The organism is Bacillus sp. DHT2, assembly GCF_026241455.1.
GTDB classification, from domain to species: domain Bacteria; phylum Bacillota; class Bacilli; order Bacillales; family Bacillaceae_G; genus Bacillus_A; species Bacillus_A pseudomycoides.
Map to the genome: position 1 here is coordinate 57,672 of NZ_JAPHWH010000011.1, position 57,671 is coordinate 115,342.

The window sequence follows — 57,671 nt, forward strand, 5'->3', positions numbered from 1 at the left end:
TGCAATCGATTCAATGACAAGTATAATGGGACGAATATACTGCTGCACCGTTTCTTTGCTAAAGGCACCATGTTTCACAAAATCTGTGAAAATATCTTTAAAGTTTACAAAACCGATAACATGATCCTTATCCCCATCAACAACTGGGTATCTTGTATATTTCTCATTGGACATTTTCTGCAATGCTTCTTTAACAGAAGTATCTTTATCTAAAATGTTCATCTCTGTCCGTGGGACCATAATTTCTTTTGCAATACGATCGTCAAATTCAAAGATTTTATTTACATATTTAAATTCAGATTGATTAATTTCACCGTTTTTATAACTTTCTGACACTAACAACCGTAATTCTTCTTCCGAATGAACTTCCTCGTGCTCTTTCGCAGTTTGTAAACCAAACATTCTTGTTACATATCGAGCAGATCCATTTAAAAGCCATATAAACGGAAAAGTAATTCGATAAAAGAAAATAAGCGGTTTAGCAACGAGTAAACTCACTTGTTCTGCCTTTTGAATCGCCAATGTTTTTGGTGATAATTCTCCCACAACAACATGGAAAAAAGTAATGAACATAAACACTAGAATCACAGCCAAAATATCAGCAACCTGGGGAGGCACCTCCCATCTTGCGAAAAGCGAATCAAACATGTGCTTTATTGCTGGCTTTCCTAACCATCCGAGTCCAAGAGCTGTAACTGTAATTCCTAATTGACAAGCTGATAAATACTCGTCTAAGTTTGTAATGACTGTTTTCACAGGAATTGCACGTTTATTTCCCTCTGCAATTAAAAAATCGATGCGTGAACTTCTTACTTTCACAATTGCAAACTCGGCCGCAACGAAAAATGCAGTTAAGGCAATTAAAACAATCACCATACTTATACTATATATGTCCAAATACGTTTCCTTACTTACGCTGTAAGCAAGGAAGCCACCTCCTAATTAATTTATTCAAGCGAAAAAGACTTTTCTTATCATCTTACAAGTTTCTACATTCGCCATCACCTTTTTATACATTATATGCATACATAAAGAGGATATTTATATTTATGATAATCTAAATATCTTCTTTCAGTCAAACTAGAATAATTGAAAAAAAACAGACATTTTTCTCTCTTTTTAGAAGAATCTATATGCTCAAAAACTAATTCTCGTGAAAAAACACTTTCTTTGCCGATTCCTCACTTCTTTTGTCACCCATGCAGGGAAGAAGCTTAATACCTCGAAATAATTCAACAGGATATATATAGGAGGGATTTACCTTGGAATATAAAACACCCATTATTGCGAAAAAGTTAGGTGTTAGCCCAAAGGCAGTGGTTCGAATTGCACAACAATTGAATCTCAATATAGAAAAAAACAAGTACGGTCATTTCATTTTCACTCAAGACAACTTAGATAAAATGTTAGAATATCATCGTTCTCATATAGAACAAACCTTATCTCCCGCTATAATTTCACAAGTAGAACCATCAACTGATTTTGAACAATTTGTTACACAATTAAATACAATTACACACCGTTTAAATCGTATAGAGGAAAAAATGCAAGATAAAGCAGATGATGTCGTCAATTACCAATTGCTACAACATCGCAGAGAAATGGAAGAAATGATGGATAGAATTCAAAAATTAGAAGCTGCTCTTGAGAAAAAAGAACCAATTTACATCACACCTGATATCACGCCAACATATGAACGAGAAGAAAAACCGAAACGTCGTAAAATGATTTTAAGTATATTCGGATTTTAGTTCTTTTCCAATCGTTTGTTCGCGCATGATAATTGACTCCCCCCTAGTCAATTATCATGCGCTTTTTTATTTATATAAAAAGGATGTCTCATTACAAGACATCCTTTTTGTTACGATAACATCATATTCATATCTTCTGCTGCAGTTGTAATAAGTTTTAAACCAAATGTTTCTTGTAATACATCAAGCACACCAGGTGAAATAAATTCAGGGGCCTTTGGACCGATACGAATATCTTGAATCCCAAGACTAAATAGCCCAAGTAAAATGGCAACCGCTTTTTGTTCAAACCAAGATAGGACAATACTAACTGGCAATTCGTTCACTTCACATTGAAAAGCATCTGCTAAAGCTGCCGCTATTTTTATTGTAGAAATTGAATTATTACATTGCCCTAAGTCAATGTAACGTGGAATCTCCGTACCGGGTACAACACCATAATTCACATCATTAAAGCGGAATTTCCCACAAGAAGTTGTTAAAATAACCGTTTCTTGCGGAAGTGACGTTGCTAATTCACGATAGTATTCTCCGCCTTTTCCTGGGGCATCACAACCTGCGATGACAAAGAAGCGCTTAATTTTCCCTCCCTTTACTGCCTCAATGATTTCTGGAGCTAATGATAATACTGTATTATGATGAAACCCTGTTACTAACTGTTCATCCGACTCCATATGTACTTCGGGAAGTTCTAGCGCTTTTTTAATCAATGGTGCAAAATCATCATTTTCAATTTTCCGTACACCCTCCAGGCCGGCAATATCATATGAAAAGAAGCGATCAAAGTATGATCCTTTAATTGGCATAACACAGTTCGTTGTAGCCAATATCGCACCGGTAAATTTTTCAAAAAGACGTCGTTGATCATACCATGCCTTACCAATGTTTCCTTTTAAATGTTTATATTTTTTCAGTTGTGGATATCCGTGTGCTGGTAGCATTTCAGAATGCGTATAAATATTAATTTCTTTTCCTTCTGTTTGCTTTAATAATTCCTCTAATGCAAATAAATTATGACCAGTAACAACAATTGCCTTACCTTCTACATGATTTTGTGTAATTTGAACAGGCTCTGGAACACCGAAATGATTCGTATGTGCCTCATCTAACAACTCCATCACCCGTAAAGCTGATTTCCCAACTTTCATAGCCATATCAATATGTTCTTGTTCATTAAAGTTAGAATTTGTTAATGTCATATATAACGCTTCTTGAGTTGTAGCATCTACAAATGGATCTGTATACCCTAGCTGCGCAGCATGGGTACGATAAGCAGCAATTCCTTTTAACCCAAACACAATCGTATCTTGTAAACTTGCAATTGTTTCATTCTTACCGCAAACACCCATTACTTTACATCCGCCTGTTGGCGTTTGTTCACATTGATAGCAAAACATATCATCCCACCCTTTCCCAATCATTCATTACAAACTAAGCTTAATATACATTGAGAAAAAGGGATGTGATATCAATCACAATAATTTATAAAAATTTGTGACACTTCATCTTGTTAACATAATATTTTTACTGTTCTCTTTGATTAATGCCTGCGCATGAGCATTTCCTTGAATAATATCCCGAAATTCTTTTAAGGAATACAAATGTGTTAATCCTTTCCGAGCATGAATTCGAACAGGTACCCCTTGCAATGTATCATGAAAATAAAACGGATCATCAATTGGTTCAATTGGAAAACCAATTGTAAGTAAATACATATACATTCTTTTTGTAATAACAGCAATATACCACTCAGCTTTCATTTCTAAAGCATGAATAAATAAAATAGCTGTTAACCTTTTGAAATGTCCTCTCCCGCGCGATGTTTTCGCAATACTTAACTTTCCTATTTCATAAACATTCTTTAAACCTTTCATTAACTCATTTTCAGAAAACGGATAGAAAAACTCAGAATTAGATTGTTCAGGTGTCGTATATCGAATACACTCTACTGTACCAATAGAATGTCCTTCTTCTATTAATAAAAATCGTGATGGATTTAAATTACGCTCTACAAACATTAAATCTCTCTCTTCACAAAAATCTCCCCACAGTTGCTCGAACCAAAAATGTTCTTCCTTTGTTTGAACACGCTGGAACATATTTCCCCGCCTCTCCCATCGCCGCTCTATATTTTGATAACGCTTTCACCATCTATCATATAAGAACAAATCTCCGCATGCAACTAAAAGGTATTTAATACATTATACATTCTATAAAAATTAACCAGTTCCTATTCATTTTTTTATACTTATATAAAGTGACACTTCCATTGTATATAATTGGAAATTACCTTTATTGTTTTATCACCTCTATGGGTATTTAATTCTACAATACCATAAATTCACAATTATACTCCCTTCAACAATTCAATTTACTTACACAAAAAGAAACCTTTTCCGTAAAGAAAGGTTTCTTTTCATGTTACAATATTTTTTAACCATTTCTCGAAAATCTGTACAAGACCATGCTTTCCAGCTAACTTTTCTTCTCCCTGCTTTGTTTTATATGGATATAATTGCAAAAAGACTCCGCAACCTGCTTCTATTTTCTTCCCGTGCATATGACTGCCTGGGTATACACAAATCACTTCATGAATCGCCCTTCGGTGAAAAATACGTTTTCCATCTTGTTCTTCTACATATTTAATGGACCAATATTTGTACATTTGCTCTGTTGCTTTTGTATTTCCAACAGGCTGAAAAATATTAAACATAGGACTATATTTCACCTCAACAATAATAGACGACTGGTACTCATAACGTTCCCCTTGCTTCACATAACAATCTAAACGAATGTCTGGCTTTTTCGTATCTTCTCCATTATAGAAATGACTTCCTTTACTAAGTGCAATGAGTGGGTGCGTTTCAATAAGATCATTAAACACTACATGGATTTGAATATTTTCACGATTTAAAACAATTGTCGTACCATCCTGTAAACCATCTAAGTAAAAATAAGTTTGAATTTGTTCGCGTAATGAAATTTCACCTTTAAATTCTAACTGTTGCAATATAGAAATAATGATAAAAAATGCATAATACTCATACACTAAAAACGTTGGTTTATACACAAATAATAAAGCTGGAGATTGTTGATTATAACGTGGTAGAAACTCTAAATGATACAATAGTTGCCGATGAGTAACAGGTAAAGCATGCATAGTTATATTTGTCTTTTCAGAAATCCCTCTCCAGAATGGAGAATTTAACAAATTTTGAAAGTACAGTATAGCTTGGTGGACAATATGATTTAAAATTTTATACTCTTGTATTTTCATAGATGCTTTCCGCAAGTCTGCCTCTTTTAACAAATGAATATTTCGATATTTTTGCTTCTCCCTATCTGTTACAGACCCGTTTCTTTCAATGGTTTGCATAATTGTTTTTACTGCTTGTTGTTCCTCTTTTTTTGTATGTGTTGCTCTTTCTAATATTTCGATTGTCTTTTGTAAGAAAGCCTGCGCTTCAAGTAAATATTGATAAAATTGTTTCGTTGTAAATTTTAGAAAAGCATTCTCCAAACTATCTGTTTGTTCTATAAATCTGCGATTATAATACTTAGCGTGGGGCTTTTTCTCGTTCATTATCACACTTTTCATCGTCGCTTTTCGTTCCCGTATTTCCCACTCATATCTATCGATATATCTTGTGTTCTCTTCAACTTTTTTATAAAGCTGCTTTATTTTTTTCATTTTTTGTGGCAGCATTCGAAGTAGCATTAAATAGGAAGAATCTTCAATATCAATTAGCGTTGAGAATGTCTTTTTATAATAACCACGATCTAGCATAATTTCATTCAAAATTGATTTTACATAATTTTGAATCGTTTCAAATTGATCATCAAAAAAATTTTTAGGAACAATTTGAAACGCTCCATAGTATATCTCTTCTTCCACTTTCACCTCGAAATGATACAAACCACAACGCCAAGGATAAAAAAAATCAGTTTTTCCATGTTCATATAATAATACTTTTTCTCTTTTTTCATGCAATTCATATTGCCATTCTTTCTTATCTTTTTGCCCTTCATACACTTTATTCCATATAAAAGTAACACGGATTGGCTTTTCACAATGTAAAGTCAAACGTAATGCTTTTAATTCTTGCACTTTATAAACACAATGTGCCATTGTTGTAGTGTGTTTACAAAGACGATTCAAAAATATAAAATCTCCTTTTCCTTCTGTTCCAATAATTAATTTTAATACGAACGGGAGCTTATCTTTTGTATCTACAATTTCCGTCTCGTGCTGCTCCTCATTTCGCATACCCATACAACTCCAATTCACGCCGTTTTTGTCTAATATAAGCTAGAGAATGTTCGAATGCGGAGACACAATTCGCAAGTGGAGATTGTAATAATGATACTAGCGATAGCCCTTTCTTTTCATCCTCACGAAGAAGTGGACCAATTGTCATTTCCGTACCACGTAATTTTGTTAAAATACGCTGTTTTACTTGTAAATCAAAACCCTCTTCTCGGCTAATCATATAAGATTGATTATCTTTTGGAGGGATATTTTGCAAATAAGTCGCAATCGCAGCAGCGCATCGAAAAGAAACGCCTTTCGATGCGTCATGTGATGATAATACGCCGTGTAATTTATCTAATAGTTCTAATTCTTCTTCAAAAAGTACATCAATTATCTCTTTATTTCGTAACCAATTCATACGAAACTCTCCTGTTGTTACTTGTAGGGGCGGGATTTGTATCCCTTTATTTTGCTGCATATTGATTTCACAAAATGGAATCTTTTGAAGTGTAATAAGATTTGTTCGATCCAATAAGCGATCAGATAATTCTTTCGTTGTTTCATCAAAATTTACAGTCCCGATAAAAATAATATTTTCACCAATTTCAATTTTAGGTGGAATTATATTTTCTATTTCATTTCCTTCCTCATATAAAGAAAGAATACGATTTTTCTTTTCTAATTGAAGAATAGATAAAAATGGTGTAAACCAATGTTCAATATGTGACATATTCATTTCATCAAATACAATCATATAAAGCTGATTCGGATTTTCATATGCTTTTAATAATGTCCGAATTAACTTCGTTTCACTTTCGATATATGTTCCATTTGGATGAAGATAACCTATTATATCGTGTGGTTCTTGATAAGATGGAGAAATTGGAATCCATAACAATTCTTCTCCATACGTTAACCCTAACGCTTCTGCATATACTTGCACAAAACGAGATTTCCCGATTCCTGGGATACCAGCAAGAATCGTTAACATATTTGTTTTTACACTAATATGAAAGTTAAAAATATCCGTTGCATCTAAATACAAACCTTTATTATTGATTAAGTTCTGTACATACTGTATAAATGTAGATTCACGCTCATTCCATTCTTGGTCTTCTTTTTGCCCTTTTATGTCTACTACTTCCACCCGTTTTCCCTCTTCTTCGATTTGCTTTAGAAGTTGATCATACATATTTTCTCTTACAAAATACAAATGATCATCCGCTTTCATTTCTATATACTTGGTCCAATTATCAATTTCGATATATTTGCATTCCTTTTTTTGTTCGCAATATGCAATTGAACTAATGGATGATTTTAATGATAAATTCCCATATAATCTACCTTCATACCATAACAATTGTGGTACTTCGAAATCGTGTGGGAATTTAGGAATAAGAAAAGATAAGTACCCATTACCTAGCTTTCGCTCTAAAGATTCTCTCTTTTTATAGCCTACTAATCTTGGCGAAGGAATAATCTTATATGCATCCGCGATTTCCCGTTGTTCTGTACATATTAATTCAACATACAAGTTCCCTCTTTCATAATAAAGGCGAAACAATACCAATTGTTTTTCTAACTTTTTTTTCTTTAAATCCGCAAATATTCTCTCATTTTTTTTGTTAGTATATAGTCCTTCAAACAAATATACTTCACCTTCAAATTGCGATTTCAAAATAGAAGGAATTTGTGAAAGACATTGTACAGAAAAAGTATTCTTTTTTTCCTCCTCACCTTCAACGAACTTTCCAAGAAATCTCATGTGATACATCCGCTTTATAAAACTTGGATGGAGAGCTTTATGTAGCTTCAATATACTCACCTTCTTTTTTTCATACTGTTCTTATTATATGAACTGTAAAAGAAAACTAGAAACAAAAAAACCTGACCTACACCGTCAGGTTACAAAAGTAAAACTTATATTAGTGAGAAGGGAAAGCTTTTTTCTCTTGCATAATCGCATTGTGAGCAATTTTCATTTTAGCAAGTACGTATCGTAGTTTATCCTCGGCATTTTCATCTTTATTATGTTGCAGGCTTGCTAAAGTCTCCACAGAACCAGCTAAATTCTCAATCGCTCCACGTAGTTCGGGATGATGATTAAAAAATGATTCTTGTACTAATACTTTTCGTAAATCACTTGCCAATTCCATAATTCTTAAGAGTTGTTCTTTTTCTTCCATTCTCATCCCTCCTAAACATCTTATATATTAGATATTCTGTAAATAAAATAAAATTCCTTGTATGCAAAGAAAAAAGTCCTCCAGGAGGACTTTTTTACATTTTTATATTACCTGTTACAAGCATATAAAGCGATATTACTGCTGCAACCACGATTACAACCATGACATATCTCTCCATGCCAGAAAAACAGCGATTTCCTTTTTCTTTTCGAGCAAACATATAAACAACAAGTCCAATACCATATACGATTGAGACAAGTAATAAGTTTTTTAAGCCTGCTGCATAAATCAACCATACGGAATACAATGAGGCAATTAAAGCAAGCATTCCATTTTTTAGCCTCGCACGTTTCAGTTCCTTCGTTACAACTAATTTCAACTGATAAAGTGCTGATAATAAGTACGGAAGTAAAATAGATGTAGACGCGATAAAATACATCATTTGATACGTTGATTCCGAAAACAAAACGATAATAAACAATGTTTGTGCGACACCATTTGAAATCCATAATGCAATATGTGGTGTCTGCTTTTTATTTGTCTTCGTAAAGGCTTTCGGAAATACGCCATCTTTCCCTGCTACGTGAGAAATTTCAGAAACGAGTAAGAACCATCCAATTAATGTCCCAACAAGTGAAGCAACCAATCCGATATTAATGGCAAATGCTCCCCATGGTCCAACAACATGCTCTAATACATGGCCCATTGACGGCGTTTCTAACAGAGAAAGCTCTTGTCTTGTCATTGCCCCCATAGAAAGGACTGAGATTAAAATATAGATGGACATAACTAAAATTAATCCAACAACCGTTGCTTTTCCAACATCACGGCTGTTTTTTGCTCTTCCAGATAATACGACTGCTCCTTCCACACCGATAAATACCCAAAGTGTAACAAGCATCGTATTTTTCACTTGACCAAGGACAGAAGAAATAGAAACGGTTCCCTCACCCCAAAAATCATGTGTAAATGTATCCCAGCGAAACGCTGTAACCATAACTGCAATAAATAATAAAATCGGAACTAGTTTTCCAATTGTTGCAACAAAGTTCATAATAGACGCTTCACGAATTCCAATTAAAATAAGGAAGTGCAGCGTCCATAATAAAAGAGATGCACCAACGATGGAGGCAACGTTGTTTCCTCCTTTAAAAATAGGGAAAAAATATCCAAGTGTACTAAACAATAACATAATCGTAGCTACGTTTCCTAAAATCCCTGCAAGCCAATATCCCCATGCACTGTTAAAACCAACATATTCACCAAATCCTGTGCGTGCGTAACTATAAATTCCGCCTTCAAGCTCTGGTTTTTGTCTTGCTAACGTTTGGTATACAAGTGCAAGTGGAATCATTCCCATTGCTGTAATACACCATCCAATTATCGTTGCGCCACTATTTGCGCCTACTGCTAAATCATGCGGTAAACTAAAAACACCACCGCCAACCATTGTTCCTACTACTAATGCGATTAATGGAAAAAATCCTAATTTCTTTTCTATCGGTACCACCCCATCTGTCATTCTAGGTGTTATGTTCATCCGTTCAACTATTAAAGTCACCTTTTTCTCTAATAGATGTTTCTATTATATTTTTTCAGGAAAACATTACTTATTCTAAAAGAAAATGAGCAAAAAGGGAATACTTTTTTAAAAAAATGTATAAGTATGCACAAAAAAACCGTTCATTTTATTATGAACGGTCGATTTCCAGTCATTAAATTGTATATTTTTTGCAAATATTAATGAATCAATCCCTCTTTTTCTAAAAATTGTTTCGCTACTCTTTCTGCACTTTTACCATTCACATTTACTTCATAATTCATTTTTCTCATATCTTCATCTGATATTTTCCCAGCAAGTTTATTTAATGTCTGTTCAAGTTCAGGATATTTATCAAGCGTTTCTTTTCTTAATAAAGGAGCTCCTTGGTAAGGTGGGAATAACCCTTTATCATCTTCTAGTACTTGGAGGCCATATTGTTCAAGTTCGCTGTCAGTAGAATAGGCATCAATAACAGTAACCTCCCCCGACTCAATTGCACCATATCGTAACTTCGGCTCCATTGTTGTTACGTTTGCAATCTGGAAATTATACAATTTTTGCATCCCTTTATAGCCGTCTTCCCGATCTGCAAACTCTAACGTAAATCCAGCCTTAACATTTGCTGCAACATTTCGTAAATCTGAGATTGTTTTCACATTATACTGCTCTGCAACTTTTCTTGGCATTGCAAGTGCATATGTATTGTTATATTCCATCGGCTTTAGCATCACCATATGATATTTCTTTTCCATCCCTAGACGTGCTTGTTCATATACTTCTTTACGATTTGTACTTTTTGGGTCTTCTTTTACAAAAGTAGATAAAGCAGTCCCTGAAAATTCAGGATACATATCAATTTCCCCTGATTTTAAAGCTTCAAAAACAAATGCTGTTTTCCCAAGTCCTGGTTTCAATTCTACATCTAAATCAGTATCTTGCTCGATCAGCTGCTTATACATTTGAATTAAAATTTCTGGTTCAGCTCCCAGCTTTCCAGCAATCACAATATCTTTCTTTTGCGTATTCCATAGAAATGGTGCAGCTATAACAACTACAATGATACATATTGCCGATATAATTCGCTTAGGAGAGCGTCCAGTGCTTTCAAACATCCGAAGTACTCCGTCAAAGAATAAAGCTAACAATGCGGCTGGTACAGCCCCTAATACGATAAGAGCATGGTCATTTCGATCTATACCGAGTAAAATAAGTTTTCCAAGCCCTCCAGCTCCTATTAAAGCAGCTAACGTAGCTGTTCCGACAATCAATACCATTGCCGTACGAATTCCAGCCATTATAATTGGCAATGCAAGAGGAAGTTCTACTCTCCATAATCTTCTAAAGCTATTCATTCCCATCGCTCTGGCTGCTTCAATAAGCGATGCATCTAACTTACGGATTCCCGTATATGTATTTCGTAAAATTGGCAATAACGCATACACAACTAGCGCGATAATTGCTGGCACCTTTCCAATACCAACAAGCGGAATTAAAAGCCCTAGTAAAGCCAATGAGGGAATTGTTTGCATAACAGCAGATGTGCCTATAATAAACTCAGCAATTCGCTCTCTTCTCGTTAACAAAATACCGAGTGGAACTGCAATCATCACCGCAAAGAATAAAGAAATAAGTGAAATTTGTAAGTGCTCAATCAGCGCACTAAGTAATTCTAATTTTCGTTCCTGAAACGTTTGTAATAATGCAGACACGGTTTACCCCCTCTCCTTCATTTGTCCAGCCAAATATGCCACAATATGACGGCTCGTTAATGTCCCCACGTATTGCCCCTCTCTTTCAATCGGGATTGCCTCTTCTGCTTCCAAACGAATCAACGCCTCTTGTAGTGAAGCATGCAGAGATAGAGGTAAAACATCATTGTCTACTTTTCTATCACTCGCAAGTGGCAACACATCTTCAATGCTCTTCCCTTCATACCAAGGGCGAACACGATTTCCAATAAATTCTTCTACAAAATCATTTACTGGGTTATGTATGATTCCTTCCGGTGTATCTAATTGAACGATTTTTCCTTTTCTCATCACGCAAATACGATCACCAAGTGTTAACGCTTCTTGCATATCATGTGTCACGAACACGATTGTTTTTTGAATTTTTTTCTGTAATTCTACAATATCCTTTTGCAACTGTTCTCGGCTTAATGGATCTAGCGCGCTAAATGGTTCATCCATGAGAACGATTTTCGGGTTAGCAGCCAGTGCTCTTACCACTCCCACACGTTGCTTCTGTCCACCAGATAATTCATCAGGCATACGATTTCGATATACATCTGGATCTAATCCAACCATATCAAGTAACTCATCCACACGCTCTTGAACTTTTTCTTTACTCCATTTTCTCATTTCAGGTACAATCGCAATATTTTCAGCAATTGTCATATGAGGAAACAATGCAATTTGTTGCAGAACGTACCCGATATCCCAACGCAATTCATGAATATTGTAATCTTGGATGTCTTTTCCATCGATAGAGATGGAACCTTCTGTCGTTTCAATTAAACGATTAATCATTTTCATCGTTGTTGTTTTTCCGCAACCACTCGGACCGATAAGGACAAAAAACTCTCCTTTTTTAATTTCTAAATGTAATGAATCTACTGCTTTTGTACCATCTTCATATGCTTTTGACACATGATTAAATCGAATCACAAATACAACTCCCTTATTATTGTTTCTTTCATTCTGATAGAATCTTTCCTTCTTTTCAAATGATACGCTTTTTATTCACGAAAAAAGAGCCCTTACTTGAGCTCTAATGATCGAATAATACTGTTTTAATAATTGCTGCATATTCACGTATATATGCTTTCTTCTCTGAACGCCTTGGTGTTGGTGCCGCGAGTGACTCCATCTGCATTCCTAAACGCTTAGCAATAATTTTTGTTCGATATAGATGATATGTATTACTCACAACTACCGCGTGCATTACATGATATAAATCCATGCTAAACTTTAGATTTTCATAAGTACTTGTCGAACGATCCTCAATGAAAATACGATTCTCTTCAATTCCATGCTTTATTAAATAATTTCGCATGCTATGTGCTTCAGGAATGTCCTCATCTTCACCTTGTCCTCCAGATACAATTACTTTTGTTTCCGGATGAGAATTTAAATACATTAAGGCTACATCCAGTCGATTTTGAAGAGATAAAGAAGGTTTATCCCCAAATAATTTTGCACCTAAAATTAATACATATGGAGCGTTATCACTTAACTTTTCACAAGCAACTTTTTTCATTCGATATGTCATATACATTATGCATAATGGTGGAAATAATAAAATAACAAGTAGTATCCATTTGTTCATATATAAGCTTACACTCCCTTTCTTTATATTATATAGAAAAAGAAAGGGAGACAGAAGTATTTTTTAGTGACTACGTTGTCCTGCGTTTTGAGCATTACGCCCTTTTTTAGAAGATGTATGACACTGAGTTTGATTTCCTTTATGTTTCGCTGATCCTAACGCTTTCGTTTTTCCCATTTTGTTTCACATCCTCTTTTTATATGGTTCCTTTATAGATTTTGTATTTTCTCTCTCGTCATACAATGGATTTATTGGAAGTTTCTCCTTATTTCAAGAGTATTTTTTATTTTTGGGATATCAAGATAAAGTGAAACTTTAATCAGTGGGGTTTTCTTTCCCACACTGATTATTAACCCTCACCAATCGGACTTTTACGGGCAGTTGATCTCCCACCTAACATCCTTGTTTCTCTCTGCATCTTGAGGTGAGGATATTCCTTCCCGTTTATTCGGGATAAAAGGTTACATTTAGTGTATTCATTACATGCTTATAATTTAATATATATTAAATACAATAAGAATATTGTAATATAGTGAAAAGGAGATGATTTTATGTTGAAAATAGGACAAAACAAAGTACGTTTAATTTCAGGAATTAGCTTATTAATATTGGTTATGACTAATTCTTTTATAAAAAGTGATTCTTGGGTCATTTGTATAGATGTCATTTTAGTCTTGGTTAACTTATTTCTATTTATTATTTCTAGAGATATAACAAAAGCCGATTTACTTAGAAAAAAAGGTAAGTTAAATGAAATGAAATAATTTTGTGTTATTTTTAAGGATGAAAAGAGAAAGTAAATTTTTATTCAAAAGTTTTTATTTCTTTTAAGAATACATGAGATTCTGTAACTTTGATTCAAACTATGTATTATAATGAAATATGCGATAAAACCTATATCTAAAAAGGGGGCGATTCTATTATGTATAAACTCAAAACAACAGAAACCAACAATAGTGTAATCGAGTTTATTGAAAATGTTGACAGCCTAAAAAAACGAGAAGACGCATATCAGTTATTAGATATCTTTACTGAAACAACAGGTTATCCAGCAAAGATGTGGGGACCAAGCATAATTGGATTTGGTACATACCACTATAAATATGCATCTGGTCATGAAGGAGATGCACCATTAGTAGGCTTTTCCCCTCGTAAAGCCAAGATTAGTTTATAATTTGCGACGGGTGACCCTAAGCGAGAAGAATTATTAAAAGACTTTGGAAAACATACATCTGGAAAAGCGTGTATATACATTAATAAAGTAGCAGATATTGATCTTAATGTTCTAAAAGCATTAATTAAACAATCTGTCGGTTTTTTACAAGAAACGTATCCAGATCGTTAATATGTGTATAGCAATTAAACGAATGAAGCAACAGGTGTTTTGAATACAAGTCAAAAAAATACCGCTTAAATAGAAAGTGGCAAATTTAACTTATTAGGAATATCAGCTTTAAAATGCGGAGTATGTTGTATAGAAAAAGAATATCCTTCTTGAACAAACGATAGTTCATTCTTACTAAACTGACAAGGTACATCATTTTGTCTTAGATGATTCTGAACCTTTTGTATGAAGTGTAGACTTGGTGTTCCAAATGAAACATGTATCTTTGGAGGCAAAGCTTTCATTGCAATTGGAATCCAAGTTCTCCCCTTCCAACTTGCAACAATATGGGCTGTGCCACCAATCATAAAGTTGAAAATTCCACCATCTTCAAATGTTTTCATGCATAAATTAGATTTTAGCCATTCTCTAAATATAGGTACATTTTCAACTGGGCAACCTATTTCTCTCATATAAAGAATGTTTAAAGGTGTATGTGGAACTAGAACACCTTCATCAATATATTTATGTGCAATAATCTCTAGAAGATTTCCATCCCCATCGCGAAAATATAAATTTAATCGATTATCCTCTTCATCAATGTCATGACCGTCTTCCCATTTTACAATAAGCAAACCAGATTCCTGAATCCGTTTTGCTGCTTCATAAAATTTTGAAAATGGTACTTGAAAAGCAAAATGAGCAGGTGAAATTGGCTCATATGCTTCTTCAAAAGATAAAGTTACATGTGGCGCTAATCGAAAACTTATCTGTTTATCCGTTTTTAATAAAATTGGGATCCCGAGGCGTTCTCCATATACTTGTTCTACGCCTTGAATAGATACTGTCTGTAATCTCAGCTCTGAAAAATGTGTAATCATCCTTATTCACCACCTTAATTTCCATACATAAAATCAATTTTATTAAAAATTCTTCTATTTATATCACTATTCTGTGGACCTTATTGATTGAAATCGTTTTCACAAAGGTGCTAGAGGCAATGAATAATAGAACATTGCCCTCTAAAAAATTATCACTCCACCCCTAATTGCTTTTTCACTTCTTTATACACGCTCATATATGCTTTTAACTCTTTGAAAAGATCATGAATTAATGGTTTTGCATCTTCACTAAGTTCACCATCTTGTACGTATAAACCGTCTAGTACAACTTGTTTTGGAATCGCATTTGCATATACGCCTCGCGCGACAATCCGCATGCTATTAAGCGCGTTTATACCGCCTTTTCCGCCGCCTGCAACCGCCAATAAAGCAACTGGTTTATGGACAAATTCACTGCTACTTAAGAAATCTAATGCATTTTTGAGCGCACCACTCATCGCATTATGATATTCAGGTGTGCAAAGGACAACACCATCAGCTTCTTTCACTATTGTTTTTAATTTAGTTACCGCTTCTAGTTCACGTTGTGATTCTTCACCGTTATATAAAGGCAATTGTTCTGTTGCTAAATCATATAACTCTCCTTCAAATTGTTCTGCAATATATTTTGCAATGACACGTGTTCTACCAAATTTACGTGGTGTTCCGTTAATTACAACTAATTTCATGTTTATTTCTCCCCTTTGTTTTAAGTTCTACCTCTATACTATCAGAAAATTCTACACAAAAAACAGTAAAAAGAGGGAAAAGCTTTGAGAAAATAGTATGAGAAATACAAAAAGAACTCATACTTTCGTATGAGTTCCTGATATATCAATTAGTCATTCTTTACAACAGCGTGTCCGCCGAACTGATTTCGAAGTGCTGAAACAACTATAGTCGCTTCTGAACTACTAGTAACTTCAGCTAATTCCGTAATTGATTTATGTACAACATCTTGCGGATGTTTAATAATATGTTCAGCAATACTTCGAAGCTTCAGTGATAAACCATTTAATGAAGCCCGAATCTTTCCTATTCCACTTTTTGTACCAGACATGATGTATCTTCCCCTTCCATAGTAGCTCTATCGTACCTAATTATCGAAAGAAGAAAAATCTTTATTGGATATTGTTATGTATTTTATATGCTTTTGTATATTTTGCAGTGACATCTTTATACCGTAATAATCCTGTTCTTATATTGACTTCTACCTCTTCATCAATATATGTAGTACGGAATGTTATCGTTTCATTTTGCATGCGACTAGGCAAAATTTTAAACTTATATAATACTCCGTAACGTTTTGGAATCGTAACATAGAATTGGTTATTTGAACTTGTAATCTGAAGCGCTTCATTGTTTTCTGTTATGTATTCTCCTACACATTCGGATAGATTTAAACAATTTTGTTCATACGAGCGTATAGCTACTGGCACCTCAACATCTTCCTATACAACACCATTTTTTACAGCATACAAAGCCGCTTGCGTCCGATCATCTACTTCTAATTTAGCAAGTACATTTGAAACATGTGTTTTAACTGTCTGTTCTGTAATATGAAGCTCTGCTGCAATTTCTTTATTACTTCTTCCTTTCGCAATTTCACGCAGTACTTCTTTTTCCCTTTTTGTCAGCATAGAAAAACTATCTTTTTTTTCCTCTTTCACTGCCGGTCGTCCTAACAAAGCAGGCGTTACTTTCGGATGGAAATTTGCATTGCCTTGATGTACAGCAATAATAGAAGCAACAAGTTGATCTGGCTGTACTTCTTTTAGTTGATAACCATCCGCACCAGCTTCCATCGCTGGAAGAACGTAATCTTGCTCTGAAAAACTGCTTAACATAAGGATTTTAATTGTCGCATCATATTGCTTCAATCTTTTTGTCGCTTCAATTCCATCCATTTTCGGCATTGATAAATCCATTAATACTACATCTGGCCTTTCTTTTCGAACAAACGCTAACGCCTCTTCCCCATTCTCTGCTTCTCCTATAATTTCAAATTCCTCTTTCGTTTTTAAGAAGAATACAAGTCCCCTTCGCACAATATGATGATCCTCTACAAGTAATAATTTAATTTTCAATGTGTTTCTCCCTTTCAAACCGGTAATTGAATCTCAATCTTTGTCCCCTGTCCCGGTTTCGTTCTTATTCGAAATGTTCCTTTCATCAATTCAATTCGTTCTTTCATACTTTTTAAACCAAGTGCTGAATCTCTCACTGTTTCTCTAATAAACCCAATGCCGTCATCTTCAATTTGAAAGTTCAACTTATTATTTTCTGTTTTCAAGCTAACAGATACTCTCTCACATGAAGCATGTTTTTTACAATTATGTAAGGCTTCCTGACTCACACGCCACAGTACTTCTTCTATTTCATCACCAATTGAAATAACTCCATCAATTCGAATTGCTACTTGAATACCTAATAGCCTTCCGTAATTCTGTACTGCTTCTGCAAGCCCTTTTTCTAATCCTTCTGGCCGTAATTGCCAAATTAATAATGTCATCTCTTGCAGCGCTTCTTGCGATAATTCCCCTATGTAACGGAGCATCTCTTGTAATTCTTTGTCCTTTGCCATATCAAGAGTCCCTCTAGCAGTTAACATAATAGAAAATAGCAATTGTTTCACCGAATCGTGTAAATCACGTGCGAGTCGATTTCTCTCCGCTACAATTACATATTTGCGCTCTTTCTCAACTAGCCTAATTCGTTGTATCGTTGTTCCAATTTGGAATGCAATCGCCTCTAATAACGCTAGTTCTTCTTCTGAAAAATGTGTTTTATGAGGTGAAGCAACATTTAATAAACCGAACTTCTCGCTGCCAGCACGAAGAGGAATCGTCGCATGGTGTGTAATCTCTTCGGTCTCTCCCCAATTATATTCAATAGCATCTTCAATTCGTTTACACTCAATGATATTTGTTGCCTTTTCTAAACGTCCATTTACGAATCGATTCACGCACCAACAATCTCCTTCACACATCGGCTTCTTTTCCCGCCATGTGAGTGCTGGTGGCAAATTCCTATCAACAAGCATACGATGCGTTCCTTTTTCATCAATAAAAAAAATCCAACCTGTTTGTAAATTCATAACTTGCAATAATGTATGTAATACTTTTTCCAACATTTCCTGTAAATCAGTTGCCTCATTTAACAACTCTGCAATTTCTTTTAACGCCTCTAACCGGCACATTTGCTTTTCATCATAATTCATGTTCATCACCAACTACCATTATAACATTAAGAAATTTCTAAATACTATAAATTAAAAAAGAAGCTGAATGTATCAGCTTCTTTACTCTATATCAATAACTTTTCGATTTGTTGTATTTGTTTACTAATCTTGTAGTTCCGAACGACCAAGAGCCGTCTAAGTATTGTTCCATTCCTTTTATTCCGCATTTTTGTTTCTCTTCACTGCACTTCAGCATATAAACAAGACTTAAAGTGTCCAATTGCAAACTCATGTCCTTGTTCATTAAAAGAAGCCACTGCTTTTTCATGTACAACGATGTGAAATCCTTTATTATAGGCATCCACTGCTGTATGTAGAACACAAATATCCGTACATACACCAACAAGGTGGACTTCTTGTATTCCTCTTTCTCTTAGTTTCATTTCTAAGTCCGTTCCAGCAAAAGCACTATAACGTGTTTTGTCCATATAGTATACATTCTCATTGTCTTGATATTTTTCATACACCTTTTGTAACTCTCCGTATAAATCTCTTCCTTTTGTTCCCGCTATATTATGTGGTGGAAATAATTGTGTCTCAGGATGATAGGAATCATTCTTTTCATGTTTATCAATGGCAAACACAACATAATCTCCGTTTTCAATATACTGCTTCGTAATCGCTACAAGATGCTGTTCAATATCTTGTCCCGGCTTTCCACACGTTAAAGCACCATCTTCTGCTACAAAATCATATGTATAATCAATATTTATAAGAGCACGTTTCATCACTCATTCTCCTCCCTACTCGTTTCACGCTAAACAATAGAAAACGTGTTTTTACGACGCAATATATTTTATTCGACATTTTCAAACAAATCCCTACGAAACATTTATATTTAAAGTATAGGTATATATATTATCGCTTTCATTTGATTTGGATATATTGATTGCAATACATCGGTAATTTCAAAATCTGGTCCTTCTCTTCTTTCATAATTCGAGTTTGGTAGCCATGTACCATAAATATACCTTCTCGTATTTTGAACTAAATCAGTCGAACCATTTACTTTGAATTCAGCATATTTACCTTCTGGAATTTCAAAATTAACAAACCCATCGTCTAATTCTGCAGCACTCCCCTGTACTTCTTCTCCAATAATGAACGAAAAATTACCATCATCATGAAAATCACATGCGATACCATATGACATATTAGGTGCAATTTTCTCAAGAATCCTCAAATAATATTCATTACTTCCAAAGTCAAAATAAAATTTTGGAATTTCCTCAAAGTATTTTTCATTGTTTAGATTAGTTTTATATTCAAAACCGATAATATCCCTTTTGCTTAATTGTACAATATTAGGTTTATTCATAATCAAGTCTCCCTTCATCTCCTTTTTATAGTCAAAAAAATTCATTTTATCTTGTAAATGTAAAGCGATTTCTGACTTTCGATATTTAGCAGGAGTCATTCCAAAATAATTTACAAATGCTCGTGTAAATGCCTCTTGTGAGTTATATTGAAAATCAATCGCAATTTCTAATATATTCTTTCTTGTTTCCCTTAATGAAATGGCAGCTTCAGATAGCCTTCTATTTCTTATATATTCTTGTACAGAAAAACCTGTAATCGCTTGAAACAGCCTTTGAAAATGAAACGGAGAAAAACAAGATTGCGAAGAAACTTCAACAACATTAAGTCTGTCCTGTAGATTGCTTTCAATAAATTCAATAGAGTTTTGGATTTTTTCGAAATAATCCATCTTCACTCCCCCCTCTTTTAATCTATTTTATATTTTCATCAAAATATTTTTTGATAATTTGTGCTAATTCTTATTGTAACTTATTCAAATTCTTCTTAATGTGTATTTATAAAAAGATAAATTGAAACTTTAATCAGTGGAGGATTCTCCATCCTCCATTAATTATTTCCCCTCACCAATCGGGCTTTTATGGGCAGTTACTCTCCCACCTAATTTCTTTATTTTCACCGAATTTTGAGGTGGGAGTCTTACTGCCCGCAAATGGTAGAATCGGAATAAAAACCAAAAAGGTACATCACTCTTTATCGTGATGTACCTTTCCCTCTCTAACATAACAGAGTATTACCTTTTTAATGTGCAGGTTTATTTTCAAATTTAGCCTGTACAAAGTTAATAACTTTTCCCGCTGGATCATTATCTTCAAATTGAACTGCAGTTATTGTATGATACCCTGTCTCTAACGTTTTTTGCTTTAATTCTACTGTTGTCTGCGTCATGCTAGTAACATGATGTTTATCTTCAAATATATTATCTACGAATACGAATGTTTCTTTATCATTTTGAAAATCGGCAAGTTCTAATTCAACTTGCTGAATTAGAGTATCCTTCTTTACAAATACAGTTGGTATCTTCCCATCTTCAGAAGTACCATCTGGCGTGATTACTTTTACTTTCCCTTCACCAATTGGCATTGTTCCCTCTGGAAAAGGAGTCACACTCTCATCACTTGCATTTACAACTTGTTCTTCTTTTACTGGCTGGGTTTCTTCTTTTCCATTCGGGACACCACAGCCCACCAGTAACAAAGCAGACAATCCAGTGATTATGAATTTCTTCAAAATTCATCCCCCCTGTAAATTTATTCTTTATTTATTATACAGAAATAATTATCTGTTCTAAGTTCAGTTTTTTAAACTTCCGTGAACAAACATTCCGTTCATCATTACTGTACCATACTTTCTTTTTTAACATCATTAATTTTTTCAAGAAATAATTAGAAATTCCTTCTTACTCTCCATTTTAGCCCATTATCACTAAAAAATATTCTCCTCTAGAAAAATCAGAAAAAGACATTGATACATCCAATGTCTTTTTCTAATTTTTTACATAACATCCTACAAAATAAACTTTGTAATATCTTTTACTTCTTTTCGAGCAAGTTTCTTCGGTTTATCTTTTGGATACCCTAGCGAAATTACCATATTAATTTGTTTCTCAGGCTCAATCTGTAAATATTGTCGCAGTTCATTTTGAGCTAATAACACCGGCCCTGTCATCGGGCAAGTCCCAAGACCTCTTGCATATGCTGCTAACATTAAATTTTGCGCAGCTAAACAACTACTCTTAATCCCCTCTTCTTCCCATACTGAATCTGGAACGAAGCCAATTGGATCAAATATCTTTTCACGAAACTTTGACTCATATGGTGTAGCTAAACATACGATTAAAACTGGTGCATCAGAAAAAGCAGTTGCATATGGTCCAAACGAACGCGTAAGTAATTTTCCTGCTTTTTCTTCTCCTTTTTCCGTTGCTTTTTCAGCCAATTTATGTAAAGCATCCCATGTCATTTGCTCAATTTCTTTAATTTTATCCCGATTCATAATAACAATAAATTCCCACGTTTGTGAGTTCGTATCGCTTGGAGCATAACGAGCACAATCAATAATTTCCTCTATGTCACCAATAGATACTTCTTGTTCTGTAAACTTCCGAACACTGCGTCGTCCGTGAATTACTTCTTTAAATGCTTCATAATTCATATACATAAAATCCCCTTTTATAACGTTTTCAAAAATTGTCCTATGCTTATAATTATATCACGAAAAAAAGCTGGAGGAATACCAGCTTCATTTTCCTTGCGCATTCAATTTATTACTTTAAAGGTAGCGATGCTTTCTTTATAAGCTTCTTGTAACTTCCTTGTAACAGGTCCCCGTTCACCATTACCAAATGATTCGTCTCCAATTTGAATGACAGGGAGTATTTCAAGGGGTGTTGCTGTAAAGAAGCATTCATCTGCCTCGTATACTTCTTGTAATGAAAACCCTCGCTCTTCTACTTCAATATGTAGAGCTGTTGCTAATGAAATGACATGATGACGAGTAATTCCATGTAAAATAAGTTGATCCGCTGGGTGCGTAATCACTTTATTATTTTTTATAATAAAGAAATTCGAATGGCATCCTTCTGTTACAATTCCATCTCGAACTAATATCGCTTCTTGATACCCTTCTTCATTAATTTTATTCTTAATCATAATATTAGGAAGAAGATTTAAAGATTTGATATGGCAAAACTTCCAGCGAATATCCTCTTCCACTGTTACTTTTATTCCCTTTTCCATTAGAGATAGCGGTCTCGGGAATGAAACAATGTTTGCAAAACAAGTTGGCTCTAGATTTGATTCATATACATGATTTCGTGGCTGCATGCCTCTTGAAATTTGAATATACACATTCCCATCTTCTTGAAATTGATTTTTCTCAATTAATTGCTGAAGTTGTTCAATTAATTCTTCTTTTGTAAAAGGTGGAACAAGATGAATTTCCTTCATAGATTTAAAGAATCTTTCTAAGTGTAAATCTAGTAGGTGAGGTTTCCCATTATATAAACGAAACACTTCATATATACCATCACCAAATTGTAAACCTCGCTCTTCTAATGCAACCATTGGCTGTTCTTCCTTCATATTCACAATTCTTCCATTAAACAAAATCCAATCTTTATGAACACCTGTTGCCATATTACCACTCCTTTCCTAATAATTATTTTCATTTTACAACTTATTTGCACTTAATAGTGATGATTTTTCAGTTATTTAAGAATATAAAAACACATCACAATTTAATAGTGGTGTGTTTTTATAGGTTATTTACTTATTTCAGAAAGTATTTTTCAATATCATCCAACATAAGATTTGCCGCTTTAATGCCGCCTGCTGTATTCCAAATCACTTCATCTACTTCGAATACTTTATTATTTTTGGAAGCTTGTAGCTGTTTAAAGAGTGGGTCTTCTGTCCATTCTTTCGCTATCGTATTTCCTTCATTATTTTTATTAGCATCTTTATCAGATGTGAAATAGAATAAGTAGTCTCCATCCATATTTGGAATTTGCTCTTTTGTAACACCTTTTATCGCAAAATCATCCTTATCTTGAAGTGGTGGCCTCTTAAATCCGATATCTTGCAAAACAACACCAGAGAATGAATTCTTTTGATAAATACGAACATCACCTGGAACGAAACGAATGATAGAAACTTTAGATACTATTTTATCTCCTAGTTTCTCTTTTATCGCTTCAATACGCTTCTTATAATCATCCAGCGCTTTTTGACCTTCTTTTTCTTTATTTACGGCTTTTGTGTATAACGTAAAGTTTTCTTTCCAATCCCCGCGTAGTGTTTCACTATAAACAGTAGGTGCAATCTCTTTTAATTGTTCATATACTTTTTCATGACGCATCTTATTCCCAATAATTAAATCAGGCTTTAATTTCATAATCGCCTCTAAATTAACGTCACGCTCAGTTCCTACAACTTTTGTATCTTTCAATTCTTTTGCTAAATGCGGATACCATTCTTCACCAGCTCTTGGTTTTGTAGAACCAACCGGTGTAACTCCTACCGCTAAAAGTGCCTCGGCACCTTCATTTGTTAGGACAACGACTCTTTTAGGTATTCCTTTAATCGTTGTTTCCCCCATCGCATGCTTAATTACATACGACTCTTTTCCTTCTGCTGCTGTATTCGTTTCTTTCTTCTCTTCTTTGCCACATCCTGCAATCATAACCGTTAACATTACAATGCAGAGAATAAAGATATTTTTAGTTCGAGTCATATGTCCTCCTGGATGAAATTGATTATCATTAACATTTTAAAGATTAATGTATTGACTAAAAGTTGTCAATATATTTTTAAAATTTTTCTAGAATATATTCTCTCAACTATTCCAACATGGATACAATTTCATCCTACCGATAAACATGGAAAATGAACAGGCATACAAAAGTAATTGTCACTTCAATCAATGCATAACACATGTTTTGACTTGCCCTTTTCAACACGAATTGCATAGCTATTACAATGATAAGTCCAATTAGCATGTCTATAATTTTAATATATTATTTCCTCACAAAAAGCCCTCCCTCTAAGTTCTTCTGTTTGCAAGACATTCAAGGCAGGGTGTCATTCAATTCCATTGTTAATCTTTTATATTTTAATATTGATCATATTTGATATAAGATGGATCATTATATATCCACTGATTTCCTCCTAGGTTTAGCCAACTGTTTTGGTTTGCGTATACTAAATAGGATTCTGGAGAATTTAACTGACGAATCACTGAAGACGATGTTGATGGACCGCTTCTTAAATTCACATTCGTCCCTCGAATATTCGCCACTCCAATCGGACTTCCATCACTATTTCCGTATTTCACATAATCAATATACGATGGATCATTATATATCCATTGGCCTGCCCCTAAATCTAGCCAACCGTTACTTTCCTGATAAACTACATACGATTCTGGAGAATTTAACTGACGAATCACTGAGGATGATGTTGATGGGCCGCTTCTTAAATTCACGTTCTTTCCTCGAATATATGCTACACCTTTTGTTTGAGGAGCTGGACTTGGCGGTTCTGGATTTGGTGGGTTTGGATTTGCCGTTAATCCTAAGATTACAGCAATTCCTCTTGCATATGCTTGGCATAAATCTTCTATAAACTGCGGATTTTTTAATAAATTTGCATCAAATGTTGTATCAATAAAAGCTGTTTCTGTTAATAAAGCATCCATAGCTGTTTCCCTTAGTACTGCATAATTGGCCTTTTTTGCACCACGATCACGCAAACCGTATTTTGTTAAAACAGGATTAACTGCCACATGCATCTTTTGTTGCTTGGCTGCTGCAGAACTGCTATCTGATAGTCCATTATAAATATAACTTTCAAAACCTGTTCCACCGCCACTATTAATATGAAATGAGATGAAAAAATCTGCTCCGAAAGAATTAGCAATATTTGCACGTTCTGATAATGAGATAAAGACATCACTATCGCGCGTCATCTTAATATTAATTGCATAATTTGCAAGTAAAATATCTCGAACACGCTTAGCAATTTGAAGTGTTAGATTTTTTTCAACCAAACCGTTTCCAACAGCACCGGAATCGTATCCGCCATGACCTGCATCTATAACTAGCTTCATATACCATTTCCTTTCTATATTTAATAGAGCTTATATTTATGCTCGTCCTATTTTATGTACAACATAAAAATTTGGTTACAAAACAAACAAAAAAACCACCTTATGTAAGGCGATTTCCATCATCTCGATTGAGCCAATTTAAAATAAATATGTACGACTGATAATGAACATGCCGTATACAAAACAAACAAAATAGAATAGCCATTCCACTGCCACTATATATTAAGCCAAACTTCAAAAAAATGTTCAACATTGGTGGAAAGTGGATTGCATTTTGTAATACATACAAAGTAAAAAACAGAATAAAAAATACCGGAATGTATTGCCATTCATACGGTTTACGCTTTTTACGCATCATTTTCCGGATGAAAATTTGGCATAGTTCTGCTCCTATAAAACAACTCCCTATTAGTAAAAAACCAGACGTCATCGTCATACATCCACCTGCCTTATATTCATTTCTTTCCTTAGTTAACTTCTTTCCTTTTAGAAGCGTTTTATGTACATTTCACCGTTCCATATAAAGCCGAGTCCCTCTATAAAAGATTTAGCTTGTTTAGTTAGATCCCCTTGTAATACCTTGATATCTTTCATATCTCTACTCTTCATCATTTCTTCAAATGTAAAATAAGTGTTCGTTCCATATCCGTAACCTTGATAATCAAAATGAATTATTAAATTAGATAATATAGCACGCTCACCTTGAACCGTATAATCAATTACACCAATATATGTATCATCAATTTTTATACAATATTGAACTTCCTTTATATTCAAACCATTAGAAGCAAACATTTCTTCAACAACTTTTTTTGTTTCTGTATTCACTTTTTCAAACGTAATCATATTTTGTCCATCCTTTTATTATTATTGTATCAACTACAATACGTATTTATGAAAAAAACCTTAAGATCGTATGCAATCTTAAGGTTTTCTTATTTATCCCACTATTGGTGGGATAATAATCAGTGGCGGATGCCAGTTTCACTTTATACTAAGCTATACGCACGCTTTGTTTCTTCATGAAACTCATTTGTATCATATTTATGCTCAACATAAATTTGGTGCCATACCATAAATGCAAGTACTGTCCAAATTTTACGGCTATAATCGCCTTTATCTGCACAATGTGCTTCCAGTAAGTTTAATACATACTGTTTGTCGATTAAATGCTCTGTTTTGCTTTCTTTAATAATATTAACAGCCCAGTCATGCATTTCATCTTTTAACCAATGACGAATTGGTACAGGGAATCCAAGCTTTTTACGATCTAACACGTGATCTGGAACGATTCCGCGCACTGCTTCACGTAAAATTGCTTTTGTTGTTCCATTTGCGATTTTTAATTCTGTTGGAATTTTAGACGCAACGTCAAACACTTCTTTATCTAAGAATGGCACACGAAGTTCTAATGAATTTGCCATCGTCATTTTATCAGCTTTTAATAAAATGTCGCCGCGTAGCCATGTGAACATATCGATGTATTGCATTTTGCTTACATCATCATAATCTTTAATTTCATTATACAATGGCTTCGTGATATCCATATAGTTAACACTTTCATTGTAATACTTCATTAACTCAGCTTTTTCTTCTTCACGGAAGATTTTCGCATTACCATAGTAGCGTTCTTCAATTGGTGTACATCCACGTTCCAAGAAGCTTTTCCCTTTAAATCCTTCTTTTAATGCTCCACTTAATGCTTTCAAGACACTTTTTCCTGGAGTAGGAATATAAGAGAACATTTTTAACGAGTTTGGTTCACGATAAATATTATATCCGCCAAATAGCTCGTCCGCACCTTCACCAGAAAGAACTACTGTTACATGCTTACGCGCTTCTTTTGCTACAAAGTACAACGGTACAGCAGCTGGATCAGCTAAAGGATCATCCATATGCCAAATAATTTTTGGGAATTCGTTCATGAATTCTTTCGCTGTAATGAAGACACTATGGTTTGTAACGCCTAACTTTTCTGCCGTTTCTTTTGCTACATCAACTTCACTAAAGCCGCGGCGTTCGAAACCAACAGAGAATGTTAGAAGATTTGGATTCATTTCTCTTGCGATAGACGCAATGATAGATGAATCGATACCACCAGATAAGAATGAACCTACTGGTACATCACTACGCATATGAACTTTTACAGAATCATACAATACATCGCGAATCGCTTGAATGTGCTCCTCTTTTGTCGCACTTGAAGCATTGAAATATGGTTTCCAGTAGCGATGAATTTCCATCTCTTTACCGATTTCTTTTACGAAATAATGACCAGGTTCGATTTTATTAATATCAACAGTTAATGTTTCTGGTTCTGGTCCATATTGATACGTAAAGTAATGTTGCAGAGAAGTTGGATTTACCCCTTTATCTTGCATAACATGCATGATACTTTTCTTTTCAGATGCAAAGAATGTTGTATCACCTTGCTGCGCGATATATAGCGGCTTAATACCGAAGTGGTCACGTGCACCGAAAAGTTTCTTTTCTTCACGATCCCAAATCATAAATGCAAACATACCACGTAGGTAATCTACACATTTCTCTTTCATGTGTGCATACAATGCGATAATAACTTCTGTATCAGATTGCGTTGCAAATGTTGCACCTTTTTCAAGTAGCATTTCACGTAATTCTACATAGTTGTAAATTTCACCATTAAAAATAATTACATATCGATCATTTTCATAAGTTAGCGGCTGATGTCCTGCCTCTAAGTCAATGATACTTAAACGGCGGAAGCCAAATTGTACATGTTCATCACGAAAATATCCCTCGTCATCTGGACCACGGTGGAAAATAATCGTATTCATATTTTCAAATTGATGTTTTTCTGTTTCTGAAAACTCTCTAGGGTTTTCACATAAACATCCTACAAAACCACACATACTTCTTACCCTCTTTCAGTTTTCATTCTGTTTCTATACTACTATATCAACCCTATTTATACTAGCATAATCAACTCGATATGGCGATAAAAACTATAAAAAAATCACTCCATTTCACATTTTACCCAATTTTTTTGTGCAAACATGAAAAATAGGCACTCACATTTGCACACATTTGTCATATGATATTCCAAATTGATTTCTAGGAGGCAAAAACATGAGTGATGAAAAAAAAGAATCTTCGTCTCGTCCACCAATTCGTAGTTACTTAAAACAAATTGATGATTTTTTTGAACAAACGCCATTACGTGATGTAATTGCGGATATGAATCACTTTTTTCAAAAAGGAAACCGCTTATTAACATTCCCTGTCGACCTATATGAAACTGGAGAAGAACTGGTCATAAAAGCAGAACTCCCGGGCGTTCAAAAGGAACAAATCCAAATAGAAATTCAAAGTGAATACTTAAAAATCTCTGTTACTGAAGAAATCATGGAAGAAACAAAAGATGAAGTTTCACATAATTACTATCGCCGTGAGCGATCCATGTCAGGTGCTTCTCGCATGATTAAGCTTCCATATCTAATTAAGAAAAAAAGTGCAAAAGCTTCCTATCAAAACGGTATTTTAGAAATCCACGCTCAAAAACTTCCACAACAGCACGATATTTTATCCATAGATTAACCATTATATATATATTTTCCATATCCAAAAAGAAGGATGCCCAGCATCCTTCTTTTATTTCAAGAGTCGCTCCATATCACGTAAAATGTCTTCGTATGGTGTCTTACTAATTCCACTGTATTGCTTCATTACTTTTCCTTCTTGATCAACTAGGAAGAACGATGTTCCATGGATGACTTGACCATTTTCCGGTTTATCTACTAACGTTTGGAAATTATCCTTTGCAAATTTTTTCACATCTTCTAATGAGTACCCTGTTAGCAAATTCCAATTTTTCGTATCATCTGTGAACTTTTGTATAAATGCTTTCAAATTCTCTGGTTTATCCACTTCAGGATCTACACTAAACGAAACGAATTGAACATCTAATTTTTTCTCTTTCGCCATCTTTTGTAGCTTTGCCATATTAGCAGTCATTGGTGGACAAACCGTTTGACAATTGGTAAACATAAAGTCAGCCACCCATACTTTCCCTTTTAAATCTTTTGTTCCAAACTTTTTACCATCTTGATTTATGTATTGAAAAGTTTCTAAATCCCAATTTAATGGTTTACGGAGTTTTGATCCTGAGCCGCATCCTGCAAGTATAAAGAAGCAAAAAACAACTATGAGACCAATCAGCTTTTGATAACGCTTCATTTTCAAACCTCTCTTCTCTTTTCTAAATTTATGTATGACATGTTTATCATAACAAAAGTAAACACTATGAGAAAATTGTTTATCCAATTTGTTCACGAAATCGTACGAATTTAGGTATGTTACTTCCTATTTTCGAGCGAATTACTAGACAACTGTTTCATTGTTTACTAAAATTATCTCCTTCCCGTCTCTTTACACAATAATTTTCAATAAGTCACTCGCTTTGTAAAGATATCCACACTATTTTTTACAATTTTTTAATCGTTAATCAATTTCCCTCACTTTTTTCCTTTACAACATTTCGATACAATACAACTACAAAGATTTTAAATGAGGTGATGTTCATGGCAAAGCGCTATGAAAATATGGATAATGTTAGTACAAAAAAACCACTTCGTTCTTTTTTACGTTGGCGTAAAGAACGAAAACAAAACAAAAAAGATTTTTCTTATCTAGTAGAACAATCACCTGTAAAGAGTAGCCAGTTTTTACGAACGAACACTGAAAAAACAACAATTACATGGATAGGTCACTCAACATTCCTTATACAAACAAACGGGCTCAACATTTTAACAGATCCAGTATGGTCAAAAAAAATAAAGCTTGTACCGAGGCTAACGAATCCCGGCCTTACATTACAGGAATTACCTAAGATTGATATTGTCCTCATTTCACACGGTCATTATGACCATTTGGACTTTTCTACACTTCGTCTATTGAATTCAGATGTTCTATACTTAGTACCTACTGGATTAAAAAAGTTATTTACAAGAAAAAAATTTATGCGAGTAGAAGAATATAACTGGTGGGAATTCACAAAAATTAATGATGTAGCATTTCACTTCGTACCGGCGCAGCACTGGACAAGAAGATCATTGTTTGATATGAATACTTCCCACTGGGGTGGATGGGTTATCGATAATAGCACAACAGATGAAACAATTTACTTTTGTGGTGATAGTGGCTATTTCCAAGGGTTTAAAGAAATTGGCAACCGATTTTCTATTGATATCGCCTTAATGCCTATTGGTGCATATGAACCAGAATGGTTTATGAAAGTATCACATGTTTCCCCCGAGGAAGCAGTGCAAGCCTTTTTAGATGTAAAAGCAACGCATTTCATTCCAATGCATTACGGTACATTTGCACTTGCTGATGAGACACCTAGAGAAGCTATTACCCGACTTCGTAACAACTGGAATTTACGTATGTTACCTTGGGAACAACTTCACGTATTATTTCTTGGTCAAACGTATTTTCCAGAAAAAAATGCCCTCTGAGGAAAAAGAATCCATAAAGGAACACGCAAAATTATAAATCCCTTTCCCCTTTTATGCATATTATAAACTAAGGCTTTAATGAACTGCTGATTTTCTGTTCATATAAGAACCGATAAAAGGAGAAAGGAATATTATATGAGGGAGTATTTACAACGACGCTTTATGATTTCAATAAGCGCCATCATCACGATTATCATCGTCTATTACAATCAGTTATAACATCTTAATTAATAGAACTTCTTCCCCACTCCTAAATAGTCTCATTCATTTAAAATGTTGCTGTAGATGAAAAGATAAAAAGAGCTACCCTCAAGTAGCTCTTTTTCTATTCAGCAAAATATGAAAATCCGATTGCCCCTACACCAGTGTGTGTGCTAATTATAGGCGTTGTGTAAAAAATTTCCGTTTGTGTAAATCCACTAATTTTTTCAACTGCTTCTTTCATTTTTTGCGCTAACGGTAATGCTTTCGCATGTGGTACAGCTACCGCTTTTACTGTTTTACCAGCTATATCTTCCTCAAACATTTTTATCAATGTTTTCACAATTTGACCTTTGCTGCGTACCTTCGCAACAGGATTATATACACCATCATCAATACTTGCAATTGGCTTAATGTTTAATAAAGATCCGATCATAGCTGTTCCTTTTCCAATCCGACCGCCTTTTACAAGGTTTTCTAACGTATCAACAACTACAAATAGACGAGTATTTTTACGAACTTCTTCAACACGCTTTAAAATATCCTCCAAAGAACGTTCTTCCTTCGCCATTTTTGCTGCTTCAATTACTTGATACGATAAAGCATGCGTAATAAACAATGAGTCTACCACTGTAACTTTCGTATCTGTCATCGTTGCTGCAGTATTAGCTGTTGCAACTGACCCACTTAAACCATGCGTTAAGTGAATGGAAAGAACTTGGCTACCGTCCTCCCCTAAACGATCATACATTTCAACAAACGATCCGACTGCTGGCTGTGATGTTTTTGGCAATTCTTCTGATTTTTGCATTTCTTCAATAAATTCATCCGGCTGTAAATCTACACGATCTAAGTATGTTTTTCCATTTACAGAAATCGACAATGGAATAACATGAATATCATATTTTTGAATCACATCTTGTGATAAATCCACCGTTGAGTCTGTAACAATTTTAATTTTTTGCATATTTTACTTCTTCCCTTTCCAATACGCTCTCCTTGTTATTATACTAGTATTCACAATGCTTTCAACAGTTTGAAGTGATTTTCGCCAAATTTCTTTGACTTTTATGTCTAAAAAGAAAATGACAGAGCTTATTTGCTCTGTCTCTATTTTAGACTATGCATTTTTTTCAAGCGAGTTTGTTTGATATACATTTGAATAATCATTCCACTTTAAGCAACTTTGTAAATATTCGCGAAAAGAGTATGAGAATCTCGGTTGTTTTTGTTTTTGAATTTTAGCAATAAATAGTTGAAGACGTGACTGAATTAGAAATGCTAATGGGTGTTGTGCTTGTAGGACAGGGATTTCAAATATTTTGATACAATTCCCTGTTGAATGAGTGAAATAAAAACTTTTCATAATCACGATATCAATCCTCTTTTTTATTGGATTTATAACTTCAGTATAAACTTACACTAGTGAAAAGTTTGTCTAAATTTCGGAGATTCTATAATTTTTTTCTTCTTTATATTGTATACAGTTATAAGTATAGTATAACAAATAAATAAAAAAAGTACCTTTATAATGAGGCACTTTTTGATTCTGTATTCATTTCTCTTTTTATTTTCCTCTTATACACAAACTTTGATGCTGTAATACTTAATTCATAAATTACAAGAAGTGGTATCGCTACTGAAAAATCAGAAATAAAGTCTGGCGGTGTAATACAAACAGCAATTACAATTAAAATAAAATACGCATATCTTCTTACCTTTTGTAGTGCTATTGGATTAAGAACACCTATACTAGTTAAAAACATCGTAACGACAGGAAGTTCAAATATCACAGCAAATGGTACTGTCATATTCATCACAAACGAAAAATACTTATCCGTCGTAAACATTGTCTGAAACATATCATCACCAAGACTCATTAAAAATTGCAAAATAAATGGTAAAATCAGGAAATAACCGAAGCAAAGTCCTCCAATAAATAATAGAAATAATGCCGGTATATACAGAATTGTCATTTTACGCTCATGTTCATGTAGAGCTGGTTTTACAAATAACCAAATTTGTAAAGCTGCAACTGGTATTGTACATACAATTGAAAAGACAGCTGCAATCACAAAATAAATCCATAAAATATCACTTGGACCCAAAACAGTTAATTTCATATTTAAATCTTTTACGATAAAATTATATATTTCTTTCGTAAACGAAAAGCCAATGACAATAAAAATCAGAAACGTCAGCGCTGTTATAATGAGTCGCTTTCTTAACTCTCCAAGATGCTCTATGACACTCATCTCTTGATTGTCCACTCTTATCACCACATTCCCCACTCGCTATATACCATAGAAACAAAATAACCTAGTGAAATTTATTTCTTTTCTTCCGTATCATCATGCAAACCCTTTGCAGACTTTTTAAACTCTTTTAATGTTTCCCCAAAAGCTCGTCCAATTTCAGGTAACTTTTTTGGACCGAAAATAATTAAAGCGAGTACTAAAATTAATATTAAACCCGGAACCCCAATATTTGGCATATGACTTCCCCCTTAATCTCACTTAATTTTATTTTGTCAAAAAAGTTTGTAAACGTCAATGCATCCATTAGCTTTTGTCAAAAAAATTTGAAAATATAATCACTTAAACAATTTTCATTTTCTATTTCTTATGTATATGATATGGTAAAGGAAATTACACCTTACTTCATCAAACATGAAAGGAATCAAATTATGACTCAAAAAATAACACGAATGACGCAATTCGTAAAAGAGGAAATTGCCAATGCAATTACCCATGGCATCGGTGCCATTTTAAGCATTCCTGCATTAATAATACTAATTATGCATGCATCAAAGCATGGTACTGTATCTGCTATTGTTGGATTTACAGTTTACGGCGTGAGCATGTTTCTACTATATTTGTTTTCTACACTATTACATAGCATCCACCACCCGAAAGTAGAAAAATTATTTACGATTTTAGATCACTCGGCCATCTATCTCTTAATTGCCGGCACGTATACACCATTCTTACTAATTACTCTAAGAGGGCCACTCGGCTGGACATTACTTGCAATTATTTGGACGCTGGCCATCGGTGGAATTATTTTCAAAATTTTCTTTGTACGCCGTTTTATTAAAATGTCAACACTGTGCTATATCATTATGGGCTGGCTCATTATCGTCGCTATTAAACCACTTTATGAAAATTTAACCGGGCATGGATTTTCACTATTGTTAATCGGTGGGATTCTATATTCAGTAGGGGCTATATTTTTCCTTTGGGAAAAGCTGCCCTTCAACCATGCAATTTGGCACCTTTTTGTATTAGGTGGTAGTGCAATGATGTTCTTCTGCGTCTTGTTTTATGTATTGCCTGTTGCATAAAAAAGTCTCAGCTTTTCAAGCTGAGACTTTTTTTTATTACTTATGTAATTGAGCTGCAATAATATCTTTCGTATACTGTGTTAATTCTTTTATATCCATACTTGCATATTGCTCAGGTGTAATTGGTTTAGAAATGGTTACTGTTGCATGAGCAGGCTTCATGCGATTTCCATTCGTCTCAAACATCTTATATGTTCCGTCTACAGTTACTGGTAAAATAGCTACTCCGGCTTTTACAGCAAGATGAAAACTTCCCGCTTTAAACTCCCCCATTTCGCGGCCCTTACTGCGCGTTCCTTCTGGGAAAATTACGATAGAATGTCCATTCTTTAAAAGTTCAATTCCATCTTTAATAGCTTGGAGCGACTGCCGACGATTACTACGATCCATAAACACACAATTCATCAATTCCATCCAAGTTGGTACAATCGGAAATTTTTTAATTTCTGCTTTTGAAACAAATCCAATTGGTTTATTCAAGTACCCAAGTAAGACTGGAATATCCATATCACTTTGATGATTACTTACAACAAGGACCGGTTTATCTTTCGGCACATTTTCAATTCCATTTACTTGTACAGTCGACCCAGCTACACGAACCATTTTCTTACCAAACCAGTTTGTCGTTTTATACACGAGACGATCTTTTTCTTGTGGCGACATTGTCTGTGCTTTTCGTTTTATACGCCATAATCTCGGTGTAATACCAATTACAATTACAATTAAATAAAAGATTTTAAAAAACGTTTGAATCATATAGAACCCCCACTTATTCTCATTCCGTCCTTCATTATACTAGACAAACGAAGGAAAAAGAAGAAAAAATGTCCAAACGACAAGCGTTTGGACATTTTTGAGTTTTCTATATTAGAAACGTTTTGCTAATTCACGAGCATTTGCAATTGCCGCTTCTTTAATTTCTGGTGCTTTTTCAGGGTTTGCATTCATACCTTCAACCGCAAGGTAATCTACATCAGATATACCCATAAATCCTAATACTGCATTTAAGTGCTTGCGGCCAAAGTCCATTGCTGCGTATGGTCCTTCAGAGTAAACGCCACCTGTAGCTTGAATGTGAAGTGCTTTTTTCCCTTCTAGTAAACCAACTGGTCCATTTTCAGTATATTTAAAAGTTTTACCTGCGATAGATAAGTTATCTAAGTATGCTTTTACTACTGGTGGATAACTGAAGTTCCACATTGGCGTTACAAACACATAACGATCTGCATTCATAAATGTTTCTAAGTTTGTATTCATTGCTGCAATTTTTTGTTGTTGGCTTTCGCTTAACGTTTCAAAGCCTTCACCTGCTGCGAATTTACCCCAAGCTGCAAATACTTCTGCATCAATTGCTGGTACAGTTGTGTTAAATAGATCAATTGTTACCACTTCATCTTGTGGATGTTCATTTTTATATGCCTCGATGAATGATTCCCCTACTGCCATACCGAAAGATGCTTCCGCTGAATTTGGATTTGCTGTAATAAATAGTACTTTTGTCATTTTTATTCTCTCCCTTAATAATTATCTTTAATTTGAGATTTTCGATAAAAAGTAAATAACTTACCTTATGTAAGTATAATACAAAAACATTCTTTTTCTGTCAATAAAAAATAGCTACTTTTTTTTCGTAAGTAGATAATTCTCCTATCTCCATTTCATTGAATATTCACATTTCATTATTCAATCTTCACGAAAAAAGCTATCTCCTTTTTTAAGGAGATAGCTTTTTCCTAAGTATTACTTTTGAAAAACATGTTTCACTTTTTCACCAGGTACGTTACTTCCACCCCGGCCTTTTACATCTTCAATCATCATCGTAACAATCATATTCGGTGAATTTACATCAAAAGCAGCGAACCATCCAAGTTCTTTTCCATCTGCTTCCTTCGACTCTTTTAACTCAGCTGTTCCAGTTTTTCCAGCAAGAGTCATACCGTCAATCTTAGCAATTTTCCCTGTACCATCTTCATCATTAATTACTTTTGTTAACGCATTTTTTAATATATCTTGGTTCCCTTTAGAAATCACATTTTCTTTCCAAGGTTTAACTTGTTTATCATCTTTAATAAGATGTGGAGATGGTATATTCCCTTCATTTACAATCGGTGCATACGTTAATGCCAAATGAAGAGGCGTCATTAATACTTGGCCTTGTCCATACCCTGTATCAGCCATTTGAATATCATTTTTAATGCCATCTTTTGCAATTTTTGAAACCGGGAATGGATATTCAATTGGTAACTTTTCATCGAATCCAAATTTCTTTGCTTCACTCATAAATTTATCTTTCCCAATTTTTATTGCTTGTTGTGCAAAGTAAATGTTATCAGAAAACTTCATTGCTTTATCAAAATCAATTGGACTTGCATCTTTTACACGTGTTACATAATAATTTCCCCATGAAGAATCTTTTGTCCATTGTAATCCTTCAATTTTCAATTCCTCTTTTGGATCAATTGTTTTCGTTTCAAGACCAATCGCACCTGTAATTGCTTTAAATACAGAACCTGGTGCCGATGCTTGTGTAAAGCGATTTGTCATTGGCTTTTTCGGATCATTATTCCATGCTTCACGTTGTGTTTTTGATACACCCCTTACTATTACATTCGGGTTGTACGCAGGGCTACTCACAAGTGCAATTGTTTCACCAGTCTGCGGATTTATCGCTGCACTTGAACCAGCTTCTCCCTTCATTTCGTTAAAGATTTTTTCCTGAACTGTACTATCAATTGTTAACGTAACATTTTCTCCATCTTTTGCTTCAATTTTAGCTAATTCTTTTTTCTCTTTTCCTTGTGCATCCTCCATGAAGACACGGCCACCTTTTTTACCACGTAGCTTCTCTTCAAATACTTGCTCCAAACCAGCTTTTCCAACTGGGTCATCTGCCTGATATCCTTTTTTCTGTAAATCCTTTAAATCTTCTGCATTCACTTTCCCCATATATCCTGTTAAATGAGCAGCAGCCTCTCCCAATGGATATGTACGAACATTGACTTGTCGAGTCGTTACACCGTCTAAAGAAATATAATCATTTTGCGTTGCACCTTCTTGTAAAATCCCAATTGGTACAAATGAATCTGGTTTAATCCATTTTGCCGCAAGCTTTTGATCTATCTCTTCTACAGACATATCCAGCAACTTTCCAATTGTTTCCTTTGTCTGTGGTGCAGCCTCTCCTAGTTTACCTGGAATGATGCCAATTTCATTTGCTCTTCCATTCGTTGCAAGTCCTTTTCCATTACGATCATATATCTCCCCACGCTTCGCTTGAAACGTTTGCATACGTACTTTACTGTCTTTTGTCATGCCTGGAAAAATAAAATCTGGAGTCCAGTCTATTTTCCAAGATTCTTTATCTCCATCTTTCTCTTTCACAAGCTTTGCTTCGTGAGAAAAGGAAATTTCCCCACCAACTGTATCCATACTCACATTAAAAGGAACTGGCCCTTTATCTTCTTTATCCTCTTTTACTTTTCCTGTTTCTATCTTTAGATTTTTAACCTCAATGCCCGCATAAATCTTTTCATACTTCTCTGTAAAATCTTTTTTTGAAATAGATTTTTTTGCATCTTCTGACAATTGATCATACATATCTGCAAATTTTTGCTTATTCCACGCTTTTGCATATGTATCAAATGCTTGTGCTGGCTTTTCTTCTTTACCACATCCTACTAGCATGAGTGTGAAGCAAAGAAAAAGCAATCCCCATAGTTTTTTCAACCGATTCTCCTCCTTTAGTTAAGCAAAGAAATAATAAATATAAATCTGTCTTTTATGGATTTTTCCTAAGCTACTAAAACTTACAACCTCTACCATTATATCATCAAAAAAGTTCATTCATAAAGTTTTATCTTATTATCCAAATAAAAAGATTGATGTGAACATACACATCAATCTTTTTATGATTATTTTTGTTTTTCATATATGTGATAGTAATATGTGTACGGATTTTTTTCATCCGTAACACCTTTTTCCACAAAAACTTCTTTCCACTCTTTCATATTCATTTCTGGGAAGAATGTATCTCCTTCAAATGAATGGTGAATCTTTGTTATATAAAGCTTGTTCACATATGGTAAGAACAATTCGTAAATTTGCGCTCCACCAAAAATAAAAATTTCTTCTTCATTTTTACATAACTCAAATACTTCTTCTACTGACTGCGCAATTTCACAGCCTTCTACATGATAATTCATATTGCGCGTTACGATAATATTTCGTCTTCCTGGAAGTGGTCTTCCAATCGCTTCATAGTTTTTTCTCCCCATAATAAGTGGGTGACCCATTGTTGTCTTCTTAACATATTGCAATTCACTTGGTAAATGCCACGGTAATTTATTATCCTTACCGATGACTTTATTTTCATCCATTGCGACCATAAATGAAATAATCATCTTTTCATCTCCTTTTGCGTTTACACTGCGACAGGCGCTTTAATTGCAGGATGTGGATCATAACCTTCTAATGTTAAATCCTCCATTTCAAAATCAAAAACAGACTTTACATCTGGATTTAATTTTAGCGTTGGAAACGGACGTGGTTCACGCGCTAACTGCTTTTCCACTTGTTCAAAATGATTTGTGTAAATATGTGCGTCTCCAATCGTATGAACGAACTCTCCTGCTTCTAAACCACATTCGTGCGCGATTAAATGTGTTAACAATGAGTAGCTTGCAATATTAAATGGAATGCCAAGGAAAATATCACCGCTTCGTTGATATAACTGACACGAAAGCTTTCCGTCTGCTACGTAAAATTGGAATAGCGTATGACAAGGCGGAAGTGCCATACTTGGCACATCTTCAGGATTCCAAGCAGAAACAAGTAAGCGACGAGAATCTGGTGTTTTCTTAATCATTTCGATTACATCTTTTAACTGATCAATCGTCTCACCTGCTGTCGTTTTCCAAGCACGCCATTGTTTTCCATATACATCTCCTAAATAGCCATACTGGTTTGCAAAATCATCATCTTCCAGTACATTCTTTTTAAACAATTCCATTTGCTCATCATATTGTTTCTTAAACTCTTCATCCTGCTGAGAGCGAAGTCCAAAGTCCGTCATATCTGGCCCTTCATACGCATCGCTTTCTACCCAGCTTTTAAACGCCCATTCATTCCAAATATTATTGTTATTTTGTAGTAAATAACGAATATTTGTATCGCCTTTCATGAACCAAAGAAGTTCACTAGCTACTAAGCGGAATGGCACACGCTTTGTCGTTAACAAAGGGAATCCCTTGCTAAGGTCAAAACGCATTTGATATCCAAATACAGATACAGTCCCTGTTCCTGTACGATCTTCTTTTTTTGTACCATGCTCCATCACATGGCGACACAGATTTAAGTATTCATATTCAGCATGTTTCATATGTAAGAAAAACCCTCTTTCGCATCTATTTCCTATATGGAGTTTATCATACAAAAAATAATTCTGCATGCAAAATTCTCAGTAAAACTTATTGAAAAATATTTCAATATAGTAAGTATTAACAGAAATCTAGTATAGGATATCCATTTTAATGAATCTTACAAAATTCTTAATTTTTCATCTTTTAAGAGGTATTTAACTTCTAGTCAAAGAAAATATAGTGCGGAAGTATAAAATAATATTTGGAGGTTAGAAGCATGAGTAAAATCGAAATCCCTGTTGTTAGCACATTACAAACAACGATTGAAAAAATGATGAAAGATTTAAACGTGCCAGGGGCTGCTGTCGCAGTTATAAAAGATGGAGAAGTCATTGTTTCAGAAGGATTTGGCTATCGTGATTCAAAACAGAAAAAACCGGTTACGCCTCAAACACGCTTTGCAATTGGATCTGCGACCAAGGCATTTGGCACCCTATCTTTAAGCCTATTAGCACAACAAAAAAAGTTTGATTGGGATACTCCTGTTCAATCTTATATCCCTACCTTCGCTTTATCAGATATACTTGCAAGCTCCCAAATTACAGCACGTGATTTAGCTTCCCACCGCTCTGGCGTTAGTCGTCATGATGCTCTTTGGTACAACTCCTCCTTAACTCGAAAAGACATCGTTGAAAAAATAAAGCATTTATCACTTGATGCACCATTTCGCACAGCTTTCTTATATAACAACTTAATGTATGCAACAATTAGCTATATTGTAGAAAACATTACAAATCAGACATGGGAGCAATACGCCAAAGAACATATTTTAGCACCACTTCAAATGGAGCAAACAAACTTCTCTGTCACAGACTCACAAAATACGAATGACTACGCATTGCCTTACGTTGAGAAAGATGGAGAAATAAAAGAGGTACCATTCCGTAATATTGATACAGTAGGAGCTGCTGGATGCATCAATTCAACAATTGCAGATATGGCAAATTGGGTACTTTTCCATCTTAATCAAGGAAAAACAGGAGATCACGAATTACTATCTTCTGAATTATTACAACAAATGTATACGCCGCACAATACAATTCCTGATCAGCCACTTTTATCGCCCCCTGAATCACCAGTAAATAGTTATGGTCTTGGTTGGTTTATTAGTTCTTACCGTGGCTATAAAGTAATTCATCATAGCGGAGGTATCGATGGATTTTCTGCACTTGTCTCATTTATTCCAAAAGAAAATATAGGCCTTGTCATATTAACGAACGCCGGAAGCACCTTACTTCCTAGTTATCTTGCAAATCAAATCTATGACGAACTCCTCGGATTGGAAACAATTGATTGGCATAAGCGTGCTATAGAAGACACCGCTCAATTGAAAGAAATGATGAAAGAAGTAAACCAATCACTTCCAGAACAAGTAAAAGAGACCGTACCTTCTCATGCATTAGAAGACTATATTGGAACATTCGAACACCCTGCTTATGGAACACTAGAAGTGTATAAACAAAATGAAGAGTTATATTTACAGTTCACAGAACTAAAAGTTCGGTTACATCACCATCATTATGATATGTTTTATGCAACATTAGACTTATTCCAAATAGAAATGAATGTGTTGCTTGCTTATGAGATGGATATAAAAGGGGAATTCCAAACAATCCAATTACATGTACCAGTTATGTTAAGTACACAGCCTCTTACATTTACGAAGATTAAATAAAAATACAACAATCTAAACTTATAATAGAGGAAAGCTATACTTTCCTCTATTATTTATCCCGTATTAACGGGTAATAAGATCTCTCCTCACATTTCCACATTAGGCGTATAAGCCACTTCTACAACAAACCCATTCGGATCATAAAAATCCACAGTATAATATCCATCTGAGTAATGATTCGTCTCAATCGGCCCACGAATAATCTCCGCTTGTACATTTTGTAAGAAATTAGTGACCTCATCAACTACAGCTCTACTAACAGCCTGATAACAAATATGCCTCGGCCCTAACGTTCTTACAATCTTTCCCTCTACTTCCTTGAAATACATTTCAATCTTCCCTGTACTAAATGCACTCTCATTCAACTGTTTCCAGCCAATGATAGAGAACAACCTACTATAAAAACATATGGATTCCTCTAAATTTGCTACCCAAAATTCAATATGATGAATACCAGGTTCAAACTGCTGCATCCCCTTCTCTTCCTTTCTGTCATTTTAACAGTACTCCAACAGAAAAGGGTTAGAACAATTACTTGTGAGAACGACTGAAGACTGAAACTGTAGGGCAAGGTTGTGTCCAAACAGTATAAACGACGCCTGTGGAGAGTATGTAAGACTGCTTGGATTCTCAAGCAGCAACACCCTATGAAACAGGAAGCCCCTTCTTCAAACGACTCGTAAGAGTGTTAAGGAGGGGTCATTCACTGAACAGACTCAACTATATGTAAAATTTCATTTGGTGTATTTACCATATAATTTGGAGAATCTTCTTTGATCGTTTCCATCACATCATATCCCCATCCAACCCATACGACGTTTACGCCAACTTTTTTACATGCAACAATATCTCGTTGCTCATCACCAACATACAGCATATCAGCTTCTGTTAACTTTTTTTCTTTTAAAAATTTCTTGATAATTTTATCTTTCCCAAACAAATTTTTCGAACAAAAAACTTCTTGAATATTTTTTATTTGATTGTTATGTAGAAATGCTCTAATATGCTCTTCTGAATTAGAGGATATTACTGCTATTCCATAACCCTTTCTATGTAATTCATCTAGCACTTCCTTCATGCCATTAAATAAGACTAGATCTTTAATAGCTGGCTGGTATAGTTTATAAAACTCTAGCGCTAATATAGGCAATTTATAAAGTGGTACATGAAGCTGTTTACACCTTTCAGGAATAGATAATTTTCTTAAAGGTTCAATTTCTTCTTCACTTACCGTTTTATACCCATGCTTCTCAGCAAGTTGATTATAAATAGGAACAAATATATCTTGTGAATCTACTAATGTACCGTCAAAATCAAATACAACATATTTCAACATAATGAATACTCCCTTAGCCTCTTTTTTGAACAAATCCAAACATATTCTATTCGTTGTTAAGATCCGCTTCACCTTTAATTTTCACATTTATAAAAACAAAAAAGAACAAGGACATCTCCTCGTTCTTTTTATCACGACAGCCATTTCGGCGGCATATTCGTATTCCAATAAATATCTCCTAACTCATGATGCGCTGTATATCCATCATCAAAGCGATGGTAGTGGAAATTAAAATAATATCCATCTTGTGGTGGATGATCCCGCCTTACATGGAAACGTAGTAAATCATTTCCTGTTTTCGTATCATATACATGAAAAATCTTTTCGTTATTGCCGCCTGCTGGTTTCTGTGAAATTGCTAATGATTGTAAAGACTCTTCCGGTACATCTGTTGTAAGCTCTGCAATTGCTTCTTCTATTTTAGGTAGAATAATATCTTTAAATTCATCTTCAATGACAGGTCCAATTTTAGAACCAAACTTTTGCATAGATTGTTTCTCAGCTTCTTGCATTGCATAGGTCACAAAGGTCTCTGCGGTTAACCTCTCTCGATTTTCTTCATATGTATAGGACGTCTGCTCCAAATTTTGTTGCCTTGTTGTAGGCTTGTCCGCTTTTGCATTATCAAGCAAAATAGAAGGAGGCGTCACTAAACCAAATGTAAATACAGTAATTAATGCGACTAACGTCTTTCTAAACCAATTTGGCATTTTTTATTCCCTCCCCTTTCACTACTTATATTTGTATAACGGTTGTTTCTTCCATTATACAAAATGATGCTAATTTTTGCACTTTACAAATTTATTAACTTTCATATTTTTTTCATTTGAATATGTAATAGTCAGATTTCATATAATATAAGTACAACAATAGTGAGGAGGATTTTTAATGACTCTAGATGTCATGTACTCCGTCGTGAGCATTTTTGTTCTCTTATATTTTATTTACCAGTCAATTACAGACTAAAAAAGAGCCATTATGGCTCTTTTTTCTATGGTATGAATACAATCCAGCCTATTAATATTAATAGTAGGCTTCCTACGATAATAGCTGGTAATAAATAAAACTGGCCAAGTATAACTATGCCGTAAATCAAAACAGCCGGAACAAACAAGGCCATTTCCGCTCTTCCTTTTAACAATAATAACTTCCCTTGATCACAATATAATTGGAGAAACATTTTTTTAACAAATTCATTCCATTGATCCCCTGAATAACGTGCAATTGCAACACAGGCAAATACAATAATAATAAGCGCAATCCACCATGGTGTTACTTTTATCGATACTGCACTCATAAAGATAATTTTAATATAAAAACTTAAAGAAGCACCTGATCGAAAATACTCCTTAAAAAATGATTCAATAATACGCGAATCAGATTTTTTCCCTAGTATATGCTTCGAACGTGGAAACAACCATGGTTTCGAGTTATTACTTGGCTTCGTTATTTGACCACTAAAGTGCATGATTTCCGTTGTCCAGCGCATACCCTCTTCCTTTTCTTTTTCAACTTCCTTAAAAAAGAAACGTTGATAGTTCATTTTTTGTTTTATCAATATCAAACTAATTCCAATCAATACAATGATAAATAGTATTGCATATACTGGATGTTTAAAACCTAAAAACAGACCACTTCCCAAACAAATAAAACTCATAAAAAATACGATAATCTTTACAATCCATAATACCCAGCGCTTCCCTCCACACACATCTATATATCTTACCAATAGTGATAACATACACCGAAAAACGGTAAAGGACAGCCAAAATAATACGACTTGTAAAAGAGAAGCCCCCATACTCTTAACCAATATAGGTAACATAATGAGCGTTACAATGATATTTGTTATACTTATTCGAATACATGTGTATACCATGCCATATTTCATTAATTTTTTCATGTGAACTGGATGCTGAATTAAAAACAGGCTATCTGCTTGCTCAAAAAACGAACGCATTCCTCTTGAATATGTAACAAAGAAAAATACAAACAAGCCCAATAAAAAATAAGCCGGTTCTTCTGCAGATAATTCTCTTGTCCATAACGATCGATAATAAATCCCGCTAAATACAAGTACTGGAACAATAAAATATAATGCGATTGTCCAATCAGTTACAGACCGAATGGATTTCCATTTTCTTTTCAGTTCATGACGCAACCTTTTATAAAATTGTTGTTTCATCATGTTGTTCCCGCCTTACGATTGCATCAAAACAATCTAATAATGGACTCTCTGGCATTTCTGCTAGGGATTGAATTGTTTGTAGATTACCGTTTGCTATTAACGTTCCTTGTGAAATAAGTAAAAATCGTTCACAGATTCTTTCCGCTGTATCTAGCACATGGGTACACAGTAAAATCCCTACTCCCCGCTCTTTTTCTTTATATAAGAAATTTAAAAATTCTCGTGTTGCTACTGGATCTAATCCAATAAACGGTTCATCAATAATATAAAAGTCTGGTTCCGTTAAAAAAGCCAAAATCAACATTGATTTTTGTTTCATACCTTTTGAAAACTTTGATAAGTATTCATGCTGATGCTTTTCCATTCGAAATGTGTGTAATAACTCCTGTGCGCGTTCCTCCCAGCTCCCTATTTCACACCCACGTGCAGCCATTAACAATTCAATGTGCTCCCATAATGTTAAATAATCATAATACGTTGGGTGTTCTGGCACATATGCATACGGATTCTCTTTTTCACCAAACGAAATTTCACCCTCCATATTTGCAAGTAAGCCCAGCATTGATTTAATTGTCGTACTTTTCCCAGCTCCATTTGCACCAATAAGAGCAACTAGTTCACCTTTTTCAATTGAAAATGCTATATCATGGATTGTTTTTTCTCCTGCTTCATAACCCGCTGATCGAATATTGACCTGTAACAAATTACTTCCCCTCTTCCCACTTACAATAAACTCCAGGGAAATCATAACATATTTCTTCTTAAAATATCATTCTATATATCTAATATATTAAATATATTTAATATTCATATTCGTATTACTAGCAGGAAAAAACACTTTTTAACAGAATATTTAACATTTGGAGTTGTTAATTTATATTTATAGATGGAGTTGAGAGTATGAAATCTCACATTCGAAAAGCAACTGTGAACGATATAGAAGCACTTTGTTCACTAACAAAAGAATTAAAAGGTTCTGATATTTCTTATGTAGACATGCAAAACCGCTTACAATTTGTTGAAATGAGCCCATTTGACTTCTTATATGTTTACGAAGAAGATGATCATATATTTGGATTCCTTGGATTTCGTATACGTGAGAACTTAGAAGATGTGACACGATACGGGGAAGTATCCATTATTAGTGTTGACTCCACAGCAAGAAGAAAAGGAATTGGACAAATTTTAATGGAGTATGCTGAACAGTTAGCTAAAGAGCATAACTGTATTGGAACATGGCTTGTAAGTGGTACGCAAAGAACAGATGCTCATCCATTCTATAAAAAATTAGGATACGAAATAAACGGATATCGATTTGTAAAATACTTTTAATTTACTAGTTGAAGGGAACTACTATTATGACAAACATTCAAGCAATATTTATCGATCGTGATGGAACCATCGGAGGAGATACTATCATACATTATCCTGGTGAATTTACCTTATTTCCATTTACACAAGACGCCTTACGTGCATTAAAAGAACAAAATATAAAACTATTTTCCTTTACAAATCAACCTGGTATTGCTGATGGAAAAGCAAGTATAGAAGATTTTATTCAAGAACTAGAAGCTTTTGGTTTTGATGACATCTATCTTTGTCCTCACAGACATGGAGATGGATGCGAATGTCGAAAGCCAAGTACAGGTATGCTTCTGCAAGCATCAAAAAAACATGAGCTTGATTTAACAAAATGTATCGTTATTGGCGATCGCTGGACTGATATCGTTGCTGGCGCAAATGTGAATGCAACAACGATCTTAGTTCAAACGGGTGCCGGGCATGACGCATTACATACATATCGCGATAAATGGGCTCATATTGAACCGAGTTATATTGCAGAAAACTTTCAAGATGCTGTCATTTGGATTCTGAAACGAATTACAACACAAATTTAAGAAGCACCTTATTTAAAAAAAACCTAACATATTAATCAAAAGTAATATGTTAGGTTTTTTATTTTTCATATACAAATCTACAAGCAATCGCAAATAATATTGTACGTTGTATTCACAGGAACTTGCACAATAGTAATATACGTTGAATGATAGAGTTCGGTTTGTATTTTCGCCTGTATTAATATTGAATTTAGAAAGTTAATTCATAATGGAAATAACGATTATCTCTCAAATATCCATTCTCGGCATATAATCGCTGTGCTGATATGTTATCTATTTCTGTTTGCAATTTTAATCCTTTTGCACCGTTCTCTAGTGCGAAAATTCTAGCCGCTTCTAATAATTTTTTTCCAATACCTGCGCCGCGTTTACCTTCTTGTACAAATAGATCATTTAAAATCCATAATTCTTTCATCGAAACTGATGAAAAAGAAGGATATAATTGTGTGAATCCAAGGTACTCCCCATCTTCAACAGCTACAAAAATTACAGATTCTTTTCGCCCTATGCGATTACGCAAAAATACTCGTGCTTCTCCCACATTCGACTCTTGTTTATAAAAGGTACGATAATTATTAAATACTGATGCTACTCCATCTAAATCTTCAATTGTCGCTTCATATATTTTCACTTTACTTCGCTTCCTTTCCAATACTCCTTCATAAGGTCCGTTACCCATTCAGGTTGTAAAATATCTTCATTCGGTAAAAACTCTCTCATAACAGGCTTTATATCCAATATAGGTGTACCGTCAATTGCATCTAATCCTTCAACTACAATTGATTTTCCTTCTCGCCTTACAACTTTTGCAATTGTCGCCCCCAATCGATTGGGACGATTTTTCCCCCGCTGTGCAAAAATACCTATTTTCGGATATTCCTTATTATTTCGTGGATGTCTAGCCGAATATTGAATCTGTTCATCTTTCACTTTATGAAAATAAAAGATTACTTCAATATGTGAAAAATCTTCAATTCCTTGTATACTCTCTTCTGCATATGAATCCGTTAATGTAATAAGAGATTGTACATCTCCCCATTCATCATCCATTATCATTTTTCTTTCATTATGTACAAAAGCAATTGGCCGAAGTGAAAACATCCATACTCCCCCTTTTTTGTAACCACTTACATTATAAAGTATCTTCTGAATATTTTCCATCGACACAACCGGATTAGTTTACATAATAAAGTTATGTAATTATTTTTTATTCTTTTTCACCACATCCAAATAACCTCCTAAAGAGATGTTTACAGCTTCAACAGCATGTATAAAAGTTGTATCAAATAAAGGAACTTGAGAATCTTCCTGTTTTACTAATAGCCCTATTTCCGTACAACCTAATATAATTCCTTCTGCTCCATTTTGTACGAAACGATTTATTATTTCTTTATAGGAATCTCTTGATGTTTGATTAACCTTTCCTAAACATAACTCGTTATATATGATTCTATTTACTAATTCCCTATCTGTTTCATTTGGTATCATTACTCTCATACCCTTTTCTTCTATACGTGATTTGTAAAAATCTTGTTCCATTGTATATTTCGTTCCGAGTAAACCAACTGATCGAATTCCTTGTTTCTTTATTTCCATAGCTGTTGCATCCGCGATATGTAAAATAGGAATACTCACCTTATCTTTAATATTACTAATCACTTTATGCATTGTATTCGTACAAATAACAATGAAGTCTGCACCAGCTTTCTCAAGAGAATATGCAGCTTCTCCTAATACGTTCCCCGCTTTTCCCCAATCACCTTCAGATTGATATCGTTCAATCTCTTCAAAATCAACGCTATATAAAAGACATTTCGCTGAATGTAATCCTCCTAACCTCTTTTTTACTTCTTCATTAATAATGCGATAATATTCAGAAGAAGACTCCCAGCTCATTCCACCAATAAGACCTATCATTTTCATCTTACCCATTCCCCCTTATTTTCTCATTTAAAATTTATACAACATTATTATGTAATTTTAACATAACAAAAAGGACATTTGTTAAACAAACAAATGTCCTTTTTTAGTTCTTCTTATACAATTCCAGTTAAGCTATAAACACCGATCACAACAAATACAGCTATTGTTTTAATAATAGTAATTGCAAAAATATCACGATAGGATTGCTTATGTGTTAATCCAGTTACTGCCAATAATGTAATGACAGCACCGTTATGTGGTAATGTATCCATTCCTCCTGATGCCATTGAAATAATCCTATGCATCACTTCAAATGGAATATTATATTGCTCTGCCGCCGCAATGTATTTCTCCGACATCGCACTTAAAGCAATCCCCATTCCTCCTGATGCTGATCCAGTAATTCCCGCAAGGACATTTGTAGTAACTGCACCATTTACGAGAGGATTTGTGAACGTCGTAGAAATACTGTCCCGAATGACACCGAAGCCGGGTAATGCTGCTATAACTCCCCCAAAACCATATTCCGCTCCAGTATTCATAGCAGCAAGCAATGCACCACCAATACTTGCATTTAAGCCAGCTTGAAATCCCGTAAATAAGCGGTTCCAATTTAAAATTATCGTTGTAATAATTCCGATTAATAGTGCCAGTTCAACAGACCATACGCCTAGCACACCAGAAAGTTCCACTTTGCCAAATGTTTTTAATCCAATAGATGAAAAATCAAATCCCTTTGGATACCATGTTGGAATCATCACTGTAAAAACTTTATTCATTACCCCCACTAAAATAAGCGGTATAAAAGCAAGTACTTGGCGAAGTGGTGTAATTTCGGGAGTATGAATAGCTGGTGGTTTTATATTTTGTTCTGTTTCAGTTGTGGCTGCCATTTCAGAGTTCTCATTTCCACAACCATAATAACCTTCTTCACTTTCCTCTGCCTTTTTTCGTCTTCTTTCTAAATACAACATACCAACAAGAAATACAAAGACCGCCCCAATGATTCCAAGAAATGGTGCTGCATAAATGTCTGTTTTAAAAAACGTGGTTGGAATAACATTTTGAATTTGCGGTGTCCCCGGAAGCGCATCCATTGTAAACGTAATCGCTCCAAGAGCAATTGTTCCTGGTATTAATCGTTTTGGAATATTAGCCTCTCGAAATAAATTAGCTGCAAATGGATATACCGCAAAAGCAACTACAAACAAACTGACGCCACTATAGGTTAATATAGCACCCATCAGAACAATTGCTAGCATGGAACGTTTGACACCAACTAGCTGAATAATTGTTTTTGCAATAGACTCCGCAATCCCTGACATTTCTACTACCTTACCGAAAATTGCTCCGAGTAAGAATACTGGAAAATATAATTTAATAAACCCAACCATTTTTTCCATAAAAATATTAGAGAAAAAAGGTAATACGTGACTTGGCTCTGTTAATAAAACCGCAAATAGCGCGCAAATTGGGGCAAATAATATAACCGAAAAACCACGATAGGCAACAAACATCAGCATGCAAAGAGCCAATAAAATAATTACTAATTCCATCTCCTGCCCCCTTTTCATTTCCGTGGAAATATTTTAATAATATTCAGAAATCTATTGAGGTACTTATAGAATTTTCATATTGATAGTCAAAACATATACGATATAATTTTTTCACCTCATGATAAGAAGGGATGCGCGGGTTATTACTCGGACTCCCACTAGCCAATGCATCTTTCGCCATTTTTGAAAGAGCATTTTCAAATTCAACCTGATCAATTCCGTACTCCCTAAGATTAGGAATACGTAGATCCAAACAGAGTTTCTTTATTTCAAAAATAGCATGGTTAGCAAGCTCTTCATCAGATAATGAATGTAATTCCGAATTTATAATCCGCCCAATATCTGCGAGGCGTTTGACTGAGCAAATTTTTGTAAAATCTAAAACTGCTGGTAGTAACATCGCATTTGATATACCATGGGGTACATGAAATAGTGCTCCAATTGGACGTGACATTCCATGGACTAAAGTGACCGATGCGTTTGAAAAAGCAATGCCAGCTTGTAAGGATGCAATCATCATTGCTTCTCGTGCTTCTATATCTGTCCCCTTTTCATAGGCAATCCGCAAGTGTTTCATAATCGCTCCAATTGCTGCAAGTGCTAATACATCTGTAAGCGGTTGCGAAAATCTAGAAAGATATGCTTCAATTGCATGACATAGTGCGTCAATACCTGTTGCTGCAGTAATATTCGGTGGAACAGAACGTGTCAATAAGGGATCGATAATCGCGATTTGTGGCGTGAAATTTGGGTGCTTAATCATCATTTTGACATCTGTTTTTGTATTTGTAATAACAGCAACACTTGTAACTTCTGATCCTGTACCAGATGTTGTTGGAATTGCAATAAGGGGTAATGGTTGCTTTTCTATTTCCACATGATTTTGAACATAATCTTCAATCTCTCCTCCATTTGTAAACAGAACTGCTACAGCTTTTGCTGCATCAATACAACTTCCTCCACCAAGCCCAATAATAAAATCACATTTTGACTCTGCACATATCGTTAACGCTTCCAAAACGTGGATATTTGTTGGTTCCGCATTTACATTTTCATAAGTAATAACATCTATTTTTTTCGCTTTTAGTAGTTTCACACACGCATCAATATAACCAAGTTTTTTCATAATAGAATCACTGATAATGAAAGCTTTTTTCCCTAGTTTAATTGCTTGTTCTCCTAATTTATCCAGTGAATTTCTCCCGTACAAAACGTTCTTTGGCATACGAAACTCTGCGATTTCTTGCAAATAACCCACTCCTTCTTTCCCTACTAAATATTTTATAATGTGAAATTTCCATTGTATAAATTATCAAATGTAATATTCCACTTCGATTAATTATTTCCTCCCAGACTAATAAATTTATTAGTAGATTCCTGTAAACATATAAAAAGCAATTACTAAAAATACAGCGACCGTTTTCAATATTGTCACAGCAAATATATCACGATACGATTGTTTATGTGTCAATCCTGTAACAGTAAGGATTGTAATAATTGCTCCGTTATGTGGAAGTGTATCCATCCCTCCCGATGCCATTGAAACAATACGATGCATAACTTCAAGTGGAATATGATATTGTTCTGCCGCTGCAATAAATTTATCTCCCATTGCACTTAATACAATTCCCATTCCTCCCGATGCTGAACCAGTAATACCAGCAAGAATATTCGTTGTCACCGCTCCATTTACGAGTGGATTAGTAAATGTTGCAGAAATGCTATCTCGCATAATCGCAAACCCTGGAAGTGCTGCAATTACGCCACCAAAGCCGAATTCTGCTCCTGTATTCATTGTTGCAAGCAATGCTCCTCCAATACTTGTATTCAATCCTGCTTGAAATCCTGTTACAACACGCTTCCAATATAATAAAAGCGTTGTTATAATCCCAATGATGAGTGCTAATTCTACAGACCAAATACCAAGTACTGCGCTTAACTCTATCTTACCAAACGATTTCATTCCAATTGAGGAAAAATCAAAACCATTTGGATACCATTTTGGTATTGTTATTGTAAAAAACTTATTCATAACTCCTACTAAAATAAGTGGTACAAAAGCAACGACTTGCTGTACTCTTGAAATTTTAATACTTTGAAGAGAAGTATGATTCTTTTGCTCTAACTCCAGTGATGCTGCCATTTCAGAATTCCCATCTTCAAAACCAAAATATCCTTCTCCAGCTGCTTTCGCCTTCTTACGTCGACTCTCTAAATAGATCAATCCTAACGTTAAGACAAAAATAGCACCAATAATACCAAGTATAGGTGCTGCATAAATATCTGTTTTAAAAAATGTTGTCGGGATTACATTTTGAATTTGCGGTGATCCTGGGAGTGCATCCATCGTAAACGTGACAGCTCCAAGAACGATTGTTCCAGGTATTAAGCGCTTCGGAATATTCGCTTGACGAAACAATTTTGCAGCAAATGGATATATTGCAAACACAACAACATAAACACTCACACCGCTATAAGTTAAAACAGCCCCCATTAAAACGATAGCCAAAATGGTCCGTTTTTCACCCACTATTTCAATAATTGTCTTAGCTATAGAATCTGCAATTCCAGACATTTCTACTACTTTACCGAAAATAGCACCTAGTAAGAAAACTGGAAAATACAACTTAATAAAGCCTACCATTTTCTCCATAAAAATATTCGAAAAGAAAGGCAGTACAAAACTAGGTTCTGTTAAAAATACTGCAAATAGAGCAAAAATCGGTGCGAATAAAATAACAGAAAATCCTCTATAGGCAACAAACATAAGTAAACTAAGTGCTAATAAAATAATAACTAGCTCCAATTCTCTCACCTTCTTTCGACTGAAAATTCAATCTTTTTAATCCGGATTTTTCTATGTATCCCTACAAAATATCGCTTTTATAACGATTCAAATACTGACATTTCTCCCCCTTTTCTAACAAAATTTTTATAATTAAAATAGCATATTTATTACTATTCTATTACATATGAAAAATCCCTTTAAACGAAAACGATTTAACTATTACTCGTTATAAAGGGATTTGCTTTTTTGTTTTATATTTTAAAACTTCTGTCTTTTGCACAAAAGCTTCGCAACTCTTCGACATGTTTCACAATATGCGTCGCTCCTGCTTCTTTTAATTCTTCTTCACTCCCATATCCATACAATACACCGATAGAGTCAATCCCATTACAATTAGCTCCTATCATGTCATGCTTTCTATCCCCAATCATCACTACCTCTTCTCTTTGCAACTCTGGATTTGTATGCAAAATATATTCAATAATTTCATCTTTCTTTATTCGGGTTCCATCTAAATTACTACCAACAATTTCTTCAAAAAAATGAATCAAGTTAAAGTGTTCTAAAACTTGTTTTGCAAATACAGTGGGTTTTGAAGTTGCAATAAATAATCGTTTCTCTTCATCTTTTAACTTTTGTAAAATATAGGGAATCATCTCATGTACACTATTCTCAAGTAGGCCGCTTCGCTTTAGATATTCACGAAAATATGTAACAGCTTGCTCTACTTGTTTTTCGTCCATTCCGTATCTATCTGCAAACGAATGCTGAATTGGTGGACCAATAAAAAAATCTAGCTCTTTCTGATTCGGTTCATCTATTCCCATTTTTCGCAATGCATATAAAACCGAATTTATAATTCCTTCTTTCGGATCTGTTAATGTTCCATCTAAATCAAATAGAAATGTTGTATACATCCCTGCTTCATACTCTTTTGCACGATTACTATAATATGTATGCATGACACAAATCCCCCTCTAACAGAAAAATCACCATCCTTTCTATATTATCAAAATATTTATTTATTTTGAATATTTATGTTGTTTTTTCACACATTAGCTTCTTCCCAACAGTCTGAGCCACGAATATATATACTCAAAACTATGTTCTTGTTGTATTATAAGTATAATTTCATAGAAAAATGGTGACCAAAGGTGACGATAACATTAATTTTCATAATGGCTTTCACGATTATCATCCATGCAGTCGAAACGAGTTCTTATAGTATTCACTTAGCAGGTATGCGTTAAAAAAAGATTGCTGTTTCCCTATCCGTAGTTGGGTTGGTGTTGCTGGTTTCACGAACATCCAACTTACTGCAAGCTTTTTTACTTGGCGGTATCGTTGATCAGGCCAAGATAGACTCTTCTATTGATTTAGAAAGAACAATACGTCTCGTTTTATTCACAGCTTCCATCGGTACACTGCTCGCAATTATTCTATATCCTACTTTCACAAAGCTATTTGGGTATGTAATTCAAAACTTTGAAACAGGCGGTTCATTCATTCGAATGATGAAAACAAACAATATACAAAAATTGAAGTATACAAAAAAACATGTAATGAAAGAGCACATTTAATAAGGAGAGATATGTATGCATATGAAAACAGAACAAGATATTATTAAACTCATACAAAACGATACTTGGATGATGGAAATATTGCAGACAGCAAAATCATTACAACTTCCTGATTGGTGGATTTGTGCTGGGTTTGTTCGTTCTAAAATTTGGGATGTTCTCCATGGATATGAAGTAAGAACACCAACACCAGACATAGATATTATCTATTTTGACCCATTACATATTAGTGAATCCATCGAAGAAAAATTAGAAAATAAGCTTAAAAGTATAGATTCTACTATTCCATGGTCAGTGAAAAATCAAGCTCGTATGCATGTAGTCAATAACATGCCACCTTATTCATCTTCAGTCGACGCAATTTCTAAATTCCCCGAAACAGCGACTGCTCTTGGAGTTACATTAGATGACCAAGATAATATTGTATTAACCGCCCCTTGCGGAATAGAAGATGTTCTCACGTTACAGGTGAAGCCAACACCTCATTTCCTCGAAACGAAAGAGCGCACTAATATGTATAAAAAAAGATTACAAAAAAAGAACTGGCAAAGTAAATGGCCTAACATTACAATCTTCCATCCTGAAATTTAAACATGAAGAAAAAAGGTGCTTCTCATTTTTATGAAGCACCTTTTCTTAATTCACTTCAAAAAATCAATCACAGTTTCTGCAAATCGCTCTGCCGCTTCATAATGCGGTGTATGACCACACTCTTCAAAGACTATGACTTTACCATTTTGAGTATCTCTTTGAAATACTTCAATGTGTTTTTCACAAGTTACTACATCGTGTTTTCCTATGATTAGCAACATTGGATTCTCGACATCTTTTAATTTTAATAATAAAGATTGATAAATTTTCCCTTCCTCTTTCAATCTTATAAAATGAATTGCGGAACGCTTATAAAACTCTTCCCATTCTCCCTCACTATATAAACTATAATCCGTTTCATCCTCAACGTAATTATATATTTCCATTCTGTTTTCTTCTAATTCATCACTTAATTTCGAATAAGCTTCTAGCAATTCCTCTGAACTAGTATTACTCTCTGCGATAGCTATACATTCTTTTCCCTGCTGTTCTTTCCCATACTCCATTAACAAAGTTCCTGTCTTTTTTAATAACGCTCTACTAGTTAATGCAAAATCAAAAGTTGGCCCTTCAAAAATAATTTTTTGAATAGATTGTGGGTACATTTCTGCATATAACAACGCTAGAAACCCACCAAAGGAATGTCCAATAACAGACCATTTTTCAATTTGTAACATCTTCCTTAGCTCTTCGCAGTCTTCGATAAGATCTTGCAATCCAAATGGCTCTTTCTGTCCAATTTCCTCTGAACGTCCTACCCCACGTTGATCAATGGCAATGAGTCGAAAAGAATCTTGTAATCTATGTGCTTGATGATAGGAAAAATCAAAACACATCTCTCCAGGACCTCCATGAAGATACAATACAGGATGCTTCTCTAGTGATCCATGCATCTCCATATACAGCTTTTTCCCGCGTACTTTCACCATTTTACCTTGTAATAGCACCTCTTTTTCTTGTTTCATCTCTTTCTCCTCCTATTTTTTTATATTTCGACACCATATACAAATAGGAGGACCACGAATCCGTACATGTTATATATCCGTAACATAATAGTACATTTTCTCATCCTCCATTCTAAATTTTTTATAGAAAAGCTTCATCCAATGCTTTTTTTACAGCTTCTCCCCTTCCTGATACTTGAAGTTTCATATAAATAGAAGAAGCATAATTTCTTACAGTTCCTTCTGATAAAAATAACTTTGCTGCAATCTCTTTATATCGAAGTCCTTCTTTAAGACATCCTAATACGTCCATTTCACGAGGAGTCAATTCATAAGGAGGCTTTTTCGGCATTGGACTATATTCTTTAAATAAGCGAGTCGCCACGTCCTGAGATAGCATTGTCCCACCTAAATGTACTAATCGAATAGCCGCTACTAACTCTTCTGGTTGAACAGATTTAAGTACATATCCCTCTGCTCCCGCTTCAATCGCTTCTGAAACACTAGAAGTTTCTTCAAAAGTTGTGACCATAATTATTTTAGTATCTGGCCACCTATTTTTGATTTTCTTCATTGTTGTAATCCCATTCATCTTAGGCATTTGTATATCCATAAGAACAACATTTGGCTGCCTTTCTTCACATTGCTTTAAGGCTTGTGCCCCACTATTCGCAACCGATACGCGAAAACCGTATTTATCCAATAAAAATTCTAAGCTATCTGAAATGATAGGCTGATCATCTACTATTAATATATGAATCTTATCTTGGGCAAATGATTCTTCTTTATGTAAGGTCGGAATCAAACAAGTCACAATTGTTCCTGTATCCTTAGTGGAATCAATACTCAAATTTCCATGATATTCACTTAGGCGTTCTCTCATTCCCGATAAACCAAAGCCCTCCTGCATAACTTCCATGCCTATACCGTCATCTTGTATTTGAAGCATCACATAATTTTTATGATATTGTAAAAGAACTTGTATCGTTTCTGCTCCCCCATGTCTTGTTGCGTTTGTCATTGCCTCTTGTAAACACCGACAGAAAGTTCTCTTCAGTTTTTTAGCCATTGGATAATATTCTCCAACCGTACGGAAAACAACATGAACATTTGTATTACTTTTAAACTCTTCTATTAAGTTCAATATAGACACATCTAGATTTGATTCCTCTTGAGGATCCATTTCGTGAACCTGTCTTCGAATATTATCTAATGCAGATCGTGATATATCTAATATTTCTTGTAATTTTTCCTCTCCCTCCTTGGTTGCTAGATGTGGTCGTAATGTTTCCATACTCAATATAACC

58 protein-coding genes and 3 pseudogenes (2 of these 61 cut by a window edge) are annotated in these 57,671 nt (G+C 34.5%); 11 read left to right on the forward strand and 50 right to left on the reverse strand.

Features of this window, described 5'->3' with window-relative positions; translation table 11 throughout:
* Positions 1–876: the 5' portion of a hemolysin family protein gene (locus ORL93_RS22215; RefSeq protein WP_040119527.1), read on the reverse strand. Its footprint begins 459 nt before the window's first position; only the first 876 of its 1,335 coding nucleotides appear in the window; it begins with the start codon at positions 874–876; its stop codon lies beyond the left edge, outside the window.
* Between the two features lie 386 nt (positions 877–1,262).
* Between ORL93_RS22215 and ORL93_RS22220 the strand changes: the two genes are divergently transcribed.
* On the forward strand, positions 1,263–1,751 hold the full coding sequence (locus tag ORL93_RS22220; RefSeq protein ID WP_003197459.1) for a hypothetical protein: 489 nt from the start codon (positions 1,263–1,265) through the stop codon (positions 1,749–1,751).
* A gap of 110 nt (positions 1,752–1,861) precedes the next feature.
* On the opposite strand, the gene hcp is transcribed toward ORL93_RS22220, so the two are convergent.
* The 9 genes from hcp to ORL93_RS22265 form a co-directional block, all read right to left on the reverse strand.
* Positions 1,862–3,148: a hydroxylamine reductase gene (hcp, locus tag ORL93_RS22225; protein WP_265959520.1), complete on the reverse strand. Its 1,287-nt coding sequence runs from the start codon at positions 3,146–3,148 to the stop codon at positions 1,862–1,864.
* A 105-nt stretch (positions 3,149–3,253) separates the two neighbouring features.
* Positions 3,254–3,850: a hypothetical protein gene (locus tag ORL93_RS22230; protein WP_097794981.1), complete on the reverse strand. Its 597-nt coding sequence runs from the start codon at positions 3,848–3,850 to the stop codon at positions 3,254–3,256.
* Between the two features lie 317 nt (positions 3,851–4,167).
* Positions 4,168–6,018: a hypothetical protein gene (locus tag ORL93_RS22235; protein WP_265959521.1), complete on the reverse strand. Its 1,851-nt coding sequence runs from the start codon at positions 6,016–6,018 to the stop codon at positions 4,168–4,170.
* A complete protein-coding gene (locus ORL93_RS22240) occupies positions 6,008–7,819 on the reverse strand; it encodes an AAA family ATPase (RefSeq protein ID WP_097794980.1) in 1,812 nt (603 codons plus the stop codon). Before ORL93_RS22240 ends, ORL93_RS22235 begins: the two co-directional genes overlap by 11 nt.
* A gap of 109 nt (positions 7,820–7,928) precedes the next feature.
* Positions 7,929–8,189 (reverse strand): hypothetical protein, encoded by a 261-nt coding sequence (locus tag ORL93_RS22245; RefSeq protein ID WP_003197448.1) that lies wholly within the window; start codon positions 8,187–8,189, stop codon positions 7,929–7,931.
* Positions 8,190–8,283: 94 nt separating this feature from the next.
* Positions 8,284–9,711 carry an arginine-ornithine antiporter gene (gene arcD, locus ORL93_RS22250; protein WP_003207126.1) on the reverse strand — a complete coding sequence of 476 codons (1,428 nt, stop codon included), beginning with the start codon at positions 9,709–9,711 and terminating at the stop codon, positions 8,284–8,286.
* A gap of 218 nt (positions 9,712–9,929) precedes the next feature.
* On the reverse strand, positions 9,930–11,441 hold the full coding sequence (locus ORL93_RS22255) for an ABC transporter permease/substrate-binding protein (RefSeq protein ID WP_003197444.1): 1,512 nt from the start codon (positions 11,439–11,441) through the stop codon (positions 9,930–9,932).
* A 3-nt stretch (positions 11,442–11,444) separates the two neighbouring features.
* On the reverse strand, positions 11,445–12,398 hold the full coding sequence (locus ORL93_RS22260; protein ID WP_033798851.1) for an ABC transporter ATP-binding protein: 954 nt from the start codon (positions 12,396–12,398) through the stop codon (positions 11,445–11,447).
* Between the two features lie 103 nt (positions 12,399–12,501).
* Positions 12,502–13,059, reverse strand: coding sequence for a YdcF family protein (locus ORL93_RS22265; protein WP_006094751.1), 558 nt, complete (start codon positions 13,057–13,059; stop codon positions 12,502–12,504).
* Between the two features lie 551 nt (positions 13,060–13,610).
* Here ORL93_RS22265 and ORL93_RS22270 point away from each other — a divergent pair.
* Entirely contained in the window at positions 13,611–13,823 is a 213-nt protein-coding gene (locus ORL93_RS22270) for a hypothetical protein (RefSeq protein WP_006094750.1), read from the forward strand.
* A 158-nt stretch (positions 13,824–13,981) separates the two neighbouring features.
* Positions 13,982–14,404 (forward strand): annotated as a pseudogene (locus tag ORL93_RS22275) (DUF1801 domain-containing protein).
* Between the two features lie 65 nt (positions 14,405–14,469).
* On the opposite strand, the gene ORL93_RS22280 reads toward ORL93_RS22275, so the two are convergent.
* The 16 genes and pseudogenes from ORL93_RS22280 to asnB form a co-directional block, all read right to left on the reverse strand.
* Positions 14,470–15,264, reverse strand: coding sequence for a VOC family protein (locus ORL93_RS22280; protein WP_006094748.1), 795 nt, complete (start codon positions 15,262–15,264; stop codon positions 14,470–14,472).
* A 152-nt stretch (positions 15,265–15,416) separates the two neighbouring features.
* The gene (locus tag ORL93_RS22285) at positions 15,417–15,953 is read right to left on the reverse strand and encodes an NADPH-dependent FMN reductase (protein WP_006094747.1); all 537 of its coding nucleotides are present in this window, start codon (positions 15,951–15,953) and stop codon (positions 15,417–15,419) included.
* 206 nt (positions 15,954–16,159) lie between these two features.
* Positions 16,160–16,324 (reverse strand): annotated as a pseudogene (locus ORL93_RS22290) (MurR/RpiR family transcriptional regulator); the annotation flags it as partial.
* 61 nt (positions 16,325–16,385) lie between these two features.
* On the reverse strand, positions 16,386–16,703 hold the full coding sequence (locus ORL93_RS22295; RefSeq protein WP_040119522.1) for a hypothetical protein: 318 nt from the start codon (positions 16,701–16,703) through the stop codon (positions 16,386–16,388).
* Between the two features lie 12 nt (positions 16,704–16,715).
* Positions 16,716–17,351 carry a response regulator gene (locus tag ORL93_RS22300; protein ID WP_003197417.1) on the reverse strand — a complete coding sequence of 212 codons (636 nt, stop codon included), beginning with the start codon at positions 17,349–17,351 and terminating at the stop codon, positions 16,716–16,718.
* A 14-nt stretch (positions 17,352–17,365) separates the two neighbouring features.
* A complete protein-coding gene (locus ORL93_RS22305; RefSeq protein WP_483298358.1) occupies positions 17,366–18,484 on the reverse strand; it encodes a GAF domain-containing sensor histidine kinase in 1,119 nt (372 codons plus the stop codon).
* A 200-nt stretch (positions 18,485–18,684) separates the two neighbouring features.
* Positions 18,685–19,233, reverse strand: a complete 549-nt coding sequence (locus ORL93_RS22310) for a cysteine hydrolase family protein (protein WP_265959564.1) — start codon at positions 19,231–19,233, stop codon at positions 18,685–18,687.
* A 110-nt stretch (positions 19,234–19,343) separates the two neighbouring features.
* On the reverse strand, positions 19,344–20,213 hold the full coding sequence (locus ORL93_RS22315) for an AraC family transcriptional regulator (protein WP_265959524.1): 870 nt from the start codon (positions 20,211–20,213) through the stop codon (positions 19,344–19,346).
* A 350-nt stretch (positions 20,214–20,563) separates the two neighbouring features.
* Positions 20,564–21,052 (reverse strand): hypothetical protein, encoded by a 489-nt coding sequence (locus tag ORL93_RS22320; RefSeq protein ID WP_265959525.1) that lies wholly within the window; start codon positions 21,050–21,052, stop codon positions 20,564–20,566.
* A 276-nt stretch (positions 21,053–21,328) separates the two neighbouring features.
* Positions 21,329–21,976, reverse strand: coding sequence for a nitroreductase family protein (locus ORL93_RS22325; RefSeq protein ID WP_040119520.1), 648 nt, complete (start codon positions 21,974–21,976; stop codon positions 21,329–21,331).
* A 104-nt stretch (positions 21,977–22,080) separates the two neighbouring features.
* Positions 22,081–22,959: a D-amino-acid transaminase gene (gene dat, locus ORL93_RS22330; protein ID WP_265959527.1), complete on the reverse strand. Its 879-nt coding sequence runs from the start codon at positions 22,957–22,959 to the stop codon at positions 22,081–22,083.
* Between the two features lie 133 nt (positions 22,960–23,092).
* Positions 23,093–24,055: an ABC transporter substrate-binding protein gene (locus ORL93_RS22335; protein WP_040119519.1), complete on the reverse strand. Its 963-nt coding sequence runs from the start codon at positions 24,053–24,055 to the stop codon at positions 23,093–23,095.
* A 378-nt stretch (positions 24,056–24,433) separates the two neighbouring features.
* Positions 24,434–25,429, reverse strand: coding sequence for an N-acetylmuramoyl-L-alanine amidase (locus tag ORL93_RS22340; protein ID WP_003207118.1), 996 nt, complete (start codon positions 25,427–25,429; stop codon positions 24,434–24,436).
* A 100-nt stretch (positions 25,430–25,529) separates the two neighbouring features.
* On the reverse strand, positions 25,530–25,859 hold the full coding sequence (locus ORL93_RS22345; protein WP_018766421.1) for a hypothetical protein: 330 nt from the start codon (positions 25,857–25,859) through the stop codon (positions 25,530–25,532).
* Between the two features lie 56 nt (positions 25,860–25,915).
* On the reverse strand, positions 25,916–26,275 hold the full coding sequence (locus ORL93_RS22350) for a GNAT family N-acetyltransferase (protein ID WP_018782142.1): 360 nt from the start codon (positions 26,273–26,275) through the stop codon (positions 25,916–25,918).
* 143 nt (positions 26,276–26,418) lie between these two features.
* The gene (gene asnB, locus ORL93_RS22355; protein ID WP_003197399.1) at positions 26,419–28,320 is read right to left on the reverse strand and encodes an asparagine synthase (glutamine-hydrolyzing); all 1,902 of its coding nucleotides are present in this window, start codon (positions 28,318–28,320) and stop codon (positions 26,419–26,421) included.
* Positions 28,321–28,537: 217 nt separating this feature from the next.
* Between asnB and ORL93_RS22360 the strand changes: the two genes are divergently transcribed.
* Positions 28,538–29,005 (forward strand): Hsp20/alpha crystallin family protein, encoded by a 468-nt coding sequence (locus ORL93_RS22360; RefSeq protein WP_097794974.1) that lies wholly within the window; start codon positions 28,538–28,540, stop codon positions 29,003–29,005.
* A gap of 54 nt (positions 29,006–29,059) precedes the next feature.
* Here ORL93_RS22360 and ORL93_RS22365 read toward each other — a convergent pair whose 3' ends face one another.
* On the reverse strand, positions 29,060–29,644 hold the full coding sequence (locus ORL93_RS22365) for an SCO family protein (protein ID WP_018766424.1): 585 nt from the start codon (positions 29,642–29,644) through the stop codon (positions 29,060–29,062).
* Positions 29,645–29,988: 344 nt separating this feature from the next.
* Here ORL93_RS22365 and ORL93_RS22370 point away from each other — a divergent pair, with 344 nt between their 5' ends.
* Complete coding sequence (locus tag ORL93_RS22370; RefSeq protein ID WP_141556386.1) at positions 29,989–30,924, forward strand: MBL fold metallo-hydrolase; 936 nt, start codon at positions 29,989–29,991, stop codon at positions 30,922–30,924.
* A gap of 325 nt (positions 30,925–31,249) precedes the next feature.
* On the opposite strand, the gene ORL93_RS22375 is transcribed toward ORL93_RS22370, so the two are convergent.
* From ORL93_RS22375 to tatA, 4 genes are all read right to left on the reverse strand, one after another.
* Entirely contained in the window at positions 31,250–32,092 is an 843-nt protein-coding gene (locus tag ORL93_RS22375; RefSeq protein ID WP_003197390.1) for a DegV family protein, read from the reverse strand.
* 153 nt (positions 32,093–32,245) lie between these two features.
* Entirely contained in the window at positions 32,246–32,497 is a 252-nt protein-coding gene (locus ORL93_RS22380) for a DUF2535 family protein (RefSeq protein ID WP_000605583.1), read from the reverse strand.
* Positions 32,498–32,651: 154 nt separating this feature from the next.
* Positions 32,652–33,380, reverse strand: coding sequence for a twin-arginine translocase subunit TatC (tatC, locus tag ORL93_RS22385; RefSeq protein WP_016114704.1), 729 nt, complete (start codon positions 33,378–33,380; stop codon positions 32,652–32,654).
* Between the two features lie 74 nt (positions 33,381–33,454).
* A complete protein-coding gene (gene tatA, locus ORL93_RS22390) occupies positions 33,455–33,619 on the reverse strand; it encodes a twin-arginine translocase TatA/TatE family subunit (protein ID WP_001132888.1) in 165 nt (54 codons plus the stop codon).
* A gap of 192 nt (positions 33,620–33,811) precedes the next feature.
* On the opposite strand from tatA, the gene trhA reads away from it, so the two are divergent.
* Positions 33,812–34,468, forward strand: coding sequence for a PAQR family membrane homeostasis protein TrhA (gene trhA, locus ORL93_RS22395; protein ID WP_016114703.1), 657 nt, complete (start codon positions 33,812–33,814; stop codon positions 34,466–34,468).
* A gap of 36 nt (positions 34,469–34,504) precedes the next feature.
* On the opposite strand, the gene ORL93_RS22400 is transcribed toward trhA, so the two are convergent.
* From ORL93_RS22400 to ORL93_RS22420, 5 genes are all read right to left on the reverse strand, one after another.
* Complete coding sequence (locus tag ORL93_RS22400; protein WP_265959533.1) at positions 34,505–35,224, reverse strand: lysophospholipid acyltransferase family protein; 720 nt, start codon at positions 35,222–35,224, stop codon at positions 34,505–34,507.
* A gap of 111 nt (positions 35,225–35,335) precedes the next feature.
* Positions 35,336–35,971, reverse strand: coding sequence for an FMN-dependent NADH-azoreductase (locus tag ORL93_RS22405; protein ID WP_016114701.1), 636 nt, complete (start codon positions 35,969–35,971; stop codon positions 35,336–35,338).
* Positions 35,972–36,208: 237 nt separating this feature from the next.
* Positions 36,209–38,194: a penicillin-binding transpeptidase domain-containing protein gene (locus ORL93_RS22410; RefSeq protein WP_265959534.1), complete on the reverse strand. Its 1,986-nt coding sequence runs from the start codon at positions 38,192–38,194 to the stop codon at positions 36,209–36,211.
* A 185-nt stretch (positions 38,195–38,379) separates the two neighbouring features.
* Entirely contained in the window at positions 38,380–38,868 is a 489-nt protein-coding gene (locus ORL93_RS22415) for a dihydrofolate reductase (protein WP_003197378.1), read from the reverse strand.
* Between the two features lie 20 nt (positions 38,869–38,888).
* Complete coding sequence (locus ORL93_RS22420; RefSeq protein ID WP_040119512.1) at positions 38,889–39,845, reverse strand: thymidylate synthase; 957 nt, start codon at positions 39,843–39,845, stop codon at positions 38,889–38,891.
* Positions 39,846–40,102: 257 nt separating this feature from the next.
* Between ORL93_RS22420 and ORL93_RS22425 the strand changes: the two genes are divergently transcribed.
* Complete coding sequence (locus ORL93_RS22425) at positions 40,103–41,560, forward strand: serine hydrolase (RefSeq protein ID WP_040119511.1); 1,458 nt, start codon at positions 40,103–40,105, stop codon at positions 41,558–41,560.
* 86 nt (positions 41,561–41,646) lie between these two features.
* Here the strand turns inward: ORL93_RS22425 and ORL93_RS22430 are convergent, their stop codons facing one another.
* From ORL93_RS22430 to ORL93_RS22450, 5 genes are all read right to left on the reverse strand, one after another.
* On the reverse strand, positions 41,647–42,033 hold the full coding sequence (locus ORL93_RS22430) for a VOC family protein (protein WP_040119510.1): 387 nt from the start codon (positions 42,031–42,033) through the stop codon (positions 41,647–41,649).
* A gap of 230 nt (positions 42,034–42,263) precedes the next feature.
* Positions 42,264–42,896, reverse strand: coding sequence for an HAD-IA family hydrolase (locus tag ORL93_RS22435; protein ID WP_097794970.1), 633 nt, complete (start codon positions 42,894–42,896; stop codon positions 42,264–42,266).
* Between the two features lie 131 nt (positions 42,897–43,027).
* Complete coding sequence (locus tag ORL93_RS22440; RefSeq protein WP_003207109.1) at positions 43,028–43,606, reverse strand: YpjP family protein; 579 nt, start codon at positions 43,604–43,606, stop codon at positions 43,028–43,030.
* Positions 43,607–43,887: 281 nt separating this feature from the next.
* On the reverse strand, positions 43,888–45,084 hold the full coding sequence (locus ORL93_RS22445) for an ABC transporter permease (protein WP_097794969.1): 1,197 nt from the start codon (positions 45,082–45,084) through the stop codon (positions 43,888–43,890).
* Positions 45,062–45,787 (reverse strand): ABC transporter ATP-binding protein, encoded by a 726-nt coding sequence (locus ORL93_RS22450; protein ID WP_097794968.1) that lies wholly within the window; start codon positions 45,785–45,787, stop codon positions 45,062–45,064. The genes ORL93_RS22445 and ORL93_RS22450 overlap by 23 nt, the downstream gene beginning before the upstream one ends.
* A gap of 197 nt (positions 45,788–45,984) precedes the next feature.
* On the opposite strand from ORL93_RS22450, the gene ORL93_RS22455 reads away from it, so the two are divergent.
* Together ORL93_RS22455 and ORL93_RS22460 are read left to right on the forward strand one after the other, a co-directional pair.
* Entirely contained in the window at positions 45,985–46,416 is a 432-nt protein-coding gene (locus tag ORL93_RS22455) for a GNAT family N-acetyltransferase (RefSeq protein WP_006094728.1), read from the forward strand.
* A gap of 26 nt (positions 46,417–46,442) precedes the next feature.
* The gene (locus ORL93_RS22460; protein ID WP_097794967.1) at positions 46,443–46,982 is read left to right on the forward strand and encodes an HAD-IIIA family hydrolase; all 540 of its coding nucleotides are present in this window, start codon (positions 46,443–46,445) and stop codon (positions 46,980–46,982) included.
* A 190-nt stretch (positions 46,983–47,172) separates the two neighbouring features.
* Here the strand turns inward: ORL93_RS22460 and ORL93_RS22465 are convergent, their stop codons facing one another.
* From ORL93_RS22465 to ORL93_RS22495, 7 genes are all read right to left on the reverse strand, one after another.
* Positions 47,173–47,613, reverse strand: a complete 441-nt coding sequence (locus tag ORL93_RS22465; protein ID WP_097794966.1) for a GNAT family N-acetyltransferase — start codon at positions 47,611–47,613, stop codon at positions 47,173–47,175.
* Positions 47,610–48,083, reverse strand: coding sequence for an SAM-dependent methyltransferase (locus ORL93_RS22470; protein ID WP_006094725.1), 474 nt, complete (start codon positions 48,081–48,083; stop codon positions 47,610–47,612). Before ORL93_RS22470 ends, ORL93_RS22465 begins: the two co-directional genes overlap by 4 nt.
* Before the next feature lie 99 nt (positions 48,084–48,182).
* A complete protein-coding gene (locus ORL93_RS22475) occupies positions 48,183–48,905 on the reverse strand; it encodes an aspartate/glutamate racemase family protein (protein ID WP_040119506.1) in 723 nt (240 codons plus the stop codon).
* Between the two features lie 113 nt (positions 48,906–49,018).
* Positions 49,019–50,461, reverse strand: coding sequence for a GntP family permease (locus ORL93_RS22480; protein ID WP_097794965.1), 1,443 nt, complete (start codon positions 50,459–50,461; stop codon positions 49,019–49,021).
* Between the two features lie 43 nt (positions 50,462–50,504).
* Positions 50,505–51,719, reverse strand: a complete 1,215-nt coding sequence (locus tag ORL93_RS22485; protein WP_098161616.1) for an iron-containing alcohol dehydrogenase — start codon at positions 51,717–51,719, stop codon at positions 50,505–50,507.
* 108 nt (positions 51,720–51,827) lie between these two features.
* Entirely contained in the window at positions 51,828–53,267 is a 1,440-nt protein-coding gene (locus tag ORL93_RS22490) for a GntP family permease (protein WP_018766439.1), read from the reverse strand.
* Between the two features lie 233 nt (positions 53,268–53,500).
* A complete protein-coding gene (locus ORL93_RS22495) occupies positions 53,501–54,166 on the reverse strand; it encodes an HAD family hydrolase (protein ID WP_265959565.1) in 666 nt (221 codons plus the stop codon).
* Positions 54,167–54,403: 237 nt separating this feature from the next.
* On the opposite strand from ORL93_RS22495, the pseudogene ORL93_RS22500 reads away from it, so the two are divergent.
* Positions 54,404–54,811: pseudogene (locus tag ORL93_RS22500) on the forward strand (lipid II flippase family protein); the annotation flags it as partial.
* A gap of 33 nt (positions 54,812–54,844) precedes the next feature.
* Positions 54,845–55,420 (forward strand): nucleotidyltransferase family protein, encoded by a 576-nt coding sequence (locus tag ORL93_RS22505; protein ID WP_097794963.1) that lies wholly within the window; start codon positions 54,845–54,847, stop codon positions 55,418–55,420.
* A gap of 50 nt (positions 55,421–55,470) precedes the next feature.
* Here the strand turns inward: ORL93_RS22505 and ORL93_RS22510 are convergent, their stop codons facing one another.
* Together ORL93_RS22510 and ORL93_RS22515 are read right to left on the reverse strand one after the other, a co-directional pair.
* The gene (locus ORL93_RS22510; RefSeq protein WP_097794962.1) at positions 55,471–56,385 is read right to left on the reverse strand and encodes an alpha/beta fold hydrolase; all 915 of its coding nucleotides are present in this window, start codon (positions 56,383–56,385) and stop codon (positions 55,471–55,473) included.
* Between the two features lie 121 nt (positions 56,386–56,506).
* Positions 56,507–57,671: the 3' portion of a helix-turn-helix transcriptional regulator gene (locus ORL93_RS22515; RefSeq protein ID WP_265959536.1), read on the reverse strand. Its footprint extends 614 nt past the window's final position; the window shows 1,165 of its 1,779 coding nt (coding positions 615–1,779); the start codon falls outside the window, past its right edge; its stop codon occupies positions 56,507–56,509.

What these genes read in the sequence shown, in the direction of transcription:
- arcD (WP_003207126.1), bottom strand. Translation starts at nt 9,711, where the DNA reads ATGACAGATGGGGTGGTACCGATAGAAAAGAAATTAGGATTTTTTCCA.
- ORL93_RS22440 (WP_003207109.1), bottom strand. Translation starts at nt 43,606, where the DNA reads ATGCCAAATTGGTTTAGAAAGACGTTAGTCGCATTAATTACTGTATTT.
- ORL93_RS22315 (WP_265959524.1), bottom strand. Translation starts at nt 20,213, where the DNA reads ATGGATTATTTCGAAAAAATCCAAAACTCTATTGAATTTATTGAAAGC.
- ORL93_RS22445 (WP_097794969.1), bottom strand. Translation starts at nt 45,084, where the DNA reads ATGATGAAACAACAATTTTATAAAAGGTTGCGTCATGAACTGAAAAGA.
- ORL93_RS22335 (WP_040119519.1), bottom strand. Translation starts at nt 24,055, where the DNA reads ATGACTCGAACTAAAAATATCTTTATTCTCTGCATTGTAATGTTAACG.
- ORL93_RS22265 (WP_006094751.1), bottom strand. Translation starts at nt 13,059, where the DNA reads ATGAACAAATGGATACTACTTGTTATTTTATTATTTCCACCATTATGC.
- ORL93_RS22475 (WP_040119506.1), bottom strand. Translation starts at nt 48,905, where the DNA reads ATGAAAATGATAGGTCTTATTGGTGGAATGAGCTGGGAGTCTTCTTCT.
- asnB (WP_003197399.1), bottom strand. Translation starts at nt 28,320, where the DNA reads ATGTGTGGTTTTGTAGGATGTTTATGTGAAAACCCTAGAGAGTTTTCA.
- ORL93_RS22340 (WP_003207118.1), bottom strand. Translation starts at nt 25,429, where the DNA reads ATGAAGCTAGTTATAGATGCAGGTCATGGCGGATACGATTCCGGTGCT.
- ORL93_RS22345 (WP_018766421.1), bottom strand. Translation starts at nt 25,859, where the DNA reads ATGACGTCTGGTTTTTTACTAATAGGGAGTTGTTTTATAGGAGCAGAA.
- ORL93_RS22425 (WP_040119511.1), top strand. Translation starts at nt 40,103, where the DNA reads ATGAGTAAAATCGAAATCCCTGTTGTTAGCACATTACAAACAACGATT.
- ORL93_RS22510 (WP_097794962.1), bottom strand. Translation starts at nt 56,385, where the DNA reads ATGAAACAAGAAAAAGAGGTGCTATTACAAGGTAAAATGGTGAAAGTA.
- ORL93_RS22235 (WP_265959521.1), bottom strand. Translation starts at nt 6,018, where the DNA reads ATGCGAAATGAGGAGCAGCACGAGACGGAAATTGTAGATACAAAAGAT.
- ORL93_RS22470 (WP_006094725.1), bottom strand. Translation starts at nt 48,083, where the DNA reads ATGTTTTCACTTCGGCCAATTGCTTTTGTACATAATGAAAGAAAAATG.
- ORL93_RS22495 (WP_265959565.1), bottom strand. Translation starts at nt 54,166, where the DNA reads ATGTATACAACATTTCTATTTGATTTAGATGGAACATTAACAGATCCG.
- ORL93_RS22430 (WP_040119510.1), bottom strand. Translation starts at nt 42,033, where the DNA reads ATGCAGCAGTTTGAACCTGGTATTCATCATATTGAATTTTGGGTAGCA.
- ORL93_RS22325 (WP_040119520.1), bottom strand. Translation starts at nt 21,976, where the DNA reads ATGAATTATGAAGCATTTAAAGAAGTAATTCACGGACGACGCAGTGTT.
- ORL93_RS22310 (WP_265959564.1), bottom strand. Translation starts at nt 19,233, where the DNA reads ATGAAACGTGCTCTTATAAATATTGATTATACATATGATTTTGTAGCA.
- ORL93_RS22350 (WP_018782142.1), bottom strand. Translation starts at nt 26,275, where the DNA reads ATGATTACGTTTGAAAAAGTGAATACAGAAACAAAAAAAGTTGTTGAA.
- ORL93_RS22480 (WP_097794965.1), bottom strand. Translation starts at nt 50,461, where the DNA reads ATGGAATTAGTAATTATTTTATTGGCTCTTTGCATGCTGATGTTTGTT.
- tatC (WP_016114704.1), bottom strand. Translation starts at nt 33,380, where the DNA reads ATGAGTGTCATAGAGCATCTTGGAGAGTTAAGAAAGCGACTCATTATA.
- ORL93_RS22360 (WP_097794974.1), top strand. Translation starts at nt 28,538, where the DNA reads ATGAGTGATGAAAAAAAAGAATCTTCGTCTCGTCCACCAATTCGTAGT.
- ORL93_RS22460 (WP_097794967.1), top strand. Translation starts at nt 46,443, where the DNA reads ATGACAAACATTCAAGCAATATTTATCGATCGTGATGGAACCATCGGA.
- tatA (WP_001132888.1), bottom strand. Translation starts at nt 33,619, where the DNA reads ATGCCAAATATTGGGGTTCCGGGTTTAATATTAATTTTAGTACTCGCT.
- ORL93_RS22280 (WP_006094748.1), bottom strand. Translation starts at nt 15,264, where the DNA reads ATGATTACACATTTTTCAGAGCTGAGATTACAGACAGTATCTATTCAA.
- ORL93_RS22245 (WP_003197448.1), bottom strand. Translation starts at nt 8,189, where the DNA reads ATGGAAGAAAAAGAACAACTCTTAAGAATTATGGAATTGGCAAGTGAT.
- ORL93_RS22305 (WP_483298358.1), bottom strand. Translation starts at nt 18,484, where the DNA reads ATGAATTATGATGAAAAGCAAATGTGCCGGTTAGAGGCGTTAAAAGAA.
- ORL93_RS22365 (WP_018766424.1), bottom strand. Translation starts at nt 29,644, where the DNA reads ATGAAGCGTTATCAAAAGCTGATTGGTCTCATAGTTGTTTTTTGCTTC.
- hcp (WP_265959520.1), bottom strand. Translation starts at nt 3,148, where the DNA reads ATGTTTTGCTATCAATGTGAACAAACGCCAACAGGCGGATGTAAAGTA.
- ORL93_RS22415 (WP_003197378.1), bottom strand. Translation starts at nt 38,868, where the DNA reads ATGATTATTTCATTTATGGTCGCAATGGATGAAAATAAAGTCATCGGT.
- ORL93_RS22420 (WP_040119512.1), bottom strand. Translation starts at nt 39,845, where the DNA reads ATGAAACATGCTGAATATGAATACTTAAATCTGTGTCGCCATGTGATG.
- ORL93_RS22270 (WP_006094750.1), top strand. Translation starts at nt 13,611, where the DNA reads ATGTTGAAAATAGGACAAAACAAAGTACGTTTAATTTCAGGAATTAGC.
- ORL93_RS22435 (WP_097794970.1), bottom strand. Translation starts at nt 42,896, where the DNA reads ATGTTGAAATATGTTGTATTTGATTTTGACGGTACATTAGTAGATTCA.
- ORL93_RS22455 (WP_006094728.1), top strand. Translation starts at nt 45,985, where the DNA reads ATGAAATCTCACATTCGAAAAGCAACTGTGAACGATATAGAAGCACTT.
- trhA (WP_016114703.1), top strand. Translation starts at nt 33,812, where the DNA reads ATGACTCAAAAAATAACACGAATGACGCAATTCGTAAAAGAGGAAATT.
- ORL93_RS22405 (WP_016114701.1), bottom strand. Translation starts at nt 35,971, where the DNA reads ATGACAAAAGTACTATTTATTACAGCAAATCCAAATTCAGCGGAAGCA.
- ORL93_RS22505 (WP_097794963.1), top strand. Translation starts at nt 54,845, where the DNA reads ATGCATATGAAAACAGAACAAGATATTATTAAACTCATACAAAACGAT.
- ORL93_RS22370 (WP_141556386.1), top strand. Translation starts at nt 29,989, where the DNA reads ATGGCAAAGCGCTATGAAAATATGGATAATGTTAGTACAAAAAAACCA.
- ORL93_RS22285 (WP_006094747.1), bottom strand. Translation starts at nt 15,953, where the DNA reads ATGAAATTAGTTGTAATTAACGGAACACCACGTAAATTTGGTAGAACA.
- ORL93_RS22230 (WP_097794981.1), bottom strand. Translation starts at nt 3,850, where the DNA reads ATGTTCCAGCGTGTTCAAACAAAGGAAGAACATTTTTGGTTCGAGCAA.
- ORL93_RS22375 (WP_003197390.1), bottom strand. Translation starts at nt 32,092, where the DNA reads ATGCAAAAAATTAAAATTGTTACAGACTCAACGGTGGATTTATCACAA.
- dat (WP_265959527.1), bottom strand. Translation starts at nt 22,959, where the DNA reads ATGGCAACAGGTGTTCATAAAGATTGGATTTTGTTTAATGGAAGAATT.
- ORL93_RS22400 (WP_265959533.1), bottom strand. Translation starts at nt 35,224, where the DNA reads ATGATTCAAACGTTTTTTAAAATCTTTTATTTAATTGTAATTGTAATT.